At 52.8% G+C, this 57,671-nt stretch carries 45 protein-coding genes; 9 read left to right on the top strand and 36 right to left on the bottom strand.

Annotated elements, in window-relative coordinates; genetic code table 11:
- Window positions 1–142 precede the first annotated feature (142 nt).
- From ACE419_RS10955 to ACE419_RS10935, 5 genes are all read right to left on the bottom strand, one after another.
- Complete coding sequence (locus tag ACE419_RS10955; protein WP_432648495.1) at window positions 143–1,237, bottom strand: NADH:flavin oxidoreductase; 1,095 nt, start codon at window positions 1,235–1,237, stop codon at window positions 143–145.
- A 113-nt stretch (window positions 1,238–1,350) separates the two neighbouring features.
- Entirely contained in the window at window positions 1,351–2,616 is a 1,266-nt protein-coding gene (gene murA / locus ACE419_RS10950; protein ID WP_435722022.1) for a UDP-N-acetylglucosamine 1-carboxyvinyltransferase, read from the bottom strand.
- A 105-nt stretch (window positions 2,617–2,721) separates the two neighbouring features.
- A complete protein-coding gene (locus ACE419_RS10945) occupies window positions 2,722–4,836 on the bottom strand; it encodes a SpoIVB peptidase S55 domain-containing protein (protein WP_435722027.1) in 2,115 nt (704 codons plus the stop codon).
- 156 nt (window positions 4,837–4,992) lie between these two features.
- Complete coding sequence (locus ACE419_RS10940) at window positions 4,993–6,525, bottom strand: phosphodiester glycosidase family protein (protein ID WP_435722021.1); 1,533 nt, start codon at window positions 6,523–6,525, stop codon at window positions 4,993–4,995.
- Between the two features lie 109 nt (window positions 6,526–6,634).
- Window positions 6,635–7,657 (bottom strand): rod shape-determining protein, encoded by a 1,023-nt coding sequence (locus tag ACE419_RS10935; protein WP_036378469.1) that lies wholly within the window; start codon window positions 7,655–7,657, stop codon window positions 6,635–6,637.
- Window positions 7,658–8,049: 392 nt separating this feature from the next.
- On the opposite strand from ACE419_RS10935, the gene ACE419_RS10930 reads away from it, so the two are divergent.
- A complete protein-coding gene (locus ACE419_RS10930) occupies window positions 8,050–9,006 on the top strand; it encodes an L-lactate dehydrogenase (RefSeq protein WP_295715175.1) in 957 nt (318 codons plus the stop codon).
- 91 nt (window positions 9,007–9,097) lie between these two features.
- Window positions 9,098–9,544 (top strand): hypothetical protein, encoded by a 447-nt coding sequence (locus ACE419_RS10925; RefSeq protein WP_432648425.1) that lies wholly within the window; start codon window positions 9,098–9,100, stop codon window positions 9,542–9,544.
- 89 nt (window positions 9,545–9,633) lie between these two features.
- Here the strand turns inward: ACE419_RS10925 and alr are convergent, their stop codons facing one another.
- From alr to ACE419_RS10865, 12 genes are all read right to left on the bottom strand, one after another.
- The gene (gene alr / locus ACE419_RS10920; protein WP_435722020.1) at window positions 9,634–10,743 is read right to left on the bottom strand and encodes an alanine racemase; all 1,110 of its coding nucleotides are present in this window, start codon (window positions 10,741–10,743) and stop codon (window positions 9,634–9,636) included.
- Between the two features lie 155 nt (window positions 10,744–10,898).
- Window positions 10,899–12,209 carry an S-layer homology domain-containing protein gene (locus tag ACE419_RS10915; RefSeq protein WP_435722019.1) on the bottom strand — a complete coding sequence of 437 codons (1,311 nt, stop codon included), beginning with the start codon at window positions 12,207–12,209 and terminating at the stop codon, window positions 10,899–10,901.
- A gap of 233 nt (window positions 12,210–12,442) precedes the next feature.
- Window positions 12,443–13,738, bottom strand: coding sequence for an S-layer homology domain-containing protein (locus ACE419_RS10910; protein WP_435722018.1), 1,296 nt, complete (start codon window positions 13,736–13,738; stop codon window positions 12,443–12,445).
- A gap of 259 nt (window positions 13,739–13,997) precedes the next feature.
- Complete coding sequence (locus tag ACE419_RS10905; RefSeq protein WP_295715165.1) at window positions 13,998–15,146, bottom strand: twin-arginine translocation signal domain-containing protein; 1,149 nt, start codon at window positions 15,144–15,146, stop codon at window positions 13,998–14,000.
- A 98-nt stretch (window positions 15,147–15,244) separates the two neighbouring features.
- Window positions 15,245–17,167: a phosphatase domain-containing putative toxin gene (locus ACE419_RS10900; protein ID WP_295715163.1), complete on the bottom strand. Its 1,923-nt coding sequence runs from the start codon at window positions 17,165–17,167 to the stop codon at window positions 15,245–15,247.
- A gap of 56 nt (window positions 17,168–17,223) precedes the next feature.
- Window positions 17,224–18,183, bottom strand: coding sequence for a phosphatase domain-containing putative toxin (locus ACE419_RS10895; protein WP_435722017.1), 960 nt, complete (start codon window positions 18,181–18,183; stop codon window positions 17,224–17,226).
- A gap of 41 nt (window positions 18,184–18,224) precedes the next feature.
- On the bottom strand, window positions 18,225–19,454 hold the full coding sequence (locus tag ACE419_RS10890; protein WP_435722016.1) for a hypothetical protein: 1,230 nt from the start codon (window positions 19,452–19,454) through the stop codon (window positions 18,225–18,227).
- A 266-nt stretch (window positions 19,455–19,720) separates the two neighbouring features.
- Window positions 19,721–21,001, bottom strand: coding sequence for an S-layer homology domain-containing protein (locus ACE419_RS10885; protein WP_435722015.1), 1,281 nt, complete (start codon window positions 20,999–21,001; stop codon window positions 19,721–19,723).
- Between the two features lie 294 nt (window positions 21,002–21,295).
- Complete coding sequence (locus ACE419_RS10880; RefSeq protein ID WP_295715156.1) at window positions 21,296–22,597, bottom strand: putative porin; 1,302 nt, start codon at window positions 22,595–22,597, stop codon at window positions 21,296–21,298.
- Window positions 22,598–22,925: 328 nt separating this feature from the next.
- Window positions 22,926–24,212: an S-layer homology domain-containing protein gene (locus ACE419_RS10875; RefSeq protein WP_295715155.1), complete on the bottom strand. Its 1,287-nt coding sequence runs from the start codon at window positions 24,210–24,212 to the stop codon at window positions 22,926–22,928.
- Window positions 24,213–24,477: 265 nt separating this feature from the next.
- Window positions 24,478–25,764, bottom strand: coding sequence for an S-layer homology domain-containing protein (locus ACE419_RS10870; protein WP_435722014.1), 1,287 nt, complete (start codon window positions 25,762–25,764; stop codon window positions 24,478–24,480).
- A gap of 248 nt (window positions 25,765–26,012) precedes the next feature.
- Entirely contained in the window at window positions 26,013–26,222 is a 210-nt protein-coding gene (locus ACE419_RS10865) for a DUF951 domain-containing protein (protein WP_295715150.1), read from the bottom strand.
- A gap of 14 nt (window positions 26,223–26,236) precedes the next feature.
- Between ACE419_RS10865 and ACE419_RS10860 the strand changes: the two genes are divergently transcribed.
- The gene (locus ACE419_RS10860; RefSeq protein ID WP_435722013.1) at window positions 26,237–27,019 is read left to right on the top strand and encodes a carbon-nitrogen family hydrolase; all 783 of its coding nucleotides are present in this window, start codon (window positions 26,237–26,239) and stop codon (window positions 27,017–27,019) included.
- Window positions 27,020–27,301: 282 nt separating this feature from the next.
- On the opposite strand, the gene ychF is transcribed toward ACE419_RS10860, so the two are convergent.
- The 5 genes from ychF to ACE419_RS10835 all read right to left on the bottom strand — a co-directional run bounded on the left by ychF (window position 27,302) and on the right by ACE419_RS10835 (window position 34,337).
- Window positions 27,302–28,408, bottom strand: a complete 1,107-nt coding sequence (gene ychF, locus ACE419_RS10855; protein WP_295632698.1) for a redox-regulated ATPase YchF — start codon at window positions 28,406–28,408, stop codon at window positions 27,302–27,304.
- Window positions 28,409–28,470: 62 nt separating this feature from the next.
- Window positions 28,471–29,109, bottom strand: a complete 639-nt coding sequence (upp, locus tag ACE419_RS10850) for a uracil phosphoribosyltransferase (protein ID WP_432646406.1) — start codon at window positions 29,107–29,109, stop codon at window positions 28,471–28,473.
- 96 nt (window positions 29,110–29,205) lie between these two features.
- Window positions 29,206–30,453 (bottom strand): serine hydroxymethyltransferase, encoded by a 1,248-nt coding sequence (gene glyA / locus ACE419_RS10845; RefSeq protein ID WP_435722012.1) that lies wholly within the window; start codon window positions 30,451–30,453, stop codon window positions 29,206–29,208.
- Between the two features lie 90 nt (window positions 30,454–30,543).
- Window positions 30,544–30,987 carry a ribose 5-phosphate isomerase B gene (rpiB, locus tag ACE419_RS10840; RefSeq protein ID WP_432646404.1) on the bottom strand — a complete coding sequence of 148 codons (444 nt, stop codon included), beginning with the start codon at window positions 30,985–30,987 and terminating at the stop codon, window positions 30,544–30,546.
- 74 nt (window positions 30,988–31,061) lie between these two features.
- Entirely contained in the window at window positions 31,062–34,337 is a 3,276-nt protein-coding gene (locus ACE419_RS10835) for a DEAD/DEAH box helicase (RefSeq protein WP_435722011.1), read from the bottom strand.
- A 276-nt stretch (window positions 34,338–34,613) separates the two neighbouring features.
- On the opposite strand from ACE419_RS10835, the gene ACE419_RS10830 reads away from it, so the two are divergent.
- A complete protein-coding gene (locus ACE419_RS10830) occupies window positions 34,614–35,693 on the top strand; it encodes a glycosyltransferase family 9 protein (RefSeq protein ID WP_432646415.1) in 1,080 nt (359 codons plus the stop codon).
- A gap of 43 nt (window positions 35,694–35,736) precedes the next feature.
- On the opposite strand, the gene ACE419_RS10825 is transcribed toward ACE419_RS10830, so the two are convergent.
- Genes ACE419_RS10825 through ACE419_RS10800 form a run of 6 tightly spaced genes read right to left on the bottom strand, consistent with a single transcriptional unit; the run spans window position 35,737 to window position 42,384 of the window.
- On the bottom strand, window positions 35,737–37,716 hold the full coding sequence (locus tag ACE419_RS10825; protein WP_432646402.1) for a PASTA domain-containing penicillin-binding protein: 1,980 nt from the start codon (window positions 37,714–37,716) through the stop codon (window positions 35,737–35,739).
- Between the two features lie 55 nt (window positions 37,717–37,771).
- On the bottom strand, window positions 37,772–38,938 hold the full coding sequence (locus ACE419_RS10820; protein ID WP_435722010.1) for a toxic anion resistance protein: 1,167 nt from the start codon (window positions 38,936–38,938) through the stop codon (window positions 37,772–37,774).
- Between the two features lie 5 nt (window positions 38,939–38,943).
- Window positions 38,944–40,026 (bottom strand): 5-bromo-4-chloroindolyl phosphate hydrolysis family protein, encoded by a 1,083-nt coding sequence (locus tag ACE419_RS10815; protein WP_435722009.1) that lies wholly within the window; start codon window positions 40,024–40,026, stop codon window positions 38,944–38,946.
- A 16-nt stretch (window positions 40,027–40,042) separates the two neighbouring features.
- Window positions 40,043–40,522: a 23S rRNA (pseudouridine(1915)-N(3))-methyltransferase RlmH gene (gene rlmH / locus ACE419_RS10810; protein ID WP_432646399.1), complete on the bottom strand. Its 480-nt coding sequence runs from the start codon at window positions 40,520–40,522 to the stop codon at window positions 40,043–40,045.
- On the bottom strand, window positions 40,522–41,601 hold the full coding sequence (locus tag ACE419_RS10805; protein ID WP_435722008.1) for a S1C family serine protease: 1,080 nt from the start codon (window positions 41,599–41,601) through the stop codon (window positions 40,522–40,524). The genes rlmH and ACE419_RS10805 overlap by 1 nt, the downstream gene beginning before the upstream one ends.
- Window positions 41,602–41,628: 27 nt before the next feature.
- The gene (locus ACE419_RS10800) at window positions 41,629–42,384 is read right to left on the bottom strand and encodes an MBL fold metallo-hydrolase (protein ID WP_432646397.1); all 756 of its coding nucleotides are present in this window, start codon (window positions 42,382–42,384) and stop codon (window positions 41,629–41,631) included.
- A 180-nt stretch (window positions 42,385–42,564) separates the two neighbouring features.
- Between ACE419_RS10800 and ACE419_RS10795 the strand changes: the two genes are divergently transcribed.
- Both ACE419_RS10795 and cobT read left to right on the top strand, forming a co-directional pair.
- Window positions 42,565–44,769: a Tex family protein gene (locus ACE419_RS10795; protein WP_432646396.1), complete on the top strand. Its 2,205-nt coding sequence runs from the start codon at window positions 42,565–42,567 to the stop codon at window positions 44,767–44,769.
- Window positions 44,766–46,835: a nicotinate-nucleotide--dimethylbenzimidazole phosphoribosyltransferase gene (gene cobT / locus ACE419_RS10790; RefSeq protein WP_435722007.1), complete on the top strand. Its 2,070-nt coding sequence runs from the start codon at window positions 44,766–44,768 to the stop codon at window positions 46,833–46,835. Before ACE419_RS10795 ends, cobT begins: the two co-directional genes overlap by 4 nt.
- Window positions 46,836–46,920: 85 nt before the next feature.
- Here the strand turns inward: cobT and ACE419_RS10785 are convergent, their stop codons facing one another.
- Window positions 46,921–47,487, bottom strand: a complete 567-nt coding sequence (locus ACE419_RS10785) for a hypothetical protein (RefSeq protein ID WP_432646394.1) — start codon at window positions 47,485–47,487, stop codon at window positions 46,921–46,923.
- Between the two features lie 300 nt (window positions 47,488–47,787).
- Here ACE419_RS10785 and ACE419_RS10780 point away from each other — a divergent pair, with 300 nt between their 5' ends.
- Window positions 47,788–49,179, top strand: coding sequence for a hypothetical protein (locus ACE419_RS10780; RefSeq protein WP_435722006.1), 1,392 nt, complete (start codon window positions 47,788–47,790; stop codon window positions 49,177–49,179).
- An 86-nt stretch (window positions 49,180–49,265) separates the two neighbouring features.
- On the opposite strand, the gene sucD is transcribed toward ACE419_RS10780, so the two are convergent.
- Genes sucD through ACE419_RS10760 form a run of 4 tightly spaced genes read right to left on the bottom strand, consistent with a single transcriptional unit; the run spans window position 49,266 to window position 53,636 of the window.
- A complete protein-coding gene (sucD, locus tag ACE419_RS10775) occupies window positions 49,266–50,171 on the bottom strand; it encodes a succinate--CoA ligase subunit alpha (RefSeq protein WP_432646392.1) in 906 nt (301 codons plus the stop codon).
- A gap of 12 nt (window positions 50,172–50,183) precedes the next feature.
- Window positions 50,184–51,380, bottom strand: a complete 1,197-nt coding sequence (sucC, locus tag ACE419_RS10770; protein ID WP_432646391.1) for an ADP-forming succinate--CoA ligase subunit beta — start codon at window positions 51,378–51,380, stop codon at window positions 50,184–50,186.
- A gap of 10 nt (window positions 51,381–51,390) precedes the next feature.
- Window positions 51,391–52,476, bottom strand: coding sequence for an iron-containing alcohol dehydrogenase family protein (locus ACE419_RS10765; RefSeq protein WP_435722005.1), 1,086 nt, complete (start codon window positions 52,474–52,476; stop codon window positions 51,391–51,393).
- Window positions 52,477–52,508: 32 nt separating this feature from the next.
- A complete protein-coding gene (locus tag ACE419_RS10760; RefSeq protein WP_435722004.1) occupies window positions 52,509–53,636 on the bottom strand; it encodes an aldose epimerase family protein in 1,128 nt (375 codons plus the stop codon).
- Between the two features lie 226 nt (window positions 53,637–53,862).
- On the opposite strand from ACE419_RS10760, the gene ACE419_RS10755 reads away from it, so the two are divergent.
- Window positions 53,863–54,138 carry a hypothetical protein gene (locus ACE419_RS10755; RefSeq protein WP_432646388.1) on the top strand — a complete coding sequence of 92 codons (276 nt, stop codon included), beginning with the start codon at window positions 53,863–53,865 and terminating at the stop codon, window positions 54,136–54,138.
- Window positions 54,139–54,183: 45 nt separating this feature from the next.
- Here the strand turns inward: ACE419_RS10755 and ACE419_RS10750 are convergent, their stop codons facing one another.
- A complete protein-coding gene (locus ACE419_RS10750; protein ID WP_435722003.1) occupies window positions 54,184–54,822 on the bottom strand; it encodes an HAD family hydrolase in 639 nt (212 codons plus the stop codon).
- 62 nt (window positions 54,823–54,884) lie between these two features.
- Window positions 54,885–56,165, bottom strand: coding sequence for an NCS2 family permease (locus ACE419_RS10745; RefSeq protein ID WP_435722002.1), 1,281 nt, complete (start codon window positions 56,163–56,165; stop codon window positions 54,885–54,887).
- 195 nt (window positions 56,166–56,360) lie between these two features.
- On the opposite strand from ACE419_RS10745, the gene ACE419_RS10740 reads away from it, so the two are divergent.
- Window positions 56,361–57,011, top strand: coding sequence for a Crp/Fnr family transcriptional regulator (locus ACE419_RS10740; protein WP_435722001.1), 651 nt, complete (start codon window positions 56,361–56,363; stop codon window positions 57,009–57,011).
- Window positions 57,012–57,072: 61 nt separating this feature from the next.
- Here ACE419_RS10740 and mscL read toward each other — a convergent pair whose 3' ends face one another.
- Window positions 57,073–57,504 (bottom strand): large conductance mechanosensitive channel protein MscL, encoded by a 432-nt coding sequence (mscL, locus tag ACE419_RS10735; protein WP_432646384.1) that lies wholly within the window; start codon window positions 57,502–57,504, stop codon window positions 57,073–57,075.
- Window positions 57,505–57,671 lie beyond the last annotated feature (167 nt).

Here is a 57,671-nt window from a genome sequence, read left to right as displayed (position 1 = left end):
TCAGTGGAGTACAAACCATCTGATAATCCCTTTTGCGCCGTTGCACTGGATACTTAATGGATAGTTTGTATATTATCACTACGTTATAAAGTTGTCAACTTGTAAAGTAAAGATGTACTTTTCAGAGTCTTTTCACATTTTCTTAAGACTCTGCCGCAGCCTTCTTCCGGCGGGCACGCTCCTTCTTCCAGGCCCAGATGCAGCGGATGCCCGGATGCATATGCGGCAGTACGAAGCAGCGGCTGCAGGAAACGCAGATGGACTTTTCGCCGCCGGCAAGTTCTTTCTTGACAAAGTCAGGCTCGGCAATCAGGGCACGGCCCAAAGACACGCATTCAATGCCTGCAGAAATGACTTTTTCCATGTCATCAAGGGAACGCACGCCACCGACCAGACTCAGGGGCATTTCCGGCACTTCGTCCTTCAGGCGCTTAATCTGCGAGAAATAATAGAGCGTTGCATCCTTCGGCTGATTGATGAAGTCCGCTCCCGAAAACTCGACGAGCTCGATGCCAAGCTCTTTCGCACGGTGCAGCAGATAGACCATCTCGTCATGATATCCTTCCGCATCCTCGTCCTTCGTATCCACATTGACCTTTAAGAGCACAGGGAAATCCTCGCCGCAGGTTTCCTTGATGCCGCGGATGATTTCTTCCACCATGCGGAAGCGGTTTTCGCTGCTGCCGCCATAGGCATCCGTGCGCTGGTTGAACACGGGGTCAAGGAAGCGCGAGAGCAGATAAGAATGGGCGGCATGCAGCTGTACACCGTCGCAGCCAGTCTCTTTGATGCGTTTTGCAGCATCAATGAAGCAGGTTTCGATATGATGGATCTCTGCAACGGTCAGTTCGCGCGCATGGCGTCCTTTTTTCAGCGGACGTGCCACGACATCGACAAGGTCCTCGTTGTCAATCGCGCGCGGTCCTGCATGGTTGATCTGCGGGATAAAGAGGACTCCGTGTGCATGCGCGATTTCTGCAGCTTTGCGGAACTGCTGCGCATAAGCATCATTGTAGATATTGACCTGTTCCGGATTGGCACGTCCCAGCGGATCAACGCAGCAGTGTCCCGTGATGATAAGGCCCACTTCGTTTTTAGCCAGCGTTTCGTACATATCGTATTCGGCATCCGTCATACAGCCGTCCTTGCCTGCCAGGAAACTGTGCACGGCAGAACGTATGACGCGGTTCTTGAGTGTCAGATGCTGCAGCTGCAGCGGCTTTTCGATGATGCTCATGATTTCAATTCTCTCCTGTTCTGTATAATTTCTACTATTATATTGTATAATGCCAAGATGAAGAAAAAAGAAAAAGGGCTGTTTTGTCAACAGCCTTTTCCAAAAAATCTTGCTTACTTATCCACGCGGCAGATATCCGCGCCAAGACCGACGAGCTTTTCGACGAGATTGTCGTAGCCGCGGTCAATATGATGAATGTAGCCGACCTGCGTCTCGCCTTCTGCGACAAGACCGGCAAGGACCATCGCTGCGCCGGCGCGCAGGTCCGTGGCTTTGACCTGACAGCCATAGAGCTTCTCGACGCCCTCGACAATCGAAGTGCGGCCATCGATCTTGATTTTTGCGCCCATGCGCTTGAGCTCATCGACATGCATGAAGCGGTTCTCAAAGACCGTCTCCGTCACCATGCCCGTGCCTTCCGAAATGGCCATCATGGCCATGAACTGAGCCTGCATATCCGTCGGGAAGCCCGGATACGGCATCGTCTTGATGTCGACCGACTTCGTGCGGTGGTCACAGGTCACGCGGATGCCGCTCACATCCTCTTCAATCGTCACGCCGGCTTCCTTAAGCTTGGCAATGACCGGCTTCAGATGCTCGCTGATGGCATTTTCGATGTAGACATCGCCGCGCGTCATGGCAGCAGCGACCATATAGGTGCCGGCCTCGATGCGGTCGGGGATGATCGTGTAGTCACGTCCCGTGAGCTTCGGCACGCCCTCGATCTTGATGACGTTCGTGCCGGCACCGCGGATCTTGGCGCCCATGACGTTGAGGTAATTGGCGAGGTCGACGATTTCAGGTTCCTGTGCCGGATTCTCAAGGACCGTCTGCCCTTCGGCCATCGAAGCGGCCATGATGATATTCTCAGTTGCCCCGACACTCGGGAAATCGAGATAAATCTTCGCGCCCTTGAGGCCGTCCGGAGCTGCAGCTTCAATGTAGCCATGTCCGACGCGGATCTTAGCTCCGAGAGCCTCAAATCCCTTGAGATGGAGGTCGATCGGACGCGTGCCGATGGCACAGCCGCCCGGCAGCGAAATCTTGGCCTGACCGCAGCGCGCGAGCAGCGGTCCCATGATCAGGAAAGAAGCGCGCATCTTGCGCACGAGGTCATACGGCGCTTCGCAGCTGCCGATGACCGTACTGTCCACCAAGAGCTGGTGTTTTTCCTGATTGAATTCAGCTTTTACGCCAAGTTTCTGCAGAACTTCCGTGATCGTGTGCACGTCTTCAAGAGCCGGCACTTCATCGAGAAGACTCGGCGTGTCCTGTCCCAGAAGCGTCGCTGCAATGATTGGCAGTACCGCATTCTTCGCCCCGCTGATCTTGACGCGGCCTTCCAGCCTGCGTCCGCCATGTATAACCAACTTTTCCATTTAAGTCCCTTTTCCTCCTATAGTAACACAGCGTCTGCTCCCGCTGCGTCTTAAGCATCATTTTCCAGTGTACCATTATATTTACCTGCTGACAATAGGGGGCGGTCACTTTCTCTCGACCTGCAGGGTCGTATGGATGGCATTGTCGATGATATAATTCGTGGTAAATTTCGTTTCGCCCGGATTCTCCTTCTTGGCATTGTTCAGCGAGAACGAGAATTTGCGCTGTTTCTGAGCCTCGGCTGCGGCTTTCTGCGCTGCGCGCAGGGCCTTGCGCTGCTGCTGAGGCGTCAGGGCAGCTGCCGAAGCACCCGGGGCAATGATGATATCATTGTTGCGCCCAACCTGCTTGAGGCTCTGGAGCTTGTCCTTTGTCGTCGCCGTCTTGTCTTCCTGTGCGAGAAGGTCAACGCCTGTCTGCTGCAGGAGCTTGAGCTGCGTCGTGACCGGCGTGATGCCGCCGCCGCGGATATCAAGAGTCAATGGCCCCTCTGCGGCTGTAAGCGGCACGCGGTAAGGAATCAGGAGCGTCTCTTTGTCACGGCGGTACGGCTTGATGGTCGTCGTAAATTTCACGAGGTCACCGGGTTTTACGACACTCTTATCCGGAATTGCGGAAATGAGCGACGCTGTCTTGCGGCCATTTTCCATCTGCACATCGACCTGTACGTCGACGATATCGGATTCCTGCTCCGTATTCGAGCAGATGACGCTCATGGCCTGCATGATTTCGCCGACGGCAATCTGGCCGACATCGGCCGTATTATAGAACATATTGCTGCGTTCGAATTTGCCGCCGTCCGCTGCATTCGTGCGAATCGTGAAATGGACATTGGCCGTGCTGCCTGCGAGCGTATCCGATGTCTTGGACATGGCAGCATAGGCAATGCCACCCGAGAGCTCCGGCAGGAAGTCTTCGTCATAGGCAATGCGCGCACCGTAATCATCCGTGCGGCCAAGGGTATTGTCCTTGACGCGGACCTTGACCGGCACGACCGTCGGAAAGTCGCCGATGGTGCCGGCGATGCCGGTTTCACGGTCCTGATTGACGCGGCCGATGATATTGCCGATATTGGCAATCTTCATGCCGTTGCTCTGGCCGCTGATCGTGCCGACGACCGTGGCATCCGTCATGAAGTAGTTGACATTGCCGCGATGCAGGAACGGATGGCCAAAGCCAAGGATTTTCCTGCCATCGACCGCTGTCACGGTACCCGTGGCACCGACAGCGAAATCACCGTAGACGATGGCGACACCGACGGCACTGCCCGGCTGCAGGCTCGCATGGTAGAGCGTATTGCCCTCACCTTCGGAGCGTACCCCCATCGGCAGGAACGTGACATCATGCCCGAGCGGAACGTTTTTCTGCAGGAAGTCAATGCCCGGCTGATTAAAGCCAGACAGATACATGACAGCCTTTGGCTGCTTCGTAAGCGCGGCTCCCTTGGCCTCTTTTGTATTGGCAGCTTTTACATCGGTGACAATTTCAGCCGCAGCTTCTGCCTCATCTTCTGCAGTCTTTGCTTCGTCCGTTTTTTCTGCGGAAGCTTTGTCCTGTGCTTTCGTTTCGTCTGCAGCCTGCGTATCCTTATCTTGATCTTTTGCCTCAGGCTCGGCCTTGACTGCTTCCTGCTTTTTCTTTGTCTCGGAGATGGTATCTTCGGCCTCATGAATGACATCCATAATGCGGTTCAGCACGGCATTGCCATTCGTCTCTGCCTTTTTGCGGTCTTCTGCCTTGGCCTTGGCTTCCTCTTTCTTGCGTTCCTCCGTGACTTTCTGGAGATTGACCGTCTTAAGGCGCGTCTTATTCTTATTGTCCGGCATCGACCAGAGCGGGATCATGTCCTCGATTGGCGTGATGAAGAACGTATACGGCGTCATTTCCTTGATGCCGGCAGCCACGGCGCCGACAAGGCGGCCATTGACATAGACAGGGCTGCCGCTCATGCCCTGCAGGATGCCGCCCGCCTGCTCAATCACAGGGCCGCGGGCACGCGCCATGATCATGCGGGTCGAGCCTTTGCCATTATCCATATTGCCGATGATATCGACATCAAAACTGCGGATTTCACCAGAACTGTCCACTACGGTATAGGCCGTACCCGTCATGCCGCGCTGGACATCCTGAAAAGGCAGGATGGGGTCCATGGCATGGGCTGGAACGGCAGCCGTTGCGAAGAACATCGCAGCGATTCCGGCTGCAACGACCTTCTTCATGAATTTATGCAAGCGTATTCACCTCGTAAACGCAAAAATTAAGAATCGGAAAAAATATTGCTATTTCCCATTATAACATACTCGTCCAGCCCTGTGTCTCAATATATGCAAATAGAAGGATAGAATCCGCAGATTTATCCTTCCTGACATGTATTCTTATTTCCGTACGAGCACAAGACCATCGCCGACCAGGCGTTCCTGACCATCGGAGGGCGAATTCTGTACATCGCCATTGATCACAAGGTCGGACGAACCGCCGCCATCGAGATTCAGGGCATCGCGCGCGCCGAATTTCACGAGCAGCTTCGCCCAGTCCGTGAGCGTCAGGCCGACGCTGTGCGACTGACGGCCGTCGACGACTGCCAAAAGGTACTTGCCATCCTTCGTGATGCCGACAGCGCTGCGCGGTGCGCGGCCAATGCGGATATCAGCAGGGAAATCCTCTTCATCCGCCGTCATATAGACGCGGCCGTTCGCAACGAGGCGCGGACCGCAGCCGATGATGAAATCCGCATCGTCCCAGTCGTCGCCGAGGTCTTCCGTAATCTTCACGGCATCGCCGACCTGGACGCCGGCGAGCTCGTCAGCCACCGTGCCATGCACGGAAAGGACGACGCCGTCCGCAGGAATCGGGGAATTGTTCTGACGGATATCCGTGACATGGCCGTTCCTTACGACGTATTCACGTCCGTATTCATTCGTGCCTGTCGTCGCGCCGTACGCGCGGTTGTAAATAACGAGGCTGTCCTCGCCGCGTTCGCAGTCGACGCCGCCCACGCTGACCGTAGTGCCGCCGACCATAACGGTGCCGTTATACGAAATTTTGCCGAACATCGGCGTGCCGTCTTTCTTGAGGCCGAACGCCGAACGCGTGTAATACGTCGTGCCGACGACCTGTCCATCGATCTTCGTCACGCCGATGAGGTCGCCATTCGGGGCAAAATACGAACCGTTGATGCCGGCCACACCGCCCGCACGCGCGACAATGCCGCTGACGGCCTCGCGCCCGGGGATTTTGCCTTTGGCCAGGACCGGCACGAGTTTATAGCGAGCAGGGTCAGCCTCTAAAAACCAGGCCGAGACTTTGCCGTAATCGTCCCAATAAACATAGGTATGCTCGACAAGGCCCGGTGCAATCTGCTGGACATAGTCGCCATCGATGGCAGAAGGCATAGTCTTAGAAGAGGACGAAGAAGCGGCGCTTGATGAATTTGACGTATTTGCCGTGTTCTCTGCGTTCGACGTATTGGCTGCAGGCACCTGCGCGTTCTGCGCTGCGTCCGTATTGCCCGTGACTTCAGAACTTGGCAGGACATCGACAAAAAGGCGCGTCGGATTCTTCAGCGTATGCACCTGATAAGAAAGTCCGGCCTTGAGCTTCATCGTGACGATGAGATGCTTGCCTTTTTTATTGTAGGAAATCGACGAAATGCGCGTGCCCTTGGCCGGTACCTCCTGAAAACCCTGATACGAAGTATCGGCGAGGTCGAGCGTCAGCGTACGGCCGTCGGCCGAAACCGAAGTCGTATACACAGGCAGCGAGGAAAATTCATAAACGACGCGGTCATGCTCGCTGCCGCTGTGAAAACGCATGGATGTAAGCCCTGCCGCCATGGCAAAGCTCTGCATGAGGAATACCGCAGCTGCGGCAAAGACGGCCGCACGGCGGCCGATCCGTTTGATATTCATCCGAAAACTTCCTTCCAATTCCTTTTCCTTCTATTATAAATAACAGATAACCTGTCACAAATAAAAACCTTCCCCACAGGCAAAGTCTGCGGGGAAGGGAATTCAATCATTATTTCCCGATTTTGAGGTTCATAGCCTTGCCGTCAAACTTCGAGAACGTGTCGAGTGCTTTGCCGCAGCCAAGAGCTACGCAGGAGAGCGGGTCATCCGCAAGTGCTGTCGGGATGTCCGTCTCACGGCGGATGAGCTCATCGAGGCCGAAGAGCAGCGCGCCGCCGCCCGTCAGAATGATGCCGCGGTCCATGATGTCAGCCGAAAGCTCCGGCGGCGTCTCCTCGAGAACCTTCTTGACGCATTCGACGATGCGCGAAACAGAAGCGCCAATGGCTTCTGCCACCTGCTTCGTCGTGATCTGCACGGTTTTCGGCAGGCCCGTCAGAAGATCGCGGCCGCGAATATCGAGCGTTTCATCGCGGGCTTCAGGATAAGCAGCACCGACCTTGAACTTGATGTCCTCAGCCGTGCGTTCGCCAATCATGAGGTTAAACGCGCGTTTTACGTAAGCGATGATATCCGAGTCGAATTTATCGCCGGCAATGCGCAGCGACTCGCTGTTGACGATGCCGCCGAGGCTGATGACGGCAATATCCGTCGTGCCGCCGCCGATATCGACAATCATAGAACCGCACGGCTCCACGATATCGAGGCCGGCACCGAGAGCGGCTGCGAGCGGCTCCTCGATGAGCTGCGTATGGCGGGCACCTGCCTGCTCAGCGGCTTCCTGTACGGCGCGCTGCTCGACCATCGTGCAACCCGACGGGATGCAGATCATGATGCGCGGACGGAAAACAAAGCTGCGGCCAACAACCTTCTCGATGAAATGGCGCAGCATGCTCTCTGTAATATCATAATCCGCGATGACGCCCTCACGCAGCGGACGGATGGCGACGATATTGCCAGGCGTACGGCCGATCATGCGGCGTGCCTCCTCGCCAATCGCCAAAACGCGGTTCGTGTCCTTATCGACAGCCACAACCGACGGCTCGCGCAGGACAATGCCCTTTCCCTTTACATAGACCAGCACATTGGCCGTGCCAAGGTCAATGCCGATATCCATTGACATACCAAACATTTTATTGAAATCCCCTTCCGAAAGAATAAAAACGCAATGATACAAATAATACCTTTGAAAAGATTTTAGCAGAGCCAGCTGAAAACCAGCGGGAAGTACTTGCCGGATGCCTTTGCCTGCCCTCTTTTCTACTGATATACTATATAATAATTTTTTATCTTTTACAATGGGCAAAACAAGCGAAAAAATCACAAATTTGACTATCCAGCCCTTATCTCATACCAATTTGCAAAATTTCATGTCATTTACAACAATTTACGATAATTTTGTGAAAAATATCTCTTTTACTTCTTTAAAAGACACATTGACAATGACGAAACAGGATGATACGATAAACTTGACTTAGGGAAATTTTACGTTCCTTTTACGATTTTACAGGGGGTTATCGAACAATGAACAACAGAAGAAAAATCGTCGTCATCGGCGCCAGCAACGTTGGCTCTGCAGTAGCAAACAAGATTGCCGACTTCCAGCTCGCAACGGAAGTTGCCCTGATCGACCTCAATGTTGACAAGGCATGGGGCGAGGCTGTTGACTCCAGCCACGCAACGAGCTGCGTCTACAGCACGAACATCAAGTTCCACCTCGGTGATTACGATGACTGCAAAGATGCAAACATCATCGTCATCACGGCCGGCCCGTCCATCCGCCCGGGTGAGACGCCGGATCGCCTGAAGCTCGCTGGCACGAACGCAAAGATCATGCAGTCCGTCTTCGGTGAAATCGTTAAGCGCACGAAGGAAGCTATGATCATCATGATCACGAACCCGCTCGATGTCGCTACGTATGTTGTTTCCACTCAGTTCGATTACCCGCGCAACCTCATCCTCGGCACGGGCACGATGCTCGAGACGTATCGTTTCCGCCGCATCCTCGCCGACAAGTACCAGGTAGACCCGAAGAACATCAACGGCTATGTTCTCGGCGAGCACGGCAACGCTGCTTTCGTTGCTTGGAGCACGACGGGCTGCGCAGGCTTCTCCCTCGACCACATGGACGAGTATTTCCACAAATCCGAGAAGCTCGACAAGAAAGCTGTTGAGCAGGAGCTCGTACAGGTTGCTTACGATGTCATCAACCGCAAGGGCTTCACGAACACGGGTATCGCTATGGCAGCCTGCCGCTTCATCAAGTCCGTTCTCTATGATGAGCACACGATTCTGCCGTGCTCCGCAGTTCTCGAAGGCGAATATGGTCTGAAGGACGTCGCTCTCTCCATTCCGCGCATGATCTGCGCTGATGGTATCATGCGTTCCTTCGAGATCCATCTCACGGACGATGAACTCCAGAAGATGCACGATGCAGCTCAGAGTGTCCGCAGCGCTCTCGATGGTGCCGGCATCAAATAAGATTTACGCCAAGTAAATACAAAGCGATGGCTCCTCTGCCATCGCTTTTTTGCGGTAAAAAATAAAAACAACTCGAAAGGAAATTTGATTCATGAAAAAAGCAATTGCCATCCTGCTCATCATCGTGGCTGCCTTCCTCGGCACGCTTCTTTACTTCCATTCCCATGACACGCGCACGGCAGACAGCCTGTCGGCTTATGCCCGCATTGAGTTCACGGGCCTGCGCGGCTCCGACGGCACGGCCACGAGCGCCCATTTCACCGTTTGGGATACGCGTTACGACGGCAGCAGGGCTGACAGCAAAGTCACGCTCGTGACCGACGGCAAGGAATGGCCGCTGATCGCTTCGGTCAAACAGACGAATAAGGGCATGTTCCAGAAGGAAAATGAAATCTCCGTCTTCCTGCCGGCAGCCACGCTCGACGACATCAAAGCAGCCAAGAGCGTCCGCTTCCGTTATAACTACAAGGATGGCCAGAAAATTGACCTGCCTTTAAATGACGCCGACCTCTCCTACTGGAAGGGCCAGATCGAATAACAAAATACCGTATGCTAAAAGAAGCATCCCGTCAAAAGCGGAGATGCTTCTTTTCTTTCTATATAAATAGATACGTCTAAATCAGCCTTTTAGCCTTTATAAACGCGCGGCACGCGCGGCGAAATCAGGCAGGTGACTTCGTAATTGATAGTATGCAGCCACTTGGCAGCATCATCGACCGTGACACTGTCATCGCCAAACAGCACCGCCATATCGCCTTCCTTGACATCCGGCAGGTCCGTGACGTCAACCATGACCTGGTCCATGCAGACGCGGCCGGCAATCGGCGCGCGGCGGCCGCCAAACGACACACAGCCCTCTTTGCCATAAGCGCGGATATAGCCGTCGGCATAACCAATCGGCAGTGTCGCAATGCGGCTCTCGCGCTGTGCGATGAACTGACGGCCGTAGCCAATGCTCTCGCCCTTGTGCAGGGTCTTCATGAAGACGACTTTGGCACAGACCTTCATGACCGGCTTGAGGTCAATCGGATGCGTGACCTCGTCCGACGGCCACATGCCGTATTGGATGACGCCGGCGCGCACCATATCGTAATGGGCCTCCGGAATCTCGAGGATGGCCGCGGACTCCGCGATATGGCGGATTTTGAGCTTGACACCGGCCTTTTTGACTTCGGCAAGGGCCTGCTCGAACTTCTCGAGCTGTCCCTTCGTATACGTCTTGTCCTTCGAGTCGGCCATGGCAAAATGGGAGAACATACCCTCAATCTCGATGTTCGGCAGCTTTTTGACGGCCGCAGCCAAAGCGCCGATTTCCTCCGGACGGATGCCGATGCGGCCCATGCCCGTCTCGACTTTCAGATGGACCTTGGCAATTTTATGCTGACGCACGGCTTCCTTGGAAATCGCCTCGGCGAGCGGCAGCTCGCAGACGACCTGCGTGACATCGTAATCGACGATATCGCGTGCCTCATCCGGCATAACAAGGCCCAAAAGCAGAATCGGCGTCGTAAAGCCGGCTTCCCTGAGTTCGATGGCCTCGCCAAGCGTCGCGACCGCGAGATACGAAGCCCCGGCCTCAACGGCGACACGCGCCACAGCCAGAGCACCGTGGCCGTAGGCATCGGCCTTGACGACGGCACAGAGCTTCGCACCGTTTTTGATATTTTTCTTGATTTCTTCGTAATTATGTCTCAGAGCCTTGAGGTCAATCTCGGCCCAGGCTGCACGATTTGGCATGACGATATCCCCTTTTCCTACAAATGACAAATTCCCTTATCAGTTTACTACAAGCCCTTGAAAAGTCAAGTTATGCCTACATTTCTATAGAAAAAAGCCCCTGCCGAAGCAGAAGCTTTTTCCCATGTGTGCATATATAAAGGAAAGGAAAAGGATCAGAAGAAGAATTCGAGTTCGCCGTAGAGGTTCTCGATCTTGTTGTCCGTGGCGATGTTCTTGCCGTTTGCATAGCGCAGCGTCGTGACAACATTGCGGAACGGCGTGTAGTTCGCGCCGACTTCCCAAGCTTTCTGGCCCTGCAGGACAGCATCGAACGTACTGAAGAGAGCCGTATTATCCCCGAGGTAACGGTAAGCAGCCCAGGCACCCCAGGTACCTTTGTTCTCAGCATCGGCTCCCTTGTAGTCATACTCGGCGCTCCAAGCTTTATTGAGGTCATCGGCCGACGTATTGTTGGCATAGAAACCGTTCAAAGCACTCGTGCCGTCGAAAGCATAGCCGGCTTTGACGAGCCAGATATTCGCGTTGTCTTCATCCGACTGTCTCGTCAGATTCTCTTTCTGGTAGCTGAAGTGGTCTGCATTCAGATGATGATAATCAACACCGCCGTTGAATTTGCCATTCTCATAGCCGAGGCCGACAAACTGGTAGTTGGCTGCATCTTCGCCATTGGCAATGTTCGACGTCTCTTCGTTCTTGAAGTTGTTCGACGTGCTGACATCGCTCATATCGAGACGGCCGGCACCGAGCGTCAAGGTCGTCTTGTCGCCAAACGTGACCTGGCCGCCCGAGAACTCCGTATCAAAGATGCTGTCATCATCGATCGGATTGAACTTGCCGAGCTTAACCTGGAAGTTATGGTAGTCGCCCTGTGCATAAACGCGGACGAGGTCGAGGTTCGTATCCTGCGAATCGCCATGATACGGCTCTTTCGTATCGGCGCTGTCCTTGGCCAGATCCGTGTAGGCATCGATACGGGCGTTGACATGCCAGTTCTTGTTGACTTCAGCAGACGGCTCGAGGCGCAGCAGCAGCTCGTCGTCATTGCTTCTCGTGCCGGCGTCTTTATCGCGCTGGCTCCAATACTGATAGCGGGCCTCGCCGTTCCATTTTACCTTGTCGGCGTTGCGCTCGAGGTTGCTTACTCGAACACCGAGGTTATTGAGTTCATCAGAGAACTCGGCTGCGAGCTTGTCAATCAGGGCCTTATCGGCAGCGGAAACATCCGTCTTGGCCATGGCCTTTGCAATCATCTGAGCCATCTCGTAGCGCGTGATGTTTTGGTTGCCGCGGAACGTCGTGTCGCCGTAGCCTTCGATGACACCATCCGCTGCGAGCTGGGATACAGCGTCATAAGCCCAATGGTCTGCCGGTACATCAGAGAATGGGTTTGCAGCAGCAAACGTCGTGCTGGCAGCGCCAACCACAAGAGCCGTCGTCAGTGCGGAAACGAGAGTCTTTTTCATGAAAACTCCTCCTCAAAAACAGAAAATGAACATTCGTTCAATCGCGAACAGGAATTTTCATGAGTATCCATGTTCCCTCAGAAATTCCCATTTCTCAATTGAACATGATTATCATAGTATAATTAAAGTCATCTGTCAAGTTAATTGAGACACATTATCAAGAAATGCATAAAAAAAGGCCTCCGCCGAAGCGGAGGTCTTTTGTGGATTCGTAGGATCTGCTAATCGTGAGATTAGAAGAACATCTCGATACGACCGAAGAGGTTCTCGATCTTGTCGTCCGTAAGGAGATCCTTGCCGTTGCCATAACGGAGCGTAGCAACAACGTTCTTGAACGGAGCATAGTTCGTACCAATTTCCCAGCCCTTCTGGCCAGCGAGAATTGCATCGAACGTGGAGAACAGAGCCGTGTTGTTGCCGAGGTGACGATAAGCAGCCCAAGCACCCCAAGTGCCCTTGTTCTCGGCCTGTGCGCCTTTGTAGCTGTACTGAGCGCTCCAAGCGTTATCAAAGTCATCAGCAGACGTGTTGTTGGCATAGAAACCATTCAAGCCATTCGTCTTATCAAACTGATAAGCAGCTTTTACGAGCCAGATGTTGGCATTGTCTTCGACATTAGCCTTTGCACCCTTGTTAACAGTATAGTTGAAGTCGTCAGCATTCAGATGATGGTAGTCAACACCGCCGACGAACTTACCATCGCCATAGCCAAGACCTGCATACTGATAGTTAGCCGTCGTCTCTTTCGGAAGCTTGAAAGTCTGCTTGAAGTCGCTGTTCTCATCCATGTTCTGGCGGCCAGCACCTGCCGTGAACGTTACCTTGTTGCCAAAGGAAACTTCAGCACCGGAGAAAGCCGTATCGAAGATGCTGTCGCTATCAATCTGAGCGAACTTACCAAGTTTAACCTGGAAGTTATCGTAGTTGCCCTGTGCATAAACACGTTTGAGCTGTACGTTCGTATCCTGAACGCCATCACCATGAGTCGGCTCATACGGATCACTGCTGTCTTTTTCAAGATCCGTCGAAGCATCGAGACGTGCGTTTACATGCCAGTGGTTGTTGACTTCAGCGCTCGGCTCGAGACGGAGCAGGAGCTGATCATCATTCTTCTTCGTGCTGGCATCCGTGTCACGATGGCTCCAGTACGTGTACTCAGCCTTGCCGTTCCATTTAACTTTGTCAGCGTTGCGCTCGAGGTTGCTTACGCGAACACCGAGGTTGTTCAGTTCATCGGAGAACTCAGCAGCGAGTTTGTCGATGAGGGCCTTATCAGCAGCGGAGACATCGCTCTTAGCCATAGCTTTTGCGATCATCTGAGCCATCTCATAACGCGTGATGTTCTGGTTGCCACGGAACGTCGTGTCGCCATAACCTTCGATTACGCCATCAGCTGCGAGCTGGGATACAGCGTCGTAAGCCCAATGATCAGCCGGTACATCGGAGAACGGGTTTGCAGCAGCAAACGTCGTGGAAGCAGCGCCAACAACGAGAGCCGTCGTCAGTGCGGATACGAGAGTCTTTTTCATAAAGAACTCCTCCTTCAAAAAATATAGAATTGAACGTTGTGCCCAAGTTCCATCAGAGGATTCCTCATGAGTGTCCATGTTTCCTCAGTCTCTTCCTTTGATTTTCCTTTAAGCATGCTTATTATAGCATACGAAAATCATAAATGTCAAATTAGATGTGTCTGAAAACTATTTGTAATATAAAAATTGCCCCGCTGCCATGAGGGGAATTCATGACAGCGGGGCTATCAGCTCTTTAGGGAAAGAGGGGTTATTTCAATTAACCAGGGACAACAATATCCAGGACAGTCTGACGGAATGCGTCATATCCCTGATCAACCAAAATCTGGTAAAGGTGCATATCGGAAGCCTGCGAGTATACGTAATTGCGCAGATTATAGAACTTGCTGCTGTCCAGATCTGCATCGCTCAGACCATAATCAGACTTCGCAACCTTCTTCAGGTACTCCTGTGTCCAGGAAGAAATGCCCGAAGTCAGGACAAAATCATGGTCGCCGAGGTGAACGAGGAACGATTCCGGACGTCTTGGCAATGGCAGAGTCTCTCCATCTTTGGCAAGATAACCTTCCTTGATTGGATCTTTGCCGGCAATGATGGCAGCTGCCTTGATATAACCGACCGGCTTTTTCTCTTCACTTGGCCAGCCAGCATGATCATGAGATACAGCAACAGCTACGACCACTTCCGGCTTCAAGCCGCGATACATGCAGTCTGCAACCTGCTGAATATGATGGCAGCCCGTGCCTGCGATCTTGATTTCCGGCAGGCACTTATGATCCGGCGTCCACTGCAGGATCCACGGTTTTGTCAAATCATGCAAAAGCACAGCTTCCGTGAGCAGTTCACGGTTCATAGAATAACCAAAAAACTTCTCATAGTTTTCAATAAGGCTCAATCCTGTCTGCAGATCTGTTGCTACATGCGTAATTAAGCCGCAGGGATAGGCATGATGTCCGCCCCAGCCAGCGCCCGCTGCATCCCAGAAATTCAATTTTGTTTTCACTTCTGGGAAAATCTGGTCTATCGTATTGTCTTCTTTAATGTAACCAGCGGCCAACAAAGCTTTACGGCATGCTTCCTGACTGGCTTTATCGGGGTACTTCTTGAGAATCAATGGCTTCGGAGCTTTCAGGCCCTCCAAGACAACCTTCTTTACATTCGCGTCCTGAAGGTTATTCGCCTTATCCATCAACCAGGCGTAGCCGTATTCACGCAGCGGAGAGCGTTTTGCCATTTCGGTCGGCGTCATTTTCTGTACTTCAGAAAATTTAGCGGCTGTGGTCTGGATATCCCTTGGTGCAGCAAAACCGTTTTTCGGAAGAACCGAAGCCGCTGCAAATACAGCGGCCGCACCTGCTGCGGTCTTAAGGAAATTCCTGCGGTCAATTTTCTTATCCCATACTGCCATAATGACTGCCTCCTTTTGACACAGCAAAAAGGCCAAAATGGCCTATTTGCTAAAATGAGAATTAACTTAGGATTTAAATGGTAGATTGATTTAATTCTTTAAATATCCTGATGCGCTGCCAACCACTGACTCCAGCTCGTCTTGTAGTTGTTCGCATGATTTGCCTGTACATACTGATAGAATTTCTCTACCATATGCGCTTTCTGGTGGTAATAATCTGCCTTCCACTGATCTGGTTTCGGTTTTGCAATTTCGTAAGCAACATAGTTGCCGCCGAGCAGATACTGACGGGAAAGGATATCACCAAGCGACACATCCGGATTCTTCATCATGTCATACATTGCCATATAAGCAGTCGTGCGGCCTGCGCCAGCCTGGCAGTGGAAATGCAGCCATGCATTTTCTGGCAGTGTACGCGTGAAGTTAATGAACTCATCAATGTTAGCAGCCGATGGCCAGATATGGTCCGTAGCGGCGATGCGATAATAATGCAGGCCATTCTGCTCAACGAGCTGTTTCTCGCTCATGACCGATTCGATCTTGGTTGGCTTCGGATCGATTGGCATCTTATTCTTATCGAGCTCTGCCATGATAAGGTTCTGGCCCTTCGCTGCATTCAGGCGGCTGTTTTCATCTTTGAGTACCTCAGCCTTGTTCTTGCCAAGGTTGCCCCAGTCACGCTCACCGTACCAGCTGACAGCATTGCCATTGAAGAGGCCGTGCGTCTCCTGGCGAAGATCCATGATGTAGATAGGTCCTTTGGCCTGCTGCTTGAGAACCGGGAGCATAGCCTGGAACTCACCGTTCGAGAACTCAGCACTGCCGGACATGTAAAGCGTATCCAGGCCCTTGCGCGACGGAGTCATCGTAAAGCCCTTGCCTGCTTTCTTTACATTTACATCCGTTTTAAATGCGGAATTCATCGTGCGGAAATTGCGCGGCAGCTGATTGCGGTCCTTCGTGTCGATACGCCAGATATAGCCGTTGTAATCCGGTTCCCAGGAATTGACCTTATTCTTCTTTGCCCATACACTGTACGGAACTTTAAGGTCCGGATTTTCTTTTACATAATCATAGAAATGCTGTACGAACTGATAACGTTCGATGTAAGCTTTACGGCCATAATTCTTTTTCTTATCCGGAATCTCACTGAGGTCTACGATGCCGATGAGTTTCTGACGCTGGATGATATCATCGAAGCTGACATCTTTAGCATTCTTGAGGATATCGTGCATAACCATGAAGATGGTCGTGCGGCCCATGCCGGCATAGCAGTGATAATGGAGCCATGCGTCTTTTGGCAGGGATTTGTAGAAGTTCAGGAATTTATCGACATCCGGGTCGTCCGGACGGAAATGATCCTGCAGGGTAAGACGGAAATAGTTTGCACCATGGTCTTTGACCATCTCTTCTTCCGTACGAACCTTATTGTAACTTACATAAATCGGAGAAAGCAGTACATTCTTCTTATCATCGAACTGATACGTCGACTGAACGGTCTTATTCTTCAGCGATGCCAGCTGCTCTTTCTCAAGCGGGATGATGATGTCTTCCGTACGGCCATCATTGCCCCAGTCATGATTTGCGAACCAGCTGACAGCCGTGCCATTGAGATAGCCGTGGGACTCACCACGTAAATCGATATCATAGAACTGAGATGGCTTGACCGGAACTTTCTTCAAAATGGCTTCCAGCTCTTTTTCCGAGAAGCAGCTCGAAGCCGAGACATTCATCGTGTCCATGCCCTTTCTCGTAGGCATGACCCCCGTCTTCGTAACGCCAATATACTTATCACTGCCCATGCGGAAATTGCGCGGCAGCTGGCTGACGTCTTTGCGGTCAATCTTCAGAGCAAGTTTTGGCGGATTCTTTACAACAGCAGGTGCCTGAGCCTCAGCCGAAACTTCCTGCATAACAGCAGCCGGTGCCTGAGCAGCCCATGAAGTACCCGGTAACTGGGCACTGCCGAGCATGACAGCTACAGCTACGGAAAGCAGGGTTTTCTTCTTAAAACTGATCATGAAATCTTCACTCCTTCATTTCCTAATTCTCTAGTACGAACCCTTGGCATATTGGCTCAGAATTCATATCCATTTTCTTTCGTCCACTGCGTGTAAGTTTTCTTAAGCTGTGGATTTGCTTTGACATATTCATAGAAATGACGTGTAAACAATGCGCGTTTCGGATAATTAGCCTTTTTATAAGCATCCTTGGTCGTTTCAGCAGATTTGCGTACATCCTGTCCGCCGAGGAGCACCTCACGCGTCATGATATCATCGTACGAAACTTTATCAGCATTCTTGATCATATCCATGAGGGAAAGGAAAATTGTCGTGCGGCCAACGCCAGCTTCACAATGTACATGGACCCATGCATTCTTTGGCAGCTTTTTGTAGATAGCCAGGAAATCATCGACATTCTGCGGGGTCGGTGCGGAATAATCCATGACCGGTACGCGGTAATACTTGACGCCCATCGACTTCACAAACTGTTCTTCCGTTTCGACCGACTTTACATCAACATCCGTCTGCGATGCGATGGATTTCGTCTTATCGAGCTTGGCAATCGGAACCTGCTTGTTCATCAGGGCTGTCTCGAGCATGCCCTTCTCACGGCGGTCAATTTCTTTCACGCTCTGACCTTTATTGAACGTCTTATACTTCGAATACCAGCTGATGCCGGTATTATTGATATAACCATGCGACTCATTGCGCAAGTCAATGACCACTAGGTCTTTGGCCGGTACATGTTTCAGCAGTTCTTTGAATTCATTCTTGGAAAAGAAGCTGCTACCTGACTGACGAAGATTATCCAGGCCTTCACGCGATGGCGTGTAACCCGCTTTGGCCACCCGGTCCGCAAGATAAGGGCTCTGAGCTGTACGGAAATTTTCTGGCATCTCAGAAACTGCCTCAGGACGATCATACTTAAGAATCTGAATTCCCGGAGCCGGCTCCGCCGCAAATGCTGCAGCAGTCGACAGCATCGCTGCTATCGTAAGGCCTGCAATTTTTTTATTAAGTCTCGAATAATTCATCCTGCAAAATTCCTCCCTCATAGATTTGGTTGCTAAACTAATTAAAACTTAGTTACGAACTTCAGATACGTGGAATAATGCGGGGATTCTTCCAAAGCATGTCCCTTAGAATCCACGTTGCTGCCATCCGGATTTGTATGTGCCCAGTAGCGAAGCAGTGACAGCTTGGAGTGATCGCTCGTTGCATAATCGAGAATCAAGCCATAGCCCTTGAAGCCATCTGCGGTAATATAGTCATCCCAATCCGTATAGCTGTCATCCATGAAGAGGTTCTGGTCTACATTCAGATACTGTGCTGTAATGCCCCAAGTCCCCTGTTTCTTAGCTTTGCCATAATTCAAACTAAGGACGTAACCATCTGTGCTCTTGTTGGCACCAGTATAGTCATATCCGTAGCCAGCATCTCCGCTAGTATGTTTTTTATCAATGCTAGCGTCCGAAGATGGTTTATGTTTATTATTATTATGAACATACTCAGCTGAGAATCCTAGTTTACCAACAATTGGTGTCGAACCATAGATACCGAAGTAGCGTTCCGGCTGCTGCGTACCAAAGTAAAGGCCTGCATAAGCGTCTTTAGAGAAATCATGCTGATACTGTGCAAATTTCAGTAAGCGGGTACGCGTTGGCGGTTTGGCATCATTCGTATCATTAACCAGATAATCCTGAGAATCACGGCCATAACCTGCAAAAAGTGAATCATGCGGCGTCATCTTGTAATTGGCCGTGAACTGATTGACGCTGGCTTTCGAAAGCCATAAGCCTTCGCCAAGTGAGACATTCTGTACGCCGGCCCGGAGATAAACAGGACCGAACGAGCGTCCAACGTAAGCCTGCTCCAGTTTAATCTTGTTTTTCTCAGAAGAATATTTGCCGTTGTTCGGCTCCGACGAAGTCGATTTCATCTTGATGCCAACGCCAATATCATACGTTTTGTCTACCGTAGTGGTAGCCAAGATTTTTGCCTCGCCCTTTACTTTACCGGTCTTCGTTTCATCGTACATATAACCGGTTTTAATAGATCCCGACCATTTTAACTCAGGACTTTCTTTCTTTGCCTTCTTGGCGCTCTTAGCTGCTTCCTGTTTCTCCTTCGCAGCTGCAAGACTGTTTTCCAGATCCGTTAAACGGGCCGTCAAATCATTGATTTCTGCCTGCATAGCTGCGACATCTGGCTCTGCAGCGGCTGCTTCAGCGGTATTCCCAAAATATGTTGGCATCAGCATAGCTGCTGTGATACCCAATACAAGAGCTTTTTTTTGATTCTTCATCTGCAAATCCCCCTATGATTCTCCTAAGGTGATAAATGATTCAATGGAATGATAAGCGCGCTGTGATGTTTTATCTGATTATTATTGTATCAAATTGTTTAACCCTAAATCCTCCTATATTTTGCTGATATCATTATGAAATCTACGTATTCTTGCGTTTATTTCAACTTTTTATATTGTAATGAATATTCTGCCTTTAGTATAAGAAAAGACAGTGAAGGGAAGGGAAAATCCCTCCCCACACTGTCTTACATTGTTTATCGTTATTAGAAATAGAAGTTGACCTGGCCGAAGAGACCTTCTGCGTCGCGGTCCGTATCGAGTTTCTTGCCGTTGAAGTACTTGAAGCTCGACATGACGTTCGTAAACGGAGTATACTCTACGCCAGCTTCCCAACCTTTGACATTGTTCATGCCGGAATCCGTGAGGAACAGCTCATAGAGCGGAGCAAAGGCAACATTCTGGCCCATGTAACGGTATGCTGCATAAGCGCCCCAAGTGCCCTTGTTGACTTTCTGTGCGCCCTTATAATTGAGCTGGATGTTGTGAGCCGTAGCATCCGTATCTGCTTCCGTGTTCTTAGCATAAGCACCGGAAAGGTTCCAGTTGCGGTCGAACTTATAGCCTGCACCAACAGACCACATCTTTGCCTTATCCGACGAAGAATTGTTGATGGCTTTGAATGCTTCGCTGCTGAAATGACGATATGCAGCACCGCCATAAAGCTTGCCAGCCGTACCATTCAGCATGATACCCTGATAGTTGGAAGTATCATCCGTTGCTTTAGCTGCTGCATTGAGAGCAGACTGTGCGTTAGAATTCTTCAGATCCCAACGGCCTGCTTCAACCGTAGCCTTAAGCTTATTGCCGAACGTTACCTGTGCGCCGGAGAACTGATCATCAAAGAGCATGCCTGCCGTTTCAGTCGAAGCCAGCGGCAGTTTGCCGAGTTTGACCTGAAAGTTGTTATAGTCACCCTGAGCCCATACACGTTTTACTGTAAGGTCTGCCGAACCATCTTCACTCGGATCAGTCGAAGCATCGATACGGGATTTGACAGCCCAGTGATTGTTGACTTCTGCCGTAGGCTCCAGACGGAACGTCAATTGATCCTTGTTTTTCTTGTCCTTAGAACCCTTTTCATTTTCATAACGCTGGCTCCAGTAACGATAACGTGCCTGCCCGTTCCATTTTACCATGTCAGCGTTGCGCTCGAGGTTGCTGACGCGAACACCAAGGTTGTTGAGTTCATCGGAGAACTCAGCAGCGAGTTTGTCGATGAGGGCCTTATCAGCAGCGGAGACATCGCTCTTAGCCATTGCTTTTGCAATCATCTGAGCCATCTCATAACGCGTGATGTTCTGGTTGCCACGGAACGTCGTGTCGCCGTAGCCTTCGATTACGCCATCAGCTGCGAGCTGGGATACAGCATCGTAAGCCCAATGGTCAGCCGGTACATCGGAGAACGGGTTTGCAGCAGCAAACGTCGTGCTGGCAGCGCCAACAACGAGAGCCGTCGTCAGTGCGGATACGAGAGTCTTTTTCATAAGAAACTCCTCCTTCGAAAAAATAGGAATGTATTTCTCGAAGCCGGACAGAAAAAGGCATAAAAGTTTCCTTGTTTCCTTCTTATGCCTATTTTTTCTTATTGCTTCGATTAAGTTTAGTTTAACATATCATCTCTGTTTTTGGCAACAGTCTGGCAAAAAATATACATAAGCTTAACAAAATCTTGTAGTTTTAGCCCTAAATTTAACAAGATATCAACATCAAAAAAAAAGAGTCCTCCATGCGGAAGACTCTTTTTTGAGAGAAGGGTTCTGTTTTTTGCGAAGAGAGAATTAGAAGAGGAATTCGACACGGCCGAAGAGCTTCTCGGCATCTTTGCCCGTATCGAGTTTATCGCCGTTGAAGTATTTGACGCTGGCTACCGTATTCTTGAAGAGCGTGTAGTTCGTGCCGACTTCCCAGCCTTTCGTGCCGGCCCAGGCACCATCGTAGGACGGGTCAAAGGCGACATTCTGACCGAGATAACGGTAAGCGGCATAAGCGCCCCAGGTGCCTTTGTTGGCAGCCTCAGCACCCTTGTAGTCGAGCTCGACCGTACCTGCTTTCTTGTAATCGTCGGCCTTCGTGTTCTCGGCATAAGCACCGCCGAGGGCGACGTTCTTGTCGAACGCATAATGGAGATTTGCACTCCAGATATCGGCGTTGTCCTCATCCTGCGAGGATTTGTAGCTCGTGCCCATCTTCGTGAAGGTATCGCTGTTCAGATGATGGTAAGCAGCACCGACACTCAGTTTGTCTTTGCCATACTGCAGACCGACGCTCTGCATATTGGCCGTATCGTCTTTCTGAGCTGCAGCTTTGTTAATAGAATCGTTGTTCGTGTCGCCATTGAGGTCGAAGCGGCCAGCCTGCACCGTGAGCTTGAGGTCCTTGCCCGTCGTGACGGCGGCACCGGAAATCTCATCATCGAACAGCAGGTTGCTGTCAATCTGCGTCGGCAGTTTGCCGAGCTTGATGTTCGTCGTGCCGTACTGACCATCCGCGTAGAGGCGCTGCAGCGTTACCTTGGTATCCTGCGAATCGCCATGATCGCCATTTTCATCGGAGCTGTCCTTGGCAAGGTCCGTGGAAGCATCGAGACGGGCGTTGACGTGCCAGTTGCTGTTGACTTCAGCCGAAGGCTCGAGACGCAGCAGAAGCTCATCGTCGTTGCTCTTGCTGTCCTCTTTGGATTTATCGCGCGTGCTCGTGTAGGTGTAACGGGCCTCGCCGTTCCATTTTACCTTGTCGGCATTGCGCTCAAGATTGCTGACGCGGACACCGAGGGTATTGAGCTCATCGGAGAACTCGGCCGCGAGTTTGTCAATCAGGGCTTTATCGGCAGAAGAAACGTCCGTCTTGGCCATGGCCTTAGCGACCATCTGTGCCATTTCGTAACGCGTGATGTTCTGGTTGCCCTTGAACGTCGAATCGCCGTAACCTTCGATGACGCCATCAGCAGCGAGCTGAGATACGGCATCATAGGCCCAATGATCGGCCGGTACATCGGAGAACGGGTTCGTGGCGGCAAAAGTCGTGGAAGCGGCGCCAACAACAAGGGCCGTCGTCAATGCGGATACAAGAGTCTTTTTCATGATAAACTCCTCCATTCTTTCCTTCTATATAATATAGAAGGCTGCAAGTAAAGTATTTGTTCTCGGCGGAACCTTGGGAGGATGTCGAGTTTCCGTGTTGCCTCTGTCTCTTCCTCTGTTCCTTTGAACAAGTTCATTATATTACTTGACTCAGTCAATTGCAATTATATAACTGTTAGAAGTCTATTATGTTTTGCTTAAAATAGTTTACTCGCTCAACTAAATGAGAATATCACTGAAAATGGTGTTTGCAGACATAAAAAATCCCGCCTCTCTAAAGAGAAGCGGGATTTTTGTTCTAACGTCCTATTATATTGTAGGCTTCTGATCAGAACCAGAAGTTTACGCGGCCAAAGAGGAGCTCTGCATCGCGGTCCGTGTCAAGCTTCTTGCCGTTAAAGTAGGAAGCTGCTGCCGTGACATTTGCAAACGGAACGTATTCCGTACCAATCTCCCAGCCTTTGACGTTGTTGACACCAGCATTGAGGAAGGTCTCATACGTCGGGGCAAAGGCAACATTCTGTCCCATGTAACGATAAGCAGCATAAGCACCCCAAGTGCCCTTGTTGACTTTCTGTGCACCCTTATAGTTGAGCTGGATGTTATGAGCCGTAGCATCGTTATCTGCTTTTTCGTTCTTAGCATAAGCACCAAAGAGATTCCAGTTCTTATCGAACTTATAGCCAGCGCCAAGAGACCAGATATTTGCATCATCAGCATCTTTCTTAAAGCCATCAACATGCGTGAAAACATTGCTGTTGAAATGACGGTAAGCAGCACCGCCATAAAGCTTGCCAGCCGTGCCATTCAGCATGATGCCCTGATAGTTGGCAGCATCGTCGTCATAATCAGCAACAGCCGTGTGCAGTGCAGACTGTTTGTTAGCGCTGTCAAGATTCCAACGGCCAGCTTCAAGCGTAGCTTTGAGCTGATTGCCAAACGTTACCTGTGCACCGGAGAACTGGTCATCGAGAAGCATGCCAGCCGTTTCAGTAGAGAAGAACGGCATCTTACCGAGTTTAACCTGGAAATTCTTATAATCACCCTGTGCCCATACACGCTTCATGACAACATTGGCAGACTCATCCTTGCTCGGATTCGTGAAAGCATCGATACGAGCTTTTACGTGCCAATTGTCGTTGACCTGAGCGGACGGCTCGAGACGGAAATTCATCTGATCCGTGTTCTTCTTATCCTTGGAACCCTTTTCGTTCTCATAACGCTGGCTCCAGTAACGGTAACGAGCCTGGCCGTTCCATTTTACGTTGTCGGCATTGCGCTCGAGATTGCTGACGCGGACACCGAGGTTGTTCAGTTCGTCGGAGAACTCAGCAGCGAGTTTGTCGATGAGAGCCTTATCAGCAGCGGAGACATCGCTCTTAGCCATAGCCTTTGCGATCATCTGAGCCATCTCATAACGCGTGATGTTCTGGTTGCCGCGGAACGTCGTGTCGCCGTAGCCTTCGATTACGCCATCAGCTGCGAGCTGGGATACAGCGTCGTAAGCCCAATGGTCAGCCGGTACATCGGAGAACGGATTTGCAGCAGCAAACGTCGTGGAAGCAGCGCCAACAACAAGAGCCGTCGTCAGTGCGGATACAAGAGTCTTTTTCATAAAGAACTCCTCCTTCAATAAATAGAAATGATTTCTTTGAATCTGTCCTGAAGAAGGTGTTCATGAGTGTCCATGTTTCCTCAGTTCTTTCCTTCAAGACACGGTTCAAACTGGTTTCCATCTTAACACATATTTCGTCAATTTACAAACTTACGCTAATATGTTTCTATGTTGTAAATTTTCTGTATTAGTTTTGGATAAAAAAGAAACCGTTCCCGAAGGAACGGTTTCCCTGATTTTGCTTTGCAGTTTTCCGCTGATAGAATCAGAAGAAGAAGCTTACGCGGCCAAAGAGAGTCTTGGCATCGCGGTCCGTAGCGAGGTCTTTGCCATCGAAGTACTCAACAGCCGTGTAGACGTTCTGGAACGGAACGTAGTCAGCACCGACTTCCCAGCCCTTCTCGTTGAGGTGAGACGTATGAGCCGTATCGTACGTCGGCATGAGCGAAACGTTCTGGCCGAGGTAACGGTAAGCAGCATAAGCGCCCCAAGTGCCCTTGTTAGCAATGTCAGAGCCCTTGTAGGACAGCTGGATGTTGTGAGCCGTCTCATAGTTGTCAGCTTCGTCGTTCTTGGCAAAAGCGCCGAAGAGGTTCCAGTTGTGGTCGAACTTGTAGCCAGCACCGACGGACCAGATATTGGCATCATCGGACGTGGAGCCATTGCGGTAGTTCGTAACGTGCGTGAAAGCGTCGCTATTGAAGTGACGATAAGCAGCACCGAGACGGAGCTTGCTCGGAGCATAGTTGAGCTCGATGCCCTGATAATTTGCAGCGCTATCCGTAGCAGCCGCATCGGCAATATGTTTATTCGCCTCATCTGCGAGGTCCCAGCGGCCTGCCTCGAGCGTAGTCTTGAGGTCTTTACCGAAGTTGACCTGAGCACCGGAGAAGAAGTCATCAAGAATGAGACCATCATCGGCAACGGAGTACAGCGGCATCTTACCGAGTTTAACATCAAAGTTCTTGTACTGGCCATCTGCATAGACATACGTCAGTTTGACGTTGCCATCGTCACCCTTGTCGCTGGCAAGATCCGTCTTAGCCGTCAGACGAGCCTTGACATGCCAATTGTTGTTGATTTCAGCCGTCGGGAAGAGACGGAGCTGGAGCTTGTCCGCATTGTCTTTATCCTGCGAACCATCAGCTTTTTCATCACGCGTGCTCGTGTACGTGTAACGAGCCTCGCCCGTCCATTTTACTTTGTCAGCATTGCGCTCGAGGTTGCTGACGCGAACACCGAGATTGTTCAGTTCATCGGAGAACTCAGCAGCGAGTTTGTCGATGAGGGCCTTATCAGCAGCGGAGACATCGCTCTTAGCCATAGCCTTGGCGATCATCTGAGCCATCTCATAACGCGTGATGTTCTGGTTGCCGCGGAACGTCGTGTCGCCGTAGCCTTCGATTACGCCATCAGCTGCGAGCTGGGATACAGCGTCGTAAGCCCAATGGTCAGCCGGTACATCGGAGAACGGGTTTGCAGCAGCAAACGTCGTGGAAGCAGCGCCGACAACGAGGGCCGTCGTCAGTGCGGATACGAGAGTCTTTTTCATAAGAAACTCCTCCTTCGAAAAAATAAAAATTATCCTTTTCGATGAAGCCAAAGAAAAAAGAACCTCATGAGTGTCCAAGTTTCCTCAGAATCCTTGACTCCCTTTGGTTCTCCATCGAACAGTAATGATTGTAACACAGGCTTTTGCTATTTGTAAACCACTGTCTGCTATTTTTAATGGAACGCCAATCTTACAGAATATGTTTTATGCAGTCTGACAAGCACCATGTTATAATGGATACGATAGGATTACGCCTGTTTTTCAGGTTCTCCCTTATGCGTGACGGCACGCACCATTTTTTCGAATTTCGTGCGCGGCATCATGACGAGATGGCCGCAACCGAGGCATTTGAGGCGGAAATCCATGCCCGTGCGCAGGATTTCCCATTCACTTGAACCACACGGATGCGCTTTTTTCATGCGCACGATATCGCCGACTTCGTAATGCTTTTTTTCCATCTGGAGGCCCTCCCATGAAAATTTCAATTCTGCAGATGCCGGTGGCTTTTGCCCGGCCTGATGTCAATATTGAGACGCTGCGCCGCATGGTAAGTACGGCCATGCGCGAAGATCCCGATGTGCTCGTACTGCCGGAGCTCTGGCGGCTCGGCTTCTATCCGCGCCCGATTGCGCTTTATGCCGATGAGGACGGCGCCGAATCGCGCGGCGTACTCGCGGAGCTTGCCCGCAAAAATCACGTCAACATCGTCGGCGGCACCGTTGCCAATAAACGCGGCAGTAAGGTCTACAACACCTGCTACGTCTTTGACCGCACAGGCCGTGAAATCGCCTCTTACGACAAGACGCATCTTTTCTCCCCGAGCGGCGAGAAAAAGGATTTTGCCGCGGGCAACCACACAGCGGTGTTCCGGCTTGACGGCATTCTCTGCGGTATTGCCGTCTGCTACGACGTCCGTTTCCCCGAACTCAGCCGCAAACTCGCGCTTGAAGATATCTCCGTGCTCTTCCTGCCCGCGGCCTGGCCCGCAAGCCGCCTGAACCACTGGCAGCTGCTCACGCGCACGCGCGCCATCGAGAATGAATTTTACGTCATCGCGGCCAACGAGGCCGGCACCGACGAAAAGGGCAACCACCTCGCCGGACATTCCGCCATCATCGACCCCTGGGGCGAAGCCATCGCCGAAGCCGGTGAAAGCGAGGCCATCCTCACGGCCCGCCTGCGCCCCGGCCTTCGCCAGCACATCCACGAGACCATCGACGTCTTCAACGACCGCCGGCCTGAACTATATACATGATGGCATATCCTATGATATAATGCAACAGTAGGTTGTGCATAAACGTAGGCGGTCAACTCATAAGCCCCGAAAGGGGTGTTGCCCATGAACAGATACGATTTCTTAACGTTTCTTGTTTTGTTATTGGCGATTATCGTTGCAATAAAGGCATGAGAAAAGCCGCCCACAGGTTTCCAGTCTTAGGCGGCTAATCTCATTAGTTTCTTAGTATTGGGGCTGTGACCGTTTACGGCACAGCCTTTCTTTTATTTCATTATATCACAGCAGAGCGGAAAATCAACATCAAACATTGAAGCGGAAGTTGACGACATCCCCATCCTGCATGACGTAATCTTTGCCTTCGACACGTACCTGACCTTTTTCACGCGCGGCGGCGACGCTGCCGGCCGCGATGAGGTCGTTGTAGTTGACGATTTCGGCACGAATGAAGCCGCGTTCAAAGTCCGTATGGATTTTGCCGGCTGCCTTCGGTGCCGTCGTGCCCTTGACGATCGTCCAGGCGCGGCATTCGTCCGGACCTGCCGTCAGGAACGTCTGCAGGCCGAGCAGGTCAAACGCTGCCTTAATCAGACGGTCGAGGCCGCTTTCCGTCTCACCGAGGTCTTCGAGGAAGGCCTTGGCCTCTTCCTCATCGAGTTCGGCGATTTCCGACTCGACTTTGGCCGAGATGGCGACGACTTCGGCGCCCTCTTTGGCGGCGTATTCCTTGACCTGCTGCACGTACGGATTTTCGTCATAGGCCGTGGCCACTTCGTCCTCGGCGACGTTCGTGACGTAAAGGGTCGGCTTCAGCGTCAGAAGGTTCATTTCCTTGATGAGCTCAAGGTCATCTTCGGAGAGGTCGACCTGACGGGCCGGCTTGCCCTCGTCGAGAGCGGCCTTGATGCGGCGCAGGACTTCATCCTCGACTTTGGCCTCTTTGTTGCCGGATTTCGCGATTTTCGCGAGCTTCATAATGCGTTTCTCGACAATCTCGAGGTCGGCAAGGCAGAGCTCCGTCTGAATGATGTCGATGTCGCGCAGCGGGTCGATGCTGCCCTCGACATGCGTGATGTTCGGGTCGACAAAGCAGCGTACGACATGGGCGACAGCATCGACCTGGCGGATGTGCTCGAGGAATTTATTGCCAAGGCCCTCGCCCTTCGACGCGCCCTTGACAAGACCGGCAATATCGACAAAACGCACGGAAGCCGGCGTCGTCTTCTTGGAATTGTAGAGTTCGTGCAGGACCTTGAGGCGCGGGTCTGGCACCGCGACCACGCCGACATTCGGCTCAATCGTGCAGAACGGGAAATTGGCGGCTTCAGCGCCGGCCTTCGTGATGGCATTGAAAAGCGTGCTCTTGCCGACATTCGGCAGACCGACAATACCAACTTCTAAGTTACTCAAATTAAACTACTCCTTCTACTGGGACTAAACTCCTTTTGGCATAGCCAAAAGGAGAAAATTTATTACAGGGTACCAAAGATTCTATCGCCTGCGTCGCCAAGGCCCGGTACGATGTAGCCCTTATCGTTGAGCTTTTCATCGATGGCGGCGACGTAGAGCGGTACATCCGGATGTTCTTTGTTGATGAGGCGGACGCCCTCTGGGGCTGCGACAAGGCACATGAGGATGATGTGTTTCGCGCCTTTTTCCTTGAGCAGGGAAAGGGCTGCCGACGAGCTGCCGCCCGTGGCGAGCATCGGGTCGACGACAATCAGCGTGCGCTCCGAGACATCGCCCGGCAGCTTACAGTAATATTCAACCGGCTTCAGGGTCTTCGGATCGCGGTACATGCCGACATGGCCGACACGGGCTGCCGGAATCATGTTGACGACGCCGTTGAGCATGCCGAGTCCGGCGCGCAGAATCGGCACGACGCCGACTTTCTTGCCGGCGAGCATCTTCTCCTTGCATTTGCAGATCGGCGTCTCAATCTCGACTTCCCGCAGTGGGAAATCGCGCGTGATTTCGTAGGCCATGAGCATCGAAATTTCTTCGAGCAGTTCGCGGAAATCCTTCGTGCCCGTCTCCTTCATGCGCATGATTGTGAGCTTGTGCTGAATCAGCGGATGATCAATGACGTGGACCTTCAGTTCTTCAGACATGGGATACTCCTTTCTGATACATAAATGCCTACATGATACAGCCCCGCACGAGCGGGGCCATATACATATGAATTTGCTTATTTTTATTTCATTTCATTATTCATAGAGAGGATATTTCTCGCAGAGCGCTGCAACGCGGCGGCGTGCTTCCTCTTTTTTCTCCTCGTTCGTCGGGTCATTGAGGACGAGTGCGATGATGTTGCCGACTTCGCGCATATCATCTTCCTTGAAGCCGCGCGTCGTGAGTGCGGGGCTGCCGAGACGGATGCCGCTCGTGACGAACGGGGAACGCGGCTCAAACGGAATCGTATTGCGGTTCGACGTGATGTTGACTTCATCGAGGACCGTCTGGGCCTCTTTGCCCGTGATGCCCTTGCTTGTGAGGTCGACGAGCATCAAATGCGTGTCCGTGCCGCCCGAGACGATGCGGAAGCCGTCAGCCTGCAGCGTTTCGGCAAGAGCCTGTGCATTTTTGATGATCTGCTTGGCGTATTCCTTGAACTCCGGACGCAGAGCTTCGCCGAGAGCCACGGCCTTCGCGGCGATGACATGCATCAGAGGACCGCCCTGAATGCCAGGGAAGACGGCCTTATTGAACTGTTTGCCGAATTCTGCGTCCCTGCAGAGGATCATGCCGCCGCGCGGGCCGCGCAGCGTCTTGTGCGTCGTCGTCGTCACGACATCGGCATACGGCACAGGGCTCGGATGCAGGCCGGCTGCGACGAGGCCCGCGATATGGGCGATATCGACCATGAGATAGGCCCCGACTTTATGCGCGATTTCCGCGAGGCGCGGGAAGTCGATGATGCGCGCATAGGCAGATGCACCGGCGACAATCAGTTTCGGCTTGCATTCCTCGGCTTTTTTCTCGAGCGCGTCGTAATCGATGCGTTCCGTCTCTTTGTCGACGCCGTACGGTACAATGTTGAAGTATTTGCCGCTCATATTGACCGGGCTGCCGTGCGTCAGATGGCCGCCATCCGTGAGGTTCATGCCCATGACCGTGTCACCTGGCGTCAGAAGCGCAAAGAATACGGCCATATTGGCCTGTGCGCCGGAATGCGGCTGCACATTGGCATATTCCGCACCAAAAAGCTTTTTCGCGCGGTCGATAGCCACCTGCTCGACGACATCGACGTACTCGCAGCCGCCGTAGTAGCGTTTGCCAGGATAGCCCTCGGCATATTTATTCGTCAGCACGCTGCCCTGTGCTTCCATCACGGCCTTGGAGACGATATTCTCCGAAGCGATGAGTTCCAGCTTCGTGCGCTGGCGGTTGAGCTCCAGGTCAATCTCTTTGGCGATTTCCGGATCGGACTGTTTCAGGGTATCCATCAGGCTCATGGGTTTTCCTCCTTTATGCAGCTGCAGCCATACAGATTGTAAACGATGGGCAGCCATTTCCTCACGTAAAATCAATCAGGCACGCAGGGCTTATTTCTGCTCAATGGCCATGATCTTGTTGACGCGGCGCTCATGGCGGCCGCCTTCAAACTTGCTCTCGACAAAAGCGCGGACGATTTCGCCAGCCGGGCCGAAGCCGAGCACGCGGCCGCCCATGGCCAGTACGTTGGCATTGTTGTGCTGACGCGCTTTCTTGGCCGAGTAAACATCGTTGCAGAGTGCGCAGCGGATGCCCTTGACCTTGTTCGCAGCAATCGAAATGCCAATGCCCGTGCCGCAGAGCACGATGCCGAAATCTGCCTTGCCGCTCGTGACGTCAGCACATACTTTTTCCGCAATATCCGGATAATCGACCGAGGCCGTGCCAAACGTGCCGACATCCGTGACCTTGATATCCTCATATTCCTTCAGAACCATCTTGACTTCATCTTTGAGTGCCACCGCACCGTGGTCACTGCCAATCGTAATGTTCATGGTTTCTCCACCTTTCTTCCATACTCTTTCTTATTTTATCACATGCACGCGAAAAAAAATACCGTCAAACGCCATCATGCCTTAAAAAGCGCCTGAATCTCTTCCTCTGTGAGTTTCGTCAGGAAATTCTCCCCCGGTTTTATCATCTGGTCAATGAGGTTTTTCTTTTTTTCCTGCAGCTCATAGATTTTTTCTTCGACCGTCCCCTTCATGATAAGCTTGAAGACCTGTACATTGCTCTGCTGACCCAGACGGTACGCGCGGTCCGTCGCCTGATCTTCGACGGCAGGATTCCACCACGGGTCAAAATGCACAACCATGTCAGCCCCCGTGAGGTTGAGTCCCGTGCCGCCGGCCTTCAGGGAAATCAGGAAAATCGGCACGCTGCCTTCATTATATTGGCGCACGAGCTTCATGCGCGTGAGCGCAGGTGTTGTGCCATCGAGATAGAAATAGTCGATTTTCTTTTTCTTGAGCCGTGCGGCAATATGCGAGAGCATCGTCGTGAACTGCGAGAAAATCAGCAGGCGGTGATTGCCCGCCATCGCATCATCGATGAGCTCTTCGAGCATATCGAGTTTGCCCGAACCGCCACGATAGCTTTCGAGAAAAAGCGAAGGGTCGCAGGCAATCTGGCGCAGCCGCGTGAGGATGGCCAGAATTTTCATGCGGCGTTCGCCGGGGCTCGCGAGCCGGAGCTCGGCGGAAAACTCGTGCTGGCTCTTCATAAAATACGCCTGATAGACCTTGGTCTGCTGCGGCGTCATTTCGCCTACGAGCTTGCGTTCGACCTTATCCGGCAGCTCCTTCAGCACATCTTTTTTCATGCGGCGCAGTACAAAGGGCATGACTCGCTGCTGAAGCTTTTTCGCTGCTTTTTTATCTTCCGCCCGCACGATGGGGACCTCATAGCGTTCCTTGAACTTGGCCTGAGTGCCAAGGTAGCCCGGCATCAGAAAGTCAAAAATGGACCAGAGCTCCGTCAGCGTATTCTCGATTGGCGTTCCCGTCAGGGCAAAGCGGCTCTTGGCCGCGAGTCTTTTGACTGCCCGCGCACTCTTGGTCACCGGATTCTTGATATGCTGGGCTTCATCGAGAAAGATATAGCGGAAGGTAATTTTCTCGTACATGGCGATATCGCGCTTCAGCGTATCGTAAGTCGCCACGACCACGTCAATGCCGCGCATTTCCTGCAGCTGCAGTTCGCGCGCGACCTTGCTGCCTGCCACGACCATGACTTTGAGTTCCGGTGCGAAGCGATGAATTTCTTCGAGCCAGTTATAAAGAAGCGAGGTCGGCGTGACGACTAAGGAAGGACGCCCTTCGCCGCGGCGCGCGAGCAGGAATGCAATGACCTGCAGCGTTTTGCCAAGGCCCATATCGTCGGCGAGAATGCCGCCTAAATGATGGTCGGCAAGGCTCGAAAGCCAGCTGAAGCCCGTGACCTGATAGTCGCGCAGAACGTTCTGCAGGGACAGAGGCACTTCATAGTCGGCGTCCTGCGGCTGCCGGATATCGCGCACGAGCTCGCGGAAACGGCTGCTGCGCACGAGCTGCAGCCCTTCCTCGTCCCGCGCCAGCGCATCCAGGTACATGGCCTCTGCCATGGGCAGCTCGATTTTATTGTCAGCCGGCAGCTTTTTTTTGCCAGTGAGTCCTTCATGTTCGACGAGTTCCGCGATGGCCTGCAGCTGCTGTTCGCCCAGCGTGACAAAGCTCCTGTCCTTCATGCGGTGATAGCGTTTTTTCTGACGGTAGGACGCGAGGATTTCGATGAGCTCGGCAAAGTCGACCTCCTTCATATCAAACGTGACTTCGAGGAGGTCCGTGTCATTCAGGCTGACGCCCGCCGTGATTTTCGGCAGGGGCCTTACCGGACGTTTCGTAAAGCTCTCTTCATAAAAAATCTCGACAAAATCCGGCATGGCCTCAAGGCCGTCTGTCAAAAATTCATAACTCTTTTCCTCATCGGGCTGCACGAACTGGTCATGCCGTTTTGCAAAGCCGTACTGCGCAAAAATCATCAGGATGGACTGCTCCGCTTCCAAGTCACGCACGAGCAGATGCTGCTCATCCTGCACGGGCTCTGCCTCTGTAAGCGGATTAAACCGCGTTTCCTCATAGGCAAAGACCGGCTTCACGGCGATGCCATCGCCCTCATAATCGAGATAGAGCTCCACGGACAGCGGCACGAGCATGAATTCTTCCTCAAAGGCCGGGTCCGTCTCCACCTCGGCAATTTTTTCCACCGCCGGCATGATGTGATTGAAAAAAGCCGCCATATCTGCATGTGACAGGCGCACGCTGGAATTATGCGCAAAGGTCTGCCAGAGCGGCCGCAGGGCCCTGCCAAAATCCTCATCCACATGATAAAGGCCGCCATTTTGATAAAGCAGGCTGAAATCCTCGCTAAGGGGCATCATGTCCTCGTCTTCCAGCGTGAGCAGCCCGTTTTTTTCGGCCAGCTGCCGGATGGTGAGGCGCAGTTTCGGCTTTTTCTCCCGTTGATGGACATCAATGGCCTCGCTGTCATTGATATGAAGCTCAATCGACTCCTTCCCCATGATGGCCAAAAATTCTTCCAGCATGCTCGGCGAAAGATGCATCATCTTGTGCTCGAAAATCGTGCTCTTCTGCAGGGAATGCATGTACGAAAAGTTCGGATTATAGCGAAACAGCGCTTTTTCATCGAGATATGTCCGCTTCATAAATTGCCAGAGCTTTTTGGAGATGGCATCCGCCCAGCGCAGGGAAGCGGTCTGCAGGGCATTGCGTCCGAGCTGGTACTCGCCGCCGGACAGTGTAATCTGTAAAAAATCCATGACATTGCGCATGACGTAAAGCCGGTCCGTGCCGAGGCGGAATTCGAGCCAGCTTTCCACGCTGCGCGCCGAGGCTGAGGTCGTGACAAAAAGGCGCGGTACAAGGTACACGGGTTTTTGCAGCCGCGGCAAAGACAGCGCCTGTTTGGCACTCCTGAAGTTCTGCAGCAAATGACGGCCGCCCGCATCCGTGCCGGCCGCAGATTTTTCATCCTGGCGCGCGGCCCCAGCCGACTGGCTGTAATAACGCTGCAGGCCCTGAATGACCTTCAGCACGGCCACGACATGCTTGCAGGCCCCGGGATATTGGAAGGCCGCAGGGCAGTTGCAATGAAAAGAAGCAATATCCGAGCCGTCTTCCGTCAGGCTGACTCTTACATGATACGGCTCGGTTCCTGCGACCGTCGCAGTATAATTGCCATCCTCTTTCTGTGAAATTTCCTCTACGGCTTCATGACTAAAATACCGGAGCCCCCGCTGATAGGCCGCATCCGTGGCCACAGCACGAATCTGTTCTTCCTCAATCACCGCGATCCCGCCTTTCCTGCAATCTTTGCATCAAACAAATTTTACCTGAGTCTTTTCCTTATCTTTTCCCTATGCTAAGATAGATAAGATAGATATCATATTCATGGGGCGCATTCATCGCGCCCGCAAAGAATCGGCACTGCCGATACCAGCAAAACTATCAAAACTGCCGCAACTGCCGAAACTACCGAAATTATCGAACATATCGGCATGAAAAAGACTTTGTCCAGTCTATCTTACCATATTTCATCCGCAGCGAACAGAAAAGAGATTTTGATGAACGAACAAAAACTTCCTCACGGCGCCCGCATCCTCGTCGTACGTCTCAGCGCCATCGGCGACGTTCTGCATGCAACAGCCGTGGTCCACAATCTCAAACGCCTCGTCCCCGACTGCCATATCACATGGCTCGTCAGCCCGCCGGCCAGCATGCTCCTCGAAAATAATCCGGATATCGATGAACTGCTCATCTGGGATCGCCGCCCCTTTGACCGGGCTGCCCAGAAACTTGACTTCCGCACCGTCAAAAAGACCCTGCACGAAGCCAAAGAGCTGCTGCAGACGCATACATTCGACATTGCCCTTGATATTCAGGGACTTTTTATCTCCGGCCTGCTGACACGCATGAGCAAAGCGCCGCGGCGCATCGGCATCCATGAGCGCCACGAGGGCAATTTTCTCTTCATGACGGAAATGGCGCCGGACATTCCCGACCGCCATAAAATCCGCCGCTACATGACGGCCCTTTATCCCCTGGGCATCGGCCCCGAGGATTTCAGGCCCGGACTCGTGCTGCACCTGCCCGAAAAGCTGCAGAATTTCGCCGCTGATTTTTTCGCAGACAAGGATATCATCCTGCACGACCCTCAGAGGCCGCTCTTGCTCGTCAATACACGCACGACCTGGCCGGACAAGAACTGGCCGCCGGAATTTTTTGGCCGCGCGCTCGCCAATCTCCCCGAAAACATCCAGATTGTCTTTACCGGCGCGCCTGCCGATGCCCCGTACATCGAACTTGCCCAAAAAGAGATGAACGGACGTGCTTCGCTCTCGATTGCCGGCGAAACGAGCCTTCTGGAACTCGCCGCCATCTTCCACGAAGCGGATCTGCTGCTCACAGGCGACACCGGCCCTCTCTACATCGCCGAGGCCGTCGGCCTGCCGACGCTCTCCCTCTGGGGCCCGACGCATCCCAATATCTACGGTCCCTTGACAAAAGGCCACCATTTCATCCTTTCCCCGCATAAATGCACGGCCTGCTGCAAGACAAAATGCCGTCATAAGACAAATGCCTGCATGAACGCCATCAAACCCGGCGTTGTCACGAAGACACTCTTAGAGCTTCTCTATCATTAAATACAAAAAAACGAGGCAAACACTGCCTCGTTTTTATTTTTTGTCATTGTGATTGGAATTTCACGGTGATGACCGTGTCCTTATCGACCAGGGTATTCGGCGCAATGCTCTGGCTCACGGCGTAGCCGGAGCCGTCCGGGTCGCAGCTCAGGCCGCGGTCCGCGGCAAGCTGTGCGGCTTCACGCATGCTCTTGCCCGAAAAATCCGGTACGACGACCTTGCCGTCGGGCACATTGCCCGAATACGACTGCTGCGACTTTTTCGCTGTTTTGGCCTTGGACTCCATGCCCGCAAACGGGTCACTTGAAGGCTCAATGTGAAGATAGCGGAACAGCTGCGTGAAAATGCGGCTGGCCACCGGCGCTGCAATCTGACCGCCATAATAATTGCCCGTGCCCGGGTCGTCAATCATGACGAGCACCGTGATCTGCGGGTCTTCGACTGGAGCAAAGCCGCAGAACGAGGCAATGTAATGACCTTCCATGTAGCCCGTGCCGTCCGGACGGATTTTCTGGGCTGTGCCGGTCTTGCCGGCGATGCGGTAGCCCTTGACAGCTGCCTTCTTACCGCCGCCGCTCGCCACGACCTGTTCAAGCAGGCCCACGAGGGTCTTGTCCGTAGCCGACTCAATCGTGCGGCGTACCTCTGTCGTGCCTTTGTCCTCATAGACAGAGCCATCGGCATTCGTGATGTTCTTGACCACATGGGGCTTTAGGAGGACGCCGTCATTGGCAATGGCCGACATGGCCGTGACCAGCTGCAAAGGCGTCACGGCAATACTCTGGCCGATGGCCATGGTCGCGACATCCGAATCGCGCATATCATCCGGATTGAACAAGAGGCCGCTCTCTTCACCGGGGAGCTCGACTCCTGTCGGCGCGCCAAAACCGAAGAGTTTGGCATAATCCGTGAGTTTCTGGGCCCCAAGGCGCAGACCGACCTGCGCAAAGCCCGTGTTCAGGGACTGCTTGACGACATCGGTGAACGTGACCGTGCCAAAGCTCGTGCCGCTCCAGTTCTGAATGCGGTGTCCCGAGACCATGACATAGCCCGGATCAACAAAGACCTGATTGGGCGAAACGACTTTTTCCTGCAGCGCGGCTGCTGCGACGACGGATTTGAACGTGGAGCCCGGCTCATAAATAAACGAGACCGCGCGGTTTTTCCACACCTCCGGAGAATAATCCCAGAAGCGGTTTGGATTATACGAAGGACGCGACGCCATGGCGAGGACTTCACCGGTTTTCGGGTTCATGACCACGCAGGTAATGGCCTGAGGATTATTCTCGGCCATGGCCCTGTCGAGTTCCTGTTCCACGATGAACTGGATGCCGCTGTCGAGTGTCAGTTCGACATTCTTGCAGTATTCGCCCTTGTACTGGCGCTGGCTGGCAAAGATGGAATCAAGAATCGGCCGGTTCTGGCGGTCTGTCGTCAGATATTTCTCCTTGACCTCGCCTTTCAGCAGGCCATCGAGCTCCTGCTCCACGCCGTCAAGGCCCTTGTCATCCGTACCGACAAAACCAACGACATTGGCACCGAGCATATCATTGGGATAATAGCGCTTCGCTTCATCGCGGAACCCAACGCAGTCCGTGTACTCCTTTTCGCGGACCATCTTGCGCACGGCTTCGTACTCATCGTATTCCATGCGGCGCTTGACCCAGACAAAACCGCCGCCGGCAGAAATATCATCGAGAATTTCCTGCTCCGGCATATTGATGAGCGGGGCAAGGTCAGCGGCCAAAGTTTCCGGGTCCTTGACATGGTTCGGGTCCACATAAAGGGATTTTGTCATCAGGCTCACGGCCATCTCGCGTCCGTTGCGGTCCGTGATCGTGCCGCGCTTTGACTGAATGGCATAATCATAGCCGACCTGACTGTGCATGCGTTCGGAAAGCTCATTGCCATCGACCAGCTGCAGCCAGGCATAACGGAATACCATGATGCCAAAAAGGATGCCCAGGATCCATACCATGCCCAGAATATGCTTCTGCAGCCACGCCCGTCTATCCGTCTTCATCTCGTTCGTTCACTCCAAGCAATCTATCTTTCTATAATATAAATGCGGTATCGTCTTATTTCTCTGCAGGCCTGCCGCTGTGCTTTAAAAGCGTATCACGCAGTTTTCCCTCAATAGCCGTGAGCTCCTGCTCGGCAACCTGACGTTTCGCGCGGCCCTCCTGCTGGATGCGCACGGTATCTTCAATCGTCTGAATGAGCTTTTCGTTGACCTCGCGCACGGTCTCGATATCGACAATGCTGCGTTCATTCTCCTGCGCTGTTTCTACCGAATTCTGCTGCAGGAGCTCGGCATTGCGTTTCAGAAGCTCATTTGTCGTATTGTTGACAGCCTGCTGCATGCGCAGAACCTTCTGCTGCGCGGAAAGGCCGAGGGCAATGACGAGCTGATTCTTCCAGAGCGGAATTGTCGAGTAAATCGCGGTCTGCACGCGGTCAATCAGGGCCTTGTCGTTATTCTGGATCAGACGGATCTGCGGTGCCGTCTGGATGGCGATGGTTTTGCTGATCTTAAGGTCATGGACCTTTTTCTCGAAGCGGTTGACGCTGGCCTCAAAATCCGCGACGACCTGTACGGCCATCGGGTCGTTGGCCGCTGCTGCCTGTGCATGAAGCTTCGGCAGCGTGACTTCCCGCATCTCCTGAATCTTTTCTTCGCCCGCTTTGATGTAAAGCTGCAGCTCTTTGAAATAAGAAAAATTCTCTGCATAAAGCTTGTCAAAGAGCACGACATCCTTCATCATCTTGAGACGCGACTGCTCAAGGGCCCCGGCGATGCGTTCGACCTGCACGGAGAGCTTTTCATAGCCCTGTTTGACATTGTCAGCCTTACCCACAAGGCTGCCGATAATCGGCACCTTGCGCAGAAAACCGCCCTGACTTTTCTCATCGTATTCCTTGACTTCGGTCACGAGGCTGCCGAGCAGCTGTCCGACTTCGCCGCTGTCCTTCGTGCGGACCTGCGCGAGCACGCTGTCCGAGAACTCGGCAATTTTTTTCTGCGCCGGAGCGCCGTATGTCAAAAGCGCCTCTGTATTCGTCATGTCGATGCCATCTTTGATTTTCTCGACTTTTGCCTGTTCTTCCGGTGAGAGCGTATCGACTGCGGCCGCAACTTCCGCCTCAACTTTTTCGGGCACGACCGCCTTCGCTGTCTCTTTTTGCTCGTCCTGATGCTTCTTTTTGAGATCCATCAGATCCATAAGTTCAATTTCCTTAGCCATAAAAATCACCGCCTGTCATCGTGATAATACATTTCGTAAAAATCATCCATGGGCATGAAGAGATAACGCAGCCCCTCAAAGAAGCCCACAATGCCCGGAATGGCCGTCCACCAGAACAAAAGGTAAAGGATACCCCATTTCGTCTTGCCCTGATAGAATTTATGTGCGCCGATGCAGCCGCCGAAAATGGCCAGCGCGCTCATGATGAGTTTTTCCTTCATGACACTGCTGCGAAGCTCTTCCGGCATCGAAACGCGGAAAGGCTCTGCCTTGCGGAACACGCGCCGGCGCGGATGCTTGCGGCCGCCGTAATTTCTAAGGCCTCTGCCCCTGCCCATGGCGGGCTCATGCTGGCGCCAGAGATGCTCGATTTTCTGCAGGGGTTCCGTTTTTTCCTGTTCCAGTACTGCCGTTTCCTGCTTTTTCTCCGCCGAAGCGGCATTCGTATTGTGGATGCCATCGGCCTCCATGGTCTTCTGCAGAACGGAAAGCTCTGCATCCATATCGAGCAGTTTCTCCCCGAGGACATGCTCGAATTCCTTTTCGTACGCTTCATCAAAAGACGATAATGTCTCTTTGATATGTTCCCGCGTCTCCGCGACCTGCGCGGTATCGAGCCCCGTCCGCTCGAGCTCGCGGAACTCCTCAGCCATGGAAGCAGCGCGGTCCTGATACGTATCGATGAAACGCCGCGCCGCTAAAATATTTTTCGGATGCGTCTCCAGATAATCCAGCAGATTCGAAGCAATCTGCTGCATCTCCATGAGCTGCTGACGCATCTGTCCGTCGCGGATGGTTCTGCGCGCAGCATCGACCCGCGCATAATCGCGCACGGCCTTCTGCCAGCTCGTCTCGATGAGTTCTGCTTCATCGGCCGAAAAATCCTTGAGCTCGAGCTTATGATGGCGGTCAATCGCCTTGCCCTGATAATGCGCGGCCCGATAGCCAAAGTAAATGCTCAGGACAAGAAAGACGGAGGTCAGCCCCGTCGAGAGAAAAAAATGCTCCGGATCCTTGATCATCGAATCCACGCCGGCGCAGCTCAGCAAAAACATCATGGCACAGAGGCCCCAAAAGATCCCTTTCATATCGTCACCGCCTATTTCACCAATGATATTTTTCACCGCGATTGATCTTGAAGGCACGGTAAATCTGTTCGACGAGCAGGAGCCGCACCATCTGATGCGTGAATGTCATCGGCGAAAAACTGATGCGTTCATCGGCACGTGTACGCACTTCCTCAGAAAGGCCAAACGCACCGCCGATCAGAAAAGTCAAGCTGCTCCGGCCGCGCAGGCCGAGTTCGTTTATTTCGGCAGCGAGCTTTTCCGAAGATTTGAGCTCGCCGTATACGTCCAGAACAAAAAGGTAACTCCCAGAGGGCACGAGCTTCAAGAGCTTTTCGCCCTCTCTTTTGAGCACCTGCTCTTTTTCTGCTGCCGACGGCTCGTCCGGCATTTTCTCTTCATGAATCTCGCGAATCTCAACCTGAGCAAACGGCTTCAGGCGCTTCAGGAATTCGGCAATGCCCGCATTAAGATACTTTTCCTTGATCTTGCCTGCACAGACAATCGTAATCTTCATTATTTCTTATCCTGCGGCATTTCCTGCAGCGTGACATCGACCGTGCGCTCATGATTATTGCGGTCAATCGTCAGCGTGACCGTATCGCCGACTTTATGGGCTGCCACTTCGCTGCGGAGTTCCGAGACGCTGTTGACTTCCTCACCATCGACCTTGAGGATGATGTCGCCGCGCTGCAGGCCGGCCTTATCGCTCGGGCCGCCCAGAACCAGTTTGAAGATGTAGACGCCTTTATCGATATCGAGGGAATAGCCAAAGCGGGCTGCCGTCTCCGGGTCAAAGACAGTGATGCCGAGATACGGATGTGCGACATAGCCCTTTTCCATGATTTCATTGATGATGGACTGGACCGTGTTGCTCGGAATGGCAAAGCCCATGCCCTCAACACCGCTGGCTGCGAGCTTGATGCTGTTGATGCCGATGACCTCGCCATCCGCATTGACAAGGGCGCCGCCCGAATTGCCCGGGTTGATGGCCGCATCCGTCTGCAGCAGTTTGACGCGTTCATCGCTGTTGTCGAGTGTGCGGTTCAGGGCACTGACGACACCGCTCGTCACACTGCCCTTGAATTCCAGTCCCAGCGGATTGCCAATGGCAATGGCAGGTTCGCCAACGACGATCTGGTCGGAATCCGCAAATTTCGCCGTCGGCAGATCTGCCGCATCGACCTTGACCACGGCAAGGTCCGTCGCTTCGTCCGCACCAACGACTTTGCCCTTGAGGCTGCGGCCGTCGGACAGGGAGACAATGAGCTCCTTAGCCCCATCGATGACGTGATTATTCGTGACGATATAGCCATCGCTGCGGAAAATAACGCCCGAGCCAACACCCTCTGTCTCGACCGGCATATCAAACCAGTCGCGGACTACGGCCTTGTTCGTGATGCCGACAACGGCCGGACCGACTTTTTTAGCGGCCTGCACCACAGGCGTATTGCGGGCAGCCGAAATCGCATTTGCAGCCGGCTCTGCGCTGACGTCCGCGCTGCTGCCGGCAAACGTCACGGCCGAAGCCGCAAACGCCGCGGCCACGAGCAGTGCTGTTTTTTTATAATGTGCTTTCGCAAAGATATTTTTCATCTGAAATCCCTCCGTGAAAGAATAAAATCAATGAAGGTTTACGGCTTTATTCTGTGCCGTCATGCTGATGGGAATGGCAATGCCCTGCTGTGCCAAGATTTTTTCCACCGTATTCTCGGCGAGTTCCGGCGTATTGTTTTTCTCGGAGAGATGCGCGAGAAAAACATGCGTGGGCTTCTTCTTCATGCGCACGAGGGCCCAGGCTGCATCGGCATTGGCCAGATGGCCGCGGTTCGAGAGAATGCGGCGTTTGAGCGCCCACGGATAATCCCCGTGCTTCAGGACGTCAGGGTCGTGATTTGCCTCAAGCACCAGCACATCGGCACCGTCAATCGCTTCCTGCACACTTGCCGTCACAAAGCCAAGGTCCGTGGCCAGCGTACAGCGTGATGAACCGAGCAGCCGGTAGCCGACAGGGTCCGCTGCATCATGGGGAATATTGAAGGGGTCGACCGTGAGACTGCCGAGGCGGAATGTCCCTGCAATGGCATGAAAACAGTCAGCGGGGACTGCCTGACGGCAGCTCATATGCTCAATGGTCGCGCGCCGCGTAAAAATCGGCAGATGGTACCATTTGGAAAGTGTCGCGAGCCCTGCGATGTGGTCGCGATGCTCATGTGTGATGAGAATGCCGTCCAGCGATGCGGCGTCGATGCCCTCTGCTGCCAGCCCTTTTTTGATGCGCGTCGCGCTGATGCCGGCGTCAATCAGGAGCCTCGTGCCGTCCATTTCTACAAAAACGGCATTGCCCTTGCTGCCACTTGCCAATACGGATACCTGCATACCTTTTCCCCTATCTTAAAACAATTCTCTGTAAGCAGTCTGCAAAACTTCGCAGACCATTTTTATTATACACCAACTCCGCGCAAAATATCGATAGGATTTGTCTTTCCCACAAATACAATGCCAAATATGCTATACTATTCAAAGAATACTTAGAAAAACTCCGAAAGAGGTGTTTGCATGCTTGAAAAAGACATCTATCCGCTGATTGCCTCGGAGCTCAAGGCGAAGCCCTATCAGGTCGAGGCTGCAGCCAAGCTTCTCGATGAAGGAAATACCGTGCCTTTTATCGCGCGGTACCGCAAGGAAGCCACGGGCTCACTCGAAGATGAGCAGCTGCGTGAACTCGAGGAACGCCTTGCCTATCTGCGCGGACTTGTCAAACGTCAGGAAGAAATCCTCGCCAAGATTGAAGAGCAGGGAAAACTCACCGCCGAACTGCGCCAGGCCATCGAGAAGACGAGCAAACTGCAGGAACTCGAAGACCTCTACCTGCCTTATAAGCAGAAGAAACGCACGCGCGCCCAAATTGCCCGCGAGCGCGGCCTTGAGCCCCTGGCCAACCGGATGATGCTTTCTCTCGACCAAAAAGGCAGTGCGGAATCTCTGGCCGCTGAATTCTGCAATCCTGAAAAAGAAATCGAAACAGCGCAGGATGCTCTGCAGGGAGCCATGGACATCGCGGCTGAGACCATCATGGAAGATGCCAAAATCCGTCAGAACATGCGCGAACATATCTTTAAAACGGGCAGCCTGCAGACGGAGCTGCAGGAGGATGCTCCGGAAGAGAGCAAACAGATTTTCCGCATGTACGAAAATTATGAAGAGCCCGTACACCGCCTGCCGCCGCACCGCATCCTCGCCATCAACCGCGGCGAAAAACTCGGCTGTCTCAAAGTCACGCTCATGACAGACCACGAGGATAACTGCCAGAGGATTGAACGCCGGCTGCGGCGGAAGCCCTCTATCTGGTCAAAATATCTGCGTCTTGCCATTGAAGACGGCTACAAACGCCTGCTCTTCCCCTCTCTTGCACGCGAAATCCGCACAGCTCTCACGGAGACGGCCGAAAAACACGCCATCCATCTCTTTGGCGTCAACCTGCGTCAGCTTCTGCTGCAGGCGCCGCTGGCCGGCCACACGGTCATGGGGCTCGACCCCGGCTACCGCAACGGCTGCAAGATGGCCGTAGTCGACCCGACGGGACGCGTGCTCGACTTCGGCGTCCTGCAGATTACCCAGAGCGAGCATGCCCGTCAGACAGCTGCCGAAAAAGTCCTCGCTTCCATCAAAAAAAATCACGTAACGCTGCTTTCCATCGGCAACGGCACGGCCTCATACGAAACAGAGCAGTTTGCGGCCAAGCTCATCGCCGAACATCATTTAAAAGATGTCCATTATATCATCACGAACGAAGCCGGCGCTTCTGTCTATTCGGCGTCCAAACTCGCCAAAGAAGAACTGCCTGATTACGATGTCGTCATCCGCGGTGCCGTCTCAATTGCACGCCGCGTACAGGACCCTCTCGCCGAGCTCGTCAAAATTGACCCTCAGGCCATCGGCGTCGGCCAGTACCAGCATGATGTCAATCAGAAGGAACTCGCAGCAGCCCTCGATGCCACCATCGAAGCTGCCGTCAACCATGTCGGTGTTGACCTCAATACGGCTTCGGGCGCACTTTTGCGCCATATTGCCGGCATCAATGCCACAACAGCGAAAAACATCGTCACCTACCGCAATGAACACGGCGTTTTTTCAAGCCGCCGCCAGCTTCTCAAAGTTCCGCGCCTCGGCCCCGCGGCTTTTACGCAGTGCGCCGGCTTCCTGCGGATTCACGACGGCAAGTCACCGCTTGACAATACGCCGGTACACCCGGAGTCTTATGAGCTCGCCGAAAAAATACTCGCAAAACTCGGCTTTACTCTAAATGACCTCACGGACAAGGCACAGCTCTCGCTGCTGCAGGCCAAACGCCGCCTGCTCGATGAACGCAGGGAGCAGGAACTCGCAAAATCCCTGCAGGCCGGTCTGCCGACCGTTCACGACATTCTCGATGCCCTCGTGAGCCCCGGACGCGACCCGCGCGAGGACCTGCCCGCACCGCTGACGCGTCAGGCCATCGTCAATCTCGCAGACCTCAAGCCCGGCACAATTCTGCGCGGCACCGTACGCAACATCACGGATTTCGGCGCTTTCGTCGACATCGGCCTGCATCAGGACGGACTCATCCACATTTCCGAGCTCTCCAAAAAACGTGTCAAACACCCTCTCGAAGTCGTTTCCATTGGCCAGGTCCTCAAAGTCATGGTCATCAGCGTCGACGAAAAACGCGGCCGCATCGGCCTTTCCCTCAAACAGGTGCCAAAAGGAGAAAAGCTTTCATGAATATTTTTTCACAACTTTTACCGCGGATTGATTTAGACAAGATTTGCGGGTCCATCCAGAAACCGTCTGACGAGCTGTCACAGAAAGCACGCTCTCTTCTCCGCGAACAATTTGGAGACGCAGAAGAGGAGTTGGGCAGGCTCGCCCCCCTTGTCCTGCGCTGGCTCGATATTTCCGGAAAACTCTATCCGCAGGCCCCGAAAAAAAGCGTGATCATTTGCTGTGCGGACCACGGCGTGGCTGAAGAGGGCGTCAGTGCTTATCCGCAGCAGACGACTCTGGAAATGGCAAAGAACTATATGCTCCGCAACGGCGCTGCTGCCAACGCCTTCTCGGCCTATGCCGGCGCTTCCCTGCTCGTCGCTGACCTTGGCATCGCCGCTGACACGGCCGATATTCCGGACCTTTTCCCGCTGCGCATTGCCGCGGGCACAAAAAACATGACCAAGGGACCGGCCATGACGCGGGAACAGGCCAGCGCTTCCATCAAAACAGGCATCCTGCTGGCCCATTTCCTGATTGATAACGGCTGCGACTGGATCCTGCCGGGAGAAATGGGCATTGCCAATACGACGGCCAGCGCGGCCATCGCCGCGGTCTGCTGCGGCAAAACGCCCGAAGAAGTCACGGGACGCGGCACCAATATCTCCGACACGCGCCTCAAGAAAAAAATCGAGGTCGTGCGCCGTGCCCTTGCAGTCAATCAGCCAAATCCCAACGATGCCCTCGATATCCTCGCCAAGGTCGGCGGTTTTGAATTCGGCTGCATGGCCGGCCTGATTCTCGGCGCTGCGTCTGCAAAAAAAGCCGTCATACTCGACGGCGCCAACTGCGCCGCGGCCGCCCTGCTCGCCCAGAAACTCGCCCCCGAATCGATTTCCTACGTATTTGCTTCCCATCTTGGTTCAGAAGCATCCCATCATTATATGCTCCAGCAGCTCGGCCTGCAGCCATTCCTGCATCTTGACCTGCGCCTGAGCGAAGCTGCCGGCTCCGCCATCGCCGCACGCATCATGGAGGATTTCCTCGCTTACTGGTATACGACGCAGGAAAAAGTTCCTGCCGATATTGGCTGGTACGACTTCTGCAAAATCCTGCAGCAGGGAGAATACTGTGTGCTCAATCTGAAAGAATATGCACATTACTACGATGACAAAGACGACGACCTCATCAACGCCTTTACAATGTCCGAGCAAAATATAAAGCTGACTGACACGACTTTTGACTTTTATCTTGATTCCATGCCAGACTTGGATAAAAACGCCATGGCCGTATGCCGGCACCGCATCGACCATCTGACCAAGCCCATAGACAGTCTCGGCTGTCTGGAACAGATTGCCTGCGCCATAGCAGGTACCAGCGGCATAGAACGCCCTGGCAAAGATACACAGCGCGTCCTGCAGATTTTCTCGCTGCGCGAAAAACTTTCGCCTTCGTTATCCCTGCTTTTAAAATCCTGCGGAGCCTCTGCAGGCTTCCAGATTTATTTCGAACAAGTCAATACGGAGAAAAGCCCCGCCGCGGCCTTTGACTTTGGCCGTGAAGAAGGGGAAGTTGCCGCCGCCCTCCATCCCCTCCTCGCCTTAGGCGTCGATGAAGCAAGTACCGAAGATGCCCCCGGCACCATGGCCGCAGCTCTCAGGCAGACTTTACTGACAGCAGATGGCGAGCTTCGCTATCCTGCCGATACGTTCCTGAAATATGTGCCTGAAAAATATCAGCACCTCGTGTCGGCCCTTCTCGGTGCCATCATCGCGGGCGCCCATAATCACGGCCTGATCCTGCTCGACAGCGATGCCCTGAAAATCATCGCGCGCTACGCTTTGCAGATTGCACCGGAAATCCGCTCTTATCTGCTGCCCGTACAGCCGGAACTCGTCGACCTCAATCTGCGCCTGCCCGGTCTCACGGCAGCCTGCGGCATGCAGATTGTCCTCGCCTCCCTCTTTATGCTCAACAATATGAAGACGTTCGAAGAAACGAAGGTCTCGATTGCCACGAGCGGCCCCGGCAGCGTGCGCCAAAATCAGCAGCATGATAAAGCAGATACCATACAAAAACAATAACAGGAACACAGACAAAAAATCGCTGGGAACTGTCCCAGCGATTTTTTTACTGCCCATTGCGCCATTACAAAGACAGCCTCTATTTTTATTGCTGCAGACCGAGTTCGTCTTTATGGGCCTGCATGCCCTCGATGCAGCACTGCATGACATCGGCGGCATCCATGCCGAGCATTGCAAAGCCCTGCTTGATGATATCGCGATTGCATTTTGCCGCAAAGCGCTTGTCCTTGAATTTTTTCTTGAGACTCTTGACGGCCATGCCATCGAGGCCCTCAGGGCGCATGAGCGCATAGGCCTGTACGATGCCCGTGAGCTCATCGACGGTGAAAAGGCTCTTCGCGATGTTCGTTTCCGGCTTGACTTCATCCGTCGTGATGCCGTAGCCATGTGAGATAATCGTCTCAATATCCTCTTCCGGCACGCCTTCCGGCTCCAAGAGTTCCCGGACATGATGGCAGTGTTCATCCGGATATTTCTCATAATCGACATCATGCAGATAGCCAACGGCCTCCCAATGCGCCTTGTCTTCGCCAAAATGGTCGGCCATGGCCCCCATCGCCGCACTGACGGCCGCCGCATGGGTAAAAAGATGTGCCTCTGTCGTGTGTTTTGCCAGAATTTCCTTGGCCTTCGCTAACGTCAATTCGCTCATATAAATTCCTCCATCTGTAAGCTTCTGTACTATCTATTGTAACCATCTGTCCGCAAAATGCAACCATCCCCTGACATCTGACTTATCCACAATGTGCACAAGCTTTCCTGTGGATATTGTGGATAAGTCAGACTGAAGCCACAATATATGGCGATATTCTTCAAGTTATCCAAAGCATATTTGTGGATAAACCTGTGGAATGAATTTTACAGCTTTATAATGACACCTGAAGACAGTTCTAACACACAGGCAGTATAGTAAAGTCACTCAAGCAAAGGAGTGAGCATCATAAACATTTCCATGAAAAAACGCAGTCTCGCACTGGCCCTCGCCCTGTCGCTTACGGCAGGCTTCGGCATCGTACAGGCAAGCCCGGCAGAAAATCAGGCGCCGCCTGCCATGGCGCAGTCAGGAACTATGCCAGCTCCACCTGACGGACAGCTGCCCCCGGGACCGCCGCCAGATGGCCCGATGGGCGGACCTGGCAGGCAGCAGACGAAAAGCGCCGCGGATTTTACGGCAGCCAAAGTCGTCGATAACACAACAGCCTCTTATGACAAACTGTCTCTCTCCGCAGAGAACACAGACGAAAATGCCCTGCTCGTACGCAGCGGCGGCAAGGTAACGCTGACGAACAGCACGCTGCAGAAGACAGGCAATTCCTCGAGTGCGGATGCCAGCAATTTCAGCGGCCAGAACGCCGTCTTCCTCGCATCAAACAGCACGGCCTCGCTTTCAAACGTGACCCTGACGTCCGATGCTGACGGTGCCAACGCCGTCTTCGCGACGGGCAAAAACAGCGTGATTACGGCCGATCACCTGACAATTCACACGAAAAACAATTCCTCGCGCGGCCTCGATGCCACCTACGACGGCACGATTAATGCCACGAATGTCGACATCACGACGGAAGGCGCACACTGCGGCGCCTTGGCCACGGACCGCGGCGAAGGCACGGTCATCGTCAAAAACGCCAAAATCAATACATCCGGTGAAGGCAGCCCCTGCATCTATTCAACGGGCAATATCCAGCTGACCGACGGCACTGGCGAAGCCACGGGCAGTGAGATTGCCGTCGTAGAAGGCAAAAATTCAATCGCACTCCAAAATGCGGACCTCACGGGCCATGTCGGCCACGGCATTATGCTTTACCAGAGCTTCTCCGGTGATGCCGGCGTCGGCGAGGCAAGTTTCAGTGCCAAGGATTCCAAACTCACGAATCTGTCCTCGGGCCCGATGTTCTACATCACGAACACGACAGCCACGGCTTCGCTCGAAAATACACAGCTTGTACAGGACGGCGATATCCTTGTAAATGTCACGAGCGGCCGCTGGGGCACGGCGGGCAAAAACGGCGGCAATTTCACGCTGAATACCGCGAACCAGAAGCTCACTGGCAAGATCCTGGCCAACAAGATCAGCAGCGTCACGCTGAACCTCGGCGATAAGGCCAGCTTCCGTGGCTCCCTCAATGAAGACAACGCCGCAAAGACGGCTTCGGTAAACCTCAAAAAGGGCAGCAGCTGGGAGCTCACGGCTGACTCTTACGTCACGGCCATCACGGATGAGAATGCAAAATTCCGGAACATCAAGAGCAATGGCCACAACATCTACTACGATAAGAACAGCAATGCTTCCCTGAATGGCAGGACCATCAAACTGCCGGGCGGCGGCAGGCTCATCGCCAAATAAAATCACCCAGGAAAAGAAAAGGAAGGGCTGGAAAATCCAGTTCCTTCCTTTTTATTTATTGACAATATTTCATTTCACCAGCAAAGTCAGCATGTATGGCATTTTTCGTAGATGCCGTGCTCCTTGAGCGTCTTGACGACGGTCTCGCCGATATGGGCAACGGTGTCCGCGACCTCAATGCCGACAGCATTGAGGGCCTTGATTTTATCCGCCGCCGTGCCCTTGCCGCCCGAAATGATGGCGCCGGCATGGCCCATGCGTTTGCCCGGGGGCGCCTGACGGCCGGCGATGAACGCCGCCACTGGCTTATCCGGCATATTCTGCTGAATCCACTTGGCCGCATCTTCTTCCGCCGTGCCGCCAATCTCGCCGATCATGAGCACGGCGAGTGTTTCCGGATCTTCTTTGAACAGTTTCAGCGCATCGATGAAGTCCGTGCCCTTGACAGGGTCGCCGCCAATGCCAACAGCCGTTGTCTGGCCGATGCCCGCGGCCGTAAGCTGGAACGTCGCTTCGTACGTCAGGGTGCCGGAACGCGAAATGACGCCGACATGACCTTTCCGGTGAATGTAGCCCGGAATAATGCCAAGCTTGCATTCATCGGCCGTGAGGATACCGGGACAGTTCGGGCCAATCAGCCGCGTCCTGCGGCCTTCCATATAGCGGCGCACCTTGACCATATCCTGCACGGGGATATGCTCCGTGATGCAGACCACGACGTCAAGCTCTGCATCCACGGCCTCCATGATGGAATCGGCAGCAAAACGCGCCGGCACATAGATGACCGAAGCCGTTGCGCCCGTCGCTTTGACCGCATCGCGCACCGTATTGTACACAGGGATGCCCTCGACAAACTGGCCTCCCTTGCCAGGCGTCACACCGGCCACGATTTTGGTACCGTAGTCGAGCATCTGCTTCGTATGAAACGTCGCAGCCTTGCCTGTAATGCCCTGTACGATGACTTTTGTATCTTTATGAACCAAGATTCCCATAAGACGACCTCCTCATGCTTTGGCGTCGGCTTCTTTGACGAGCCGTACGATGGTTTCTGCGCCGCCCTCCATGGTTGGAGCCATGATGACGTTCGCAATCGGCGTATCCTTGAGAATCTCGCGTCCCCGTTCCACGTTGGTTCCTTCGAGGCGTACAACGACCGGCACCGGCAGGGAATGGCCATCCTCGGAAACAATCTTAGCCGCATCGACAATGCCCTGTGCTACGAGGTCGCATTTATTGATGCCGCCAAAGATATTGACAAAAATCCCCTTGGCCTGTCCGCCATCGAGCATAATGCGGAAGGCCTCAGCAATCTTCTCCGGCGTGGAATCGCCGCCAACATCGAGGAAGTTGGCTGGTTCGCCGCCATAATATTTGATGATATCCACGGTAGCCATAGCAAGGCCGGCACCATTGACCATGCAGGCCACGTCACCGCCGAGGTTGACGTAGTTGAGACCTGCTTCGGCCGCACGTCGCTCTTTCGGGTCTTCTTCTGTCTCATCACGCAGGGCCTCGATATCCGGGTGACGGAACAGTGCACTGTCATCAAAGTTCAGCTTGGCATCGAGGGCCACGACATCGTCATCTTCCGTGACCACCAGAGGATTGATTTCCGCAAGACTGCAGTCCTTGCCGACAAAAGCCTTGTACAGATTCATCATGAGCTTCGTGACCTTGCGCACAGCGGCCTGCGGGAAATGCATGCCATAAGCCATGCGGCTGGCCTGGAACGGCAGCAGACCGACAGCCGGGTCAATGTATTCCTTGAGAATCTTATCCGGCATCTCGGCAGCGACTTTTTCAATTTCCATGCCGCCTTCTTCCGAACCCATCATGACGACGCGTGCCGTCTGTCGGTCAATGACAAAGGAAAGATAATATTCCTTCTTGATGGCCGCACCTGCCTCGATGAGCAGGCGATTGACCTTCTTGCCCGCAGGGCCGGTCTGATGCGTGACGAGGATTTTGCCTAAAAGTTCTTCTGCCGCTTTGCCAGCAGCCTCCGGGGAATGGACGACCTTGACGCCGCCCGCCTTGCCGCGGCCGCCGGCATGAATCTGCGCCTTGACGACTACGGTTTCTGTGCCAAGCTCCTTGGCATTTTCGATGGCCTCTTCTACGGAAAAGGCGGGTTTGCCCTCAGGAACGTTAACTCCATAAGAGCGCAGGATGGCCTTACTCTGATATTCGTGGATATTCATAGACAATCTCCTATTTATTTGCTGTATGATAAGCCTCGAGTTTCTTTGCAGCTTCATGAAGCATATCCTGGGTAATCTTATACGGCATGATGCGCACGTCCTGCTTTTTCTCCGTCGCGCGGAATACGCGGTGGATATCTTCCTCACTCGCGCAGGTCTCCTGACGGCAGGTCGGCAGGCCTATGCTGCGGCAGAACGCATAAAAGCGTTTGAATTCCTCCTGCTGGCCATCGCAGAGCAAAAGAAGCAGAATGCCGTAGGCCACGAGCCCGCCGTGCTGCCGGCACTGTTCAGCCGCCGGCAGATCCGCGAGCTCTACAAAGAGCTGATGGGCGATATGCCCGTTGAACTCCGGAGCAGCAAAATTCGAAACAAGGCCGCTCGTCATGACAATGGAAAGAATGACTTCCTCAAAAGCCGGGCTCACAATATGGCGTTTATTATCGGCTACAGCCTGCTCGCCATAATCGTAAAGCGGGTCGAGGCACATCCTCGACAGAGCGATGCCCATGCCGTCCCGGTGATTGAGCTTGCGGCCGCGCGAGGCGATTTCCGCCTCATAGTACTTGGCCATCGTATCGCCAATGCCGCGCAGGAGATACTCGACCGGAGCCTGCGCCATGATGCGGCTGCAGAGGAATACATGGACTGGGGGAATCGTCGAATAAAGATAATCCTGGAATTTTCCCTCCGGCGTATAGATGGTAGCAATACTGGCAGATGCCGCACAGCTGCCAGCGACCGTAGGAAATGTAAAGAATGGCTTATGCTGTTTATGCGCCACAGCCTTAGCCGTATCAATGGCCTTGCCGCCCCCCACGGCAAAGACCATATCCGCAGCCCGTACAGCGGAATCGTTGTTGATGCGGTCGATATTTTCAAGAGACGTCTGTCCCCCCGCATGGATGAAGCCCGTAAACTCCAGCCCCACGCCTTCCACAGCGCGCACCATCTTTTCCTGTGCCGCCTCGATGCCGCGCCTGCCGCCAATGACGACAACGCTCTTGCCGTAGCGTGGGCAGACCTCGCGGATTTTGTCGTATGCTTCAACACCAATTGTATAATCCGGAAAAATCATGGTATAGCGGTCATTCATCTTACTTTCCCCCTTTCCCTATCCTGCTTCTTTTAGTCTTTTTGTCCCAGAACGTATACCGTCTGAGCTTTCCACGTATCCCCCTTCTTGAGAATCGGCTGTGGGAAATTCGGGTTGGCGAACGCATTCGGGAAATACTGTGTCTCAAGGCAGAAGCCCGTGCGGCGCTGGAATCTTACGCCATCCTTGCCCGGCAGGCTGCCGTTCAAATAATTGCCCGTATAGAACTGAACGCCCGGCTGCGTCGTGTAGCAGGTCAGCGTAAAGCCGGACTGATCGGATTCTGCATAAGCCGCTTTCTTGAGGCCTCCGTTCACATAATCGATTGGGCAGCTCGGGTCAAAACCGAACATCCCCGGCTTCATCTCAACAACCGGCTTCTCGTCGCGGATCACCCAGTTATGGTCATAGCCATGGCCCATGACGAGTTCATCAAAATCATCATCGATGTGCTCGCCAATGCGAGTCGGCTGGCGAAGGTCCATCGGCGTGCCCTCTACATCAAGGATACGGCCATCCGGCAGGGATTCCGCATCGGCCCAGGTATATTTGTCGGCAAAGATCTGGATTTTCTGGTCCAGCACCGGGCCCGAGGCAAAGCCATTGAGATTGAAATATGTATGATTCGTGAGATTGCAGACCGTGTCCGCATCCGAGACAGCTTCATAGCGGATGGACAGCTCATTGTCATTCGACAGCGAATAGAGAACGTTTACTGTCATATTACCGGGATAGCCGCCCTCACCGTCTGCGGCATGATACGTAAGCTTCACGCCCTGATCTGTCTCTTCTGCCGTCCAGAGTTTCTGATGGAAGCCCTTAAAGCCGCCATGAATGTGGTTCTGCATCTTAGAACCCGTATTGAGGTCCAGCTGATACGTCTTGCCATCAATCGTCACCTTGCCGCCGGCGATGCGGTTTGCATGGCGTCCCACGAGACCGCCCATGCTCGTATCATCTTTTTCATAATCCGAACCGTCCGCATATCCAAGTACAATATCCGTACGTTTATGGTCTTTGCCATAGGCACTCCAAGCCACCAGACGTGCGCCAAATGTCGTAACCTTGACTTCCGTTCCCTTCGTATTGCGCAGCGTATAGAGTTCTACCTCTCTGCCATCGCTGAGTTTTCCAAATGGTTCCTTTGTGATCGTAGCCATGCAGCATACCTCCCGGAATAAATTGATATCGCCGAATTGAATATGATTTCGGACAATTTTATACGACTTCACTTTACTATGTATTAACGTATTTGTCAAATTAATTTCATTTTCCTGTGTAATACTGTTACATTTATCAAGTTAAACAATTTGTGTCAATTGTGCTATAATTATGCTATAATGCAATCATAGTTGTAGATTTGCATGTAGTTTAAGAGGGGGAATCATGATGAAAGAGAAGAGTGCTTTTATTTTCTTCAACTGCGATGAAGAGAAAAGCCAGAAGTCGATGAACTTATTTTACAACAAAGAGATCTTCCGTGATCTCAAGGTCTCCCGCAAGGCTCTTTTAAGCAAGATTGAAGAAGAGATTGCTGCCGGCCGCATTCATGCAAAAGAAGAGGACCTGCCCGCTATCCGCGATGCCATCCTCAAGGGAGACCCAACCGATGCCAGTGCCTACATCCAGTATGGCACGATCCTGTCCTTTCCGATTGTTTAAGGCACACAAAAAAGACGTCACCTCAGATAGAAGTGACGTCTTTTTTTATATCCGGATTTCATCGAGATGATTCACGACCGTGTCCGCTAAGGAAAGGTCCTGCCTGCCGGAATGCGGGCTGCGGAACCCGATGCAGTACATGCCGGCACGTTTCGCAGCCAATACCCCCGCTGCCGTATCTTCAAGCACCATGCATTCTGCAGGACTTACGCCGAGCTTCTCTGCACTGAGCAGATAGATGGCAGGGTCCGGCTTGCTCTTCGGCAGCGTGCTGCCCGAAATGACAGATTTGAAATACGGACGGATGGCAAAAGCATCGAGCACGGTTTCCATGACCTTCTCCCACGAAGATGTGGCCAGTGCCAGGGGAATTCCCTTATGGTAAAGTTTCTTGATGAGTGCGACCGAGCCTTCAATCGGTTTTATAGCACCGCTCTGCAGAACTTCAAGATAATGCTCGTGCTTATAACGCACAAGCTCCTCTACCGAAAGGTCTTTACGCCCCTCTTTGGCAATTACTTCGCCAAATATCTCATTGCTCGTCCTGCCCATGTAATAAATGAGGTCCGCTTCATCAAAAGGCAGGCCAAAATGATGGAAGGTATCCATCTTGACGCGGGAATGAATGGGCTCGCTGTCCAGAATGACACCATCCATATCGAAAATAAATGCTGCTGGCTGCAAAAAAAGAACCTCCCCGTAATGTGTTAACTTCATTATACGGGAAGGTCCGGCTGCTGGCAATATCAAAAACCAGCCTGAAAAACGAGATTCATGAAGAACAAGAAGCCAAGGCCGTAGCTCAGGGCGTGCAGTTCGCGCGAGCGGCCGTTCATGAGCTTGAGCAGAGGATAAGCCGTAAAGCCAAAGGCCAGCCCCGTCGAAATACTGCCGGAGAGCGGAATCAGCACCACGACGAGAAAAGCCGGGAACCACTCCGAAAAGTCCTTGAAGTCCATATGCTGCAGCTGCTGCATCATCATGGCCCCTGTGATGATGATGACGGGCGCAATAGCCGCCTGCGGCACATAGGAGAGCAGCGGGATGAAGAACAGGGACACGAAGAAGAGCACGGCTGCAGTCAGGGCCATGAGCCCCGTGCGCCCGCCGCTGGCGATGCCGGCAGCACTTTCTGCCGCTGCAACCGTAGGACTTGTCCCCAAGATACTCGAAAGAATGGTCGTCAGGGCCGAACCGCGGAACGTCCGCGAAAATTTATTGCGGTCAGGCAGAATGCCTTCCAAAAGCCCCATCGTCTCAAATATCATGATCATGGACATCGAGAACACAGAAAGCAGAAACGGAATGGTCAGGGTATGATGGAAATCAGCCTGGAACAGCAGCTGCGGATAATCGTAGATATGGGAAAAATCGAGGTCGAGCGGTGCAGCATCCTTGAGCCCGAAAAACTGCGCCACGGCAGTCGTCACCAGTATGGCAATAAAGAAACTGCCAGTCACACCGCGCAGATAAAGGGCCAGGCTCAAGACAAGGCCAAATAAGGCCAGCAGCGCCATGGGATTTGTCAAAGCCCCAAGTTCGATGATGGAATTTGTACCGGAGCGGATGAGCTGTGCTTTTTCAAGGCCAATCTCAACGAGGAACAGGCCAATGCCTGCCGTAATGGCACACTTGAGCGAATTCGGCACAGCACTGGCGATGCGTTCACGCCATTTCGTGCAGGCTACGTAAGCAAAAATCACCCCTGAAACAAGAGAAATCGCAATGGCCTCCTGCCAGGAAAGTCCCATCTGCACGCAGACCGTATACGTGAAAAAGGCATTGATGCCCATGCCCGGAGTCAGTACAATCGGTGCATCCGCGACAAAAGCCATGATCAGACAGCCGATAATGGACGAAAAAATTGTGGCAAAGACGGAAAGCTCGGCCGGAATCCCCGCATCAGCCAGAATAATGGGATTGACGACAATGATATAAGAAATTGCAAAAAAAGCCGTAATGCCAGCCAAAATTTCTTTTTGCCATAAACGGCGGTCCTTAAAAACGCCGCCAAACAATGACTTCATATTGTTCCCTCCTGAATCCTTTTTTCTTACTGATTCTAGTTTAACGATTTTAAGTAAAATAAAAAAGGACAAGAGTCCATTGCGTCCTAAAAATATTAAAATATTTATATTCAGAAAGTTTTCGCCGCCTCTTTTTTACGATATAATATTCCATAAGAAGAGAATCGGGCTTATACCATCTAAAGGAGTTTTTTCATGAAGCTTGAACAAGTGATTGAATTCATGCCTGAGAGCATTCGACGGCTTATCAATTATCGCACTTTCCTGCCCGGCGAAGCCTTGGTCCGCAAGGGAGAACGCGCCGATCATGTCTTCATCCTGACAAAGGGCACGACGCGCGTCAGCAATGAATTTGCCAGCGGACAGCGTTACAGCTTTGCCAAGCAGACTGTACCAGACCTTATCGGGGATCTTGAAGTCCTGGCGGATCAGGAGTTCTTTTCCACCACGAATGAAGCTGTAACAACCTGTGAAGTCATAGCCATGACGGCCGACACGTTCAAGCAGTGGATGAAACGCGACAATCATTTTGCCTGTGCCATCGCCAAAATGCTGGCAAAAAAAATGTATCCGACTTCCAATGAGAACGGCCGTATCAAATTCCAGCCAAGCATCCAGCGTCTGCAGCAATACCTGATTAAACGCCTGGATGATTCTCCATCAGATCTTTTCGTGCTGCACAGCAACCGGCAGCAGATTGCCGATGAAATCGGCACGAGTGTCAAGACGGTCAACCGCGGTGTCAGCAAACTTCGTGATGCGGATTTTATCAGCCTGTTTCACGGCAAGATTGCCATCAATGCCGAACAGCAGCAAAAATTGCGTACCCTGAGATTTGATGTATAAAAAATGCAGCCCCTGCAGGCTGCATTTTTTATATGCATATGTTACTGTATATTATGGTACGTTACTTTACAGGCAGCTCTGAAGTGCAGTGCGGGCAGCGCGTTGCATCGTCAGCAATCTCCTGCCTGCAGTACGGGCAGAGACGTGCTGCCTTCGCTTCTTTCTTCGGCATCAGACGGTTGACCTGCTTAATAAGCAGGAAAATGGCAAAGGAAACAATCAGGAAATCGACCACGGCATTAAGAAAGGAGCCATAGGCAATAACCGGCAGTCCAGCGGCTTTAGCCTCAGACAGCGTTGCTGCCGGCGTACTCGAAAGGTTCAAGAAGAGATTGGAAAAATCAACCCGTCCTAAAAGCAAACCGAGCGGCGGCATCAGGATATCGTTGACAAACGACGAAACAATCTTGCTGAAAGCTGCACCAATGATGATACCAACGGCCATGTCAAGAACATTGCCACGCATAATAAATTTCTTGAATTCGTCTAACATAAGCTTCTCCCCCATATAAACATATGAATAAAACAAAACCGCTTTCATTCTACCATAAGCAAAAAGAAATTCATAGCATAATCATAACACAAAAAAGCTCCGCCGCAGCGGAGCCTTTGCTTAACCGGCAACTTCCTATCCTCCCAGTCCGTCTCCAGACAAGTACT

Origin of the sequence: Mitsuokella apri, from assembly GCF_047974105.1 — a bacterium.
Classification (GTDB): Bacteria; Bacillota; Negativicutes; order Selenomonadales; family Selenomonadaceae; genus Mitsuokella.
This window is presented reverse-complemented; position numbering and strand designations above follow the sequence as displayed.

Coding starts and splice junctions, on each gene's coding strand:
- ACE419_RS10955 (WP_432648495.1), bottom strand. CDS start 1,237: ATGAGCATCATCGAAAAGCCGCTGCAGCTGCAGCATCTGACACTCAAG.
- murA (WP_435722022.1), bottom strand. CDS start 2,616: ATGGAAAAGTTGGTTATACATGGCGGACGCAGGCTGGAAGGCCGCGTC.
- ACE419_RS10945 (WP_435722027.1), bottom strand. CDS start 4,836: ATGAAGAAGGTCGTTGCAGCCGGAATCGCTGCGATGTTCTTCGCAACG.
- ACE419_RS10940 (WP_435722021.1), bottom strand. CDS start 6,525: ATGAATATCAAACGGATCGGCCGCCGTGCGGCCGTCTTTGCCGCAGCT.
- ACE419_RS10935 (WP_036378469.1), bottom strand. CDS start 7,657: ATGTTTGGTATGTCAATGGATATCGGCATTGACCTTGGCACGGCCAAT.
- ACE419_RS10930 (WP_295715175.1), top strand. CDS start 8,050: ATGAACAACAGAAGAAAAATCGTCGTCATCGGCGCCAGCAACGTTGGC.
- ACE419_RS10925 (WP_432648425.1), top strand. CDS start 9,098: ATGAAAAAAGCAATTGCCATCCTGCTCATCATCGTGGCTGCCTTCCTC.
- alr (WP_435722020.1), bottom strand. CDS start 10,743: ATGCCAAATCGTGCAGCCTGGGCCGAGATTGACCTCAAGGCTCTGAGA.
- ACE419_RS10915 (WP_435722019.1), bottom strand. CDS start 12,209: ATGAAAAAGACTCTCGTTTCCGCACTGACGACGGCTCTTGTGGTTGGC.
- ACE419_RS10910 (WP_435722018.1), bottom strand. CDS start 13,738: ATGAAAAAGACTCTCGTATCCGCACTGACGACGGCTCTCGTTGTTGGC.
- ACE419_RS10905 (WP_295715165.1), bottom strand. CDS start 15,146: ATGGCAGTATGGGATAAGAAAATTGACCGCAGGAATTTCCTTAAGACC.
- ACE419_RS10900 (WP_295715163.1), bottom strand. CDS start 17,167: ATGATCAGTTTTAAGAAGAAAACCCTGCTTTCCGTAGCTGTAGCTGTC.
- ACE419_RS10895 (WP_435722017.1), bottom strand. CDS start 18,183: ATGAATTATTCGAGACTTAATAAAAAAATTGCAGGCCTTACGATAGCA.
- ACE419_RS10890 (WP_435722016.1), bottom strand. CDS start 19,454: ATGAAGAATCAAAAAAAAGCTCTTGTATTGGGTATCACAGCAGCTATG.
- ACE419_RS10885 (WP_435722015.1), bottom strand. CDS start 21,001: ATGAAAAAGACTCTCGTATCCGCACTGACGACGGCTCTCGTTGTTGGC.
- ACE419_RS10880 (WP_295715156.1), bottom strand. CDS start 22,597: ATGAAAAAGACTCTTGTATCCGCATTGACGACGGCCCTTGTTGTTGGC.
- ACE419_RS10875 (WP_295715155.1), bottom strand. CDS start 24,212: ATGAAAAAGACTCTTGTATCCGCACTGACGACGGCTCTTGTTGTTGGC.
- ACE419_RS10870 (WP_435722014.1), bottom strand. CDS start 25,764: ATGAAAAAGACTCTCGTATCCGCACTGACGACGGCCCTCGTTGTCGGC.
- ACE419_RS10865 (WP_295715150.1), bottom strand. CDS start 26,222: ATGGAAAAAAAGCATTACGAAGTCGGCGATATCGTGCGCATGAAAAAA.
- ACE419_RS10860 (WP_435722013.1), top strand. CDS start 26,237: ATGAAAATTTCAATTCTGCAGATGCCGGTGGCTTTTGCCCGGCCTGAT.
- upp (WP_432646406.1), bottom strand. CDS start 29,109: ATGTCTGAAGAACTGAAGGTCCACGTCATTGATCATCCGCTGATTCAG.
- glyA (WP_435722012.1), bottom strand. CDS start 30,453: ATGAGCCTGATGGATACCCTGAAACAGTCCGATCCGGAAATCGCCAAA.
- rpiB (WP_432646404.1), bottom strand. CDS start 30,987: ATGAACATTACGATTGGCAGTGACCACGGTGCGGTGGCACTCAAAGAT.
- ACE419_RS10830 (WP_432646415.1), top strand. CDS start 34,614: ATGAACGAACAAAAACTTCCTCACGGCGCCCGCATCCTCGTCGTACGT.
- ACE419_RS10825 (WP_432646402.1), bottom strand. CDS start 37,716: ATGAAGACGGATAGACGGGCGTGGCTGCAGAAGCATATTCTGGGCATG.
- ACE419_RS10820 (WP_435722010.1), bottom strand. CDS start 38,938: ATGGCTAAGGAAATTGAACTTATGGATCTGATGGATCTCAAAAAGAAG.
- ACE419_RS10815 (WP_435722009.1), bottom strand. CDS start 40,026: ATGAAAGGGATCTTTTGGGGCCTCTGTGCCATGATGTTTTTGCTGAGC.
- rlmH (WP_432646399.1), bottom strand. CDS start 40,522: ATGAAGATTACGATTGTCTGTGCAGGCAAGATCAAGGAAAAGTATCTT.
- ACE419_RS10805 (WP_435722008.1), bottom strand. CDS start 41,601: ATGAAAAATATCTTTGCGAAAGCACATTATAAAAAAACAGCACTGCTC.
- ACE419_RS10800 (WP_432646397.1), bottom strand. CDS start 42,384: ATGCAGGTATCCGTATTGGCAAGTGGCAGCAAGGGCAATGCCGTTTTT.
- ACE419_RS10795 (WP_432646396.1), top strand. CDS start 42,565: ATGCTTGAAAAAGACATCTATCCGCTGATTGCCTCGGAGCTCAAGGCG.
- cobT (WP_435722007.1), top strand. CDS start 44,766: ATGAATATTTTTTCACAACTTTTACCGCGGATTGATTTAGACAAGATT.
- ACE419_RS10785 (WP_432646394.1), bottom strand. CDS start 47,487: ATGAGCGAATTGACGTTAGCGAAGGCCAAGGAAATTCTGGCAAAACAC.
- ACE419_RS10780 (WP_435722006.1), top strand. CDS start 47,788: ATGAAAAAACGCAGTCTCGCACTGGCCCTCGCCCTGTCGCTTACGGCA.
- sucD (WP_432646392.1), bottom strand. CDS start 50,171: ATGGGAATCTTGGTTCATAAAGATACAAAAGTCATCGTACAGGGCATT.
- sucC (WP_432646391.1), bottom strand. CDS start 51,380: ATGAATATCCACGAATATCAGAGTAAGGCCATCCTGCGCTCTTATGGA.
- ACE419_RS10765 (WP_435722005.1), bottom strand. CDS start 52,476: ATGAATGACCGCTATACCATGATTTTTCCGGATTATACAATTGGTGTT.
- ACE419_RS10760 (WP_435722004.1), bottom strand. CDS start 53,636: ATGGCTACGATCACAAAGGAACCATTTGGAAAACTCAGCGATGGCAGA.
- ACE419_RS10755 (WP_432646388.1), top strand. CDS start 53,863: ATGATGAAAGAGAAGAGTGCTTTTATTTTCTTCAACTGCGATGAAGAG.
- ACE419_RS10745 (WP_435722002.1), bottom strand. CDS start 56,165: ATGAAGTCATTGTTTGGCGGCGTTTTTAAGGACCGCCGTTTATGGCAA.
- ACE419_RS10740 (WP_435722001.1), top strand. CDS start 56,361: ATGAAGCTTGAACAAGTGATTGAATTCATGCCTGAGAGCATTCGACGG.
- mscL (WP_432646384.1), bottom strand. CDS start 57,504: ATGTTAGACGAATTCAAGAAATTTATTATGCGTGGCAATGTTCTTGAC.